The following is a 48,575-nucleotide window of genomic DNA, read 5'->3' as shown; positions in this document are numbered from 1 at the left end:
CTATCCGTCACTTCGGCAATCCTATCCGTCGCTCTGTTTTCTATCCGTCACTTCGGCTCTTCCATCCGTCGCTTTTGCCTCTCATTCCGTCGCTCGGACGACTCTATCCGTCACTTCGGCAATCCTATCCGTCGCTCTGTTTTCTATCCGTCACTTCGGCTCTTCCATCCGTCGCTTTTGCCTTTCATTCCGTCGCTCGGATGACTCTTTCCGTCGCTCCGGCAATCCTATCCGTCACTCTGTTTTCTATCCTTCACTTTGGCTCTTTCATTCCGTCACTCGAACCGCTCTATCCATCAGCCAAACTATGCTCAATAAAAAAACTACACTAGATGAAATCTCTAGTGTAGTTTCCCATTAAATATTTTTCAGCGGAATTGTTTTTTTGATTTTTATAAATTGAATAAGCATCGCGATTCGCCAAGGGAGTAACATAGCGAACGCTAAAATCCAAAACATTCCTGCTAACTCACCAACGTCAATGGAGCTGCTTAATATCATTTTTGCAATTACACGGAACACTAACAATCCGATTAGTATAAAAACGAATGCTTTTGAACGTTTTAAATAAATATCTTGACCTTTTACTTCAAATTTAGAAGTAGCAATTAAGATTGTCGAGAACACCATGCCGACTGCTACCGCTTCTAAAATTTGCATGGGTGGTACTCGGAATTGTTCGAATAAAAACATTAACGCACCTGAAGACATCGCTATAGGTGGAATGATAATTTTCTTCTCATTTGTCGGTTTCTTAGACGCTCGCATACGTATAACCATGACAAAGGTACCCATAAAAATGGCCATTATGGTCGAACCTATTACATAATAGTGAGAAGGGATATTGCTAAACATAAAAAGTCCTCCTCTAATGTCATTAACAATTTTGTCCAAGTAATTGATCAACAACAGCTTTTAATCTTTCTGGTTCAAAAGGCTTTGTGATAAAATCTTTCGCACCACTTTCAATTGCTTCCACAATTAATTTTTGTTGTCCTAAAGCTGTAATCATAATTATTTTTGCATCTGGAAATTCAGGGATGATTTCTTTTACTGCTGCAATACCTGTCATAACGGGCATTGTTACATCCATCGTTACAAGATCTGGTTGTAACTCACGATACATAGCCACAGCTTCCTTACCATTTGCTGCCTTACCGACTACCTTATAACCCCATTCAGTAAACATATTACTTATTGCAACACGCATAAAGAGCGTATCATCCACTACTAAAACTGTAGGCACATGTTCATCTCCCTCCACGTTAAGGTACGGTATGCCTCTTTAGTTTAGCAGATTAGAAGCCTGTAAATCCACCGAAAATAGGCTCTAAAATGCGTGTTATATACGTTAATCCATCAAAGAATAACAATACACCAACGACAATCATAATATAACCGCCGATTTTTACAATTTTTTGGCTGTGTGTACGAATCCAAGTCATACGTGCTATAAAGAAAGATAAGACGAAGAACGGAATCGCAAAACCTAAATAATAAGCTAACATATAGCTAAATCCTGCGGTTGGATTTGCACTTGCTAATGCAATGATCGAAGCTAAAATTGGACCTGTACAAGGCGTCCAGCCAGCCGCAAAGGCTATGCCGATTAATACCGATCCAAAATAACCCGATGGTCGGTTTTTAAATTGGAATTTTCGGTCCTTCATTAAAAAGTCAATTTGTAGTAATCCCACAATAATTAAACCAAATACAACGATTAAAATGGCTCCAACCTGACGTAATAATGTTTTATAATTAAGGAAGAACTCTGCTGCTAATGATGCACTTAGACCAATCAAAATAAAGATGATTGAAAATCCTAGTAAAAAGAACAGGGTGTGCAAAACTGCACGCTTTTGCATCATACCTCGTTCCGATTTTAGCTCATCTAATGACATACCTGTTATGTATGATAAAAATGCTGGATATAGCGGTAGAGTACATGGTGAAATAAAGCTTAAAAACCCTGCACCTAAAGCTAAAAATACGTTAATATCAGTTTCCATATTTTCTCACTCGCTCCCTACAGTTACTGTCTCCATCGTACCAAAAATCACTGTAAATTGCGCCCTTCCTGTTTGTGAACGTTTCATGGCAAAAAGGTGCTGAAAAAGTGAAGTTCCATCATATTTTCATACAAATTTAATTTTCATACCTTATTACATCAACGTGCATTTGTTAATGTACTTTTGCATTATGCTCCCCCTCGTTTTATCTGTCAACAAAATTCACCATAATTCTACAATTCAAGTTATGTCCTTCTAAGCAAATCCAAAAGGCACTAGCAACAGAGCTATGGTGGGCCGTTACCTGCCGCTTCTTGCAGAGTTGTAGTACCCTTTTTTATTTACATAAAGATTTACTGTTAATAGTGAGTAAATTACTTTCCTTCATGTATAATAAAAAAACAATAGAGCAATTGATAGAGATAAATGAGGTGTAGTCCTTGGAATTTAAAAAAATTAAACCGAAAAAAATATATGAGGAAGTATCAGAAATCCTCTATGAAAAAATTAGAGCTGGCGAGCTGAAGCCTGGTGATCGACTTGATTCAGTGGAACAACTAGCTGAACAATTACAAGTAAGCAGATCTGCCATTCGAGAAGCTCTTTCCGCTTTAAAAGCAATGGGGCTTATTGATATCAAACAAGGTTCAGGTACATTTGTTAAAAGTAATCAATCCAAACAGCTCGATTTCCCCTTATCAACTGCCATTTTAACAAATAAGAAAGATATCTCACATTTGTTAGAAGTACGTAAAATTATCGAAGTAGGTACAGCGGCTAGCGCAGCCATTCATCGAACAGAAGAAGACATACAGTCAATGATGCAAATTTTAGATGAGATGAAACGAGTACAAGGAGATGGAGAGCTAGGAGAAAAAGTGGATTTTCAATTTCACGCGGCCATTTCTGCAGCATCTCAAAACCCTCTACTTACAACTATATTAGACCAGGTTTCAGGTTTAATGATCGAAACGATGAAAGAGACACGCCGTATTTGGTTGTACTCTAAAAAAATTACAAGTGAAAAGCTGTATGATGAACATATGCAAATTTTCCTCGCGATTAAACAGCAAAATGAAGAGCTTGCAAAACATGCTATGGCTTCGCATTTAAGTAATGTGGAAAAGGTTTTAATGCAATATTTTGAAACAACTGAATCTATGAAATAACAGCAGCTGCCTAGGTTTTATTATAGGCAGCTTTCGAATTTTTTGAAAATTAATAATAAACACCTTTTATTCATCTGAACAGTTGTAGTATTATAAAAACTAAGTCATCAGATGACCTGTTGATTAGTTTTTTGAGGGATAATAGAGACAAAAAGGAGCGATTCTCATGAAAGTTACACTTTTTGCTACTTGTTTAGTTGATATGTTTCAAGGTGATGTAGGAAAAGCCGTTGTGGAAGTTCTCGAAAGGCTCGGCTGTGACCTAGACTTTCCTGAAAATCAAATTTGCTGCGGGCAACCTGCCTACAATAGTGGCTATGTAAAAGAATCTAAAAATGCTATAAAAAAAATGATCACAACTTTTGAACATGCTGAATACGTCGTCTCCCCTTCTGGTTCCTGTGCTTATATGTTTAAGGAATATCCAGAAGTGTTTAAGGGAGATTCTGTTTGGGAGCCAAAAGCGCGAGCATTGGCAGATAAAACATATGAATTTACAGAGTTTATCGTAGATGTATTAAAGGTAGAGGATGTAGGTGCACATTTAGAGGGCAAGGCCACTTATCATACTTCCTGTCATATGACACGTCTACTCGGTGTTACAGATGCACCTTTTAAATTATTAAATCAAGTTAAAGGTTTACAGTATGTGGAACTCCCAGGAAAAGATCGATGCTGTGGATTTGGCGGAACATTTTCAGTAAAAATGGGCAATATTTCTGGAGAAATGGTCAATGAGAAAGTACAAAATGTTGAAGAAACAGGGGCAGACATTTTAATCGGAGCCGATGCAGGTTGCTTAATCAATATTGGTGGCCGAATTAACCGACAAGGTAAGCCTATTAAAGTCATGCATATTGCGGAAGTATTAAATTGCCACTAGGAGGGGGTAAAAGAAATGTCCATGAAAACAAGTGATGAACGCTTTAACCATCGAGTATCGAAAGAATTAGAAAATACGTTTATGCGCGGAGCTGTGTCAAGCGCACAGGAGCGCTTTCAAACACGTCGGCTAAAACAAGCTGATGAGCTCGGACATTGGGAGGAATGGCGCTCTCACGGAGAAGAAATTCGAAAGCATGTGTTAGCGAACTTAGATTATTACTTATATCAGCTAAGTGAAAACGTCTCTAAAAGAGGTGGACATGTTTACTTTGCGCAAACAGCGAAAGAAGCGACAGACTATATTCAAAGTATCGCTAAAAAGAAAAATGCTGCTAAAATTGTGAAATCAAAATCTATGGTGACGGAGGAAATTGATTTAAACGCCGCTTTAGAAAAGCTCGGGTGTGAGGTCATTGAAACAGATCTTGGAGAGTACATTTTGCAAGTAGATGATCACGAGCCACCATCTCATATCGTTGCCCCTGCTTTGCATAAAAATAAGGAGCAGATTCGTGACATTTTTAAAGAAAAACAAGGTTATGAGAAAACTGAAAATCCTGAAGAATTATCTCTATATGTACGTGAAAAATTAAGAAATGAATATTTAACAGCAGACATTGGCATCACAGGCTGTAACTTTGCTATTGCCGAGAGTGGCTCGATTACGCTCGTGACAAATGAAGGGAACGCAGATCTAGTAACAGCCTTGCCGAAAATACAAATTACGGTAATGGGGATGGAAAGAATTGTTCCTACATTTGAAGAGATGGAAGTGCTAGTAAGCTTATTAACAAGAAGCGCAGTTGGACAAAAGCTAACAAGCTATATTACTACATTAACGGGGATCAAAGATGAAGGTGACACAGATGGACCAGAGGAATTCCATTTAGTAATCGTTGATAATGGACGTTCTGATATTTTAGGCAGCGAATTCCAGCCTATTTTACAATGTATTCGCTGTGCAGCTTGTGTTAACGCTTGTCCTGTTTATCGACATGTTGGCGGGCATGCTTATGGTTCTATCTATTCTGGGCCAGTAGGTGTCGTTCTTTCGCCATTATTAGGCGGCTACGAGGATTTTAAAGAGTTACCATACGCCTCCACATTATGTGGCGCCTGCACTGATGCTTGTCCTGTCAAAATACCGTTACATCAGCTTATTCATAGACATCGCCAAGTAATTGTTGAAAACGAAGGTAAAGCTCCTGTATCAGAAAAGCTATTAATGAAGGCCTTTGGTTTAGGTGCTTCCTCTCCTACCCTATATAAAATGGCGACAAAAATGGCTTCACCAGCAATGGCCCCATTCACAAAAGATCAGAAAATTTCAAATGGCCCAGGCCCACTAAAAGCATGGACGGAAGCTAGGGATTTTCCAGCCCCCAATAAAGATAATTTCCGTAACTGGTTTAAACACCGCCAAAGAGGAGGCGATGAATAATGACAGGTACTATTGAAAATAGAGAAGGATTTTTAGCAAAAATTGCGAAACAGCTTGGACGTGCACCAAAAACAGAAATTGTACGACCGACATGGCAATATCACCCACAAGATCGCGTTCTAACGGATGCAACAAAAGATGAGTTAGTAGAGGTTTTAGTTGAACAATGCAAAAATATTCATACGGATATAGTCATTTCAAATACGGCTAACCTTCCTGCAGATTTACAAAAAGTAGTTAAAAATTATGGAGGCCATTCGGTTATAACATGGAAAGATGAGCATTTTAAAAGCTATGGTCTATCATCATTGATGACCGAGCAATGGCCTCAAGAAAATATTCAGCTATACGAATGGGATTCGGAGCAGCCAGAGGAAAATATTCGACAGGCTGAAAAAGCTAACATTGGTATTACAATTAGTGAAATAACATTAGCAGAATCAGGAACTGCTGTACTTTTTAGTGATAAGGATAAAGGTAGATCGGTTAGCTTTTTACCAGAGAAGTCTATTATTTTAATTCCTAAAAGCACCATCGTTCCACGAATGACTCAAGCAGCTCGTTGGATTAGCGAAAAAGTCAGAAGTGGCGAGCAAATTGCATCCTGCATCAACTTTATAACAGGACCAAGTAATTCTGCAGATATCGAAATGATTCTTATTGTTGGAGTACACGGACCAATTAAAGCAACTTATATTGTGATTGAGGATCAGTAAATCAATTTCGCCTTGGCTGAATGAAGATAAACCAGGCATACTTCGCGCTGAAGAATTGCCTGGTTTTGTTACCTTAAGGTTGAAACTAATAATAATGATCCCGAATCGCTGATAAACTTTCAATAACCGCTGACAAAACTTATATTATCGCTGATAAAGTCTTAAGAATCGCTGACAAAACTGCTTTTATCGCTGATAAGCCTCACAAACGCGGTTACCACCTTTACCTTCAAGTGGGACATTAATTTACAACACTCTCAGTTACTATCTTTTGTTCATAAAACTCTGGATGTGCTTCTTTTAAGACAGATGTTCGTAGCATAACTAGTGATATCGTCACGATAATTACACTCGTGATAAGTAAAATAATCGTTGCTGGGAAAGTATCGTACAAGATGCCGTAAACGACCATACCAATCGGCATCATTGACATTGCCATTGTTTCTATTAATCCCAATACACGTCCACGGTATTCTTCTGAAATTAGCTTTTGTATATAAACCATGATTGGCATGTTAATCCCCATTTCAAAGATAGCGAAAATAAAGTAGACTACAATATAAAAGATAACGATGGCTAAATAGGATAAATTCGTTACTAATGGAACAACAGCTAGACCTAAGCTACTAGCCAACAGCAATAAGCTGACTTTAGAAAAACGTAGTGGCGCCTTAACCTCTTTCCGTGTAGCGAAAACGAGGGAAGCAACAAGCATTCCAAGCGCACCCGAAGCCTCTATAAAACCAAAATGAGTTGATTTTACTTTTAGTAATTCAATAATAATATAGGTCCCCCCAACAACGATGGCAGAGAAAAACAAATTAATCCATAATGAAAGCCACATTACTGTTTTAACAACTTTTTGTTGCTTAATATAACGAAAGCCACTAGCAAGCCCAGCCCATACCTTTTCCTTTTCTACAGTCTGTTCTCTTGTACTATAGAGAGTAAAATTCATTGTTGCTTCTAAGCAAAACGCAATCACATAGGCCACCATATGTACAAGCAAAAATGCTTTCATGGAGAAAAACCCATACATCATTCCCCCGATTACTGGCCCCCCAATTGCTGCTATCGACACTGACATTTGATTGAATGACATTGCTTTCTGTAGGCGTTCTGGATTTACTAGTGTTGCGATAGAGGAGGAAAATGTTACACCTGAAAAGGCTGAGCATATTGTATTAAAAACAGTTGCTATATAAATAGCATAAACCGACAAACCGGCCATTTCTGTATAGAGTAGTAACCCAGTAACGGTCAATATTGTACCTGCTTGAGCTAATAAAATTGTGCGTTTCTTTGAATAATTATCAGCGACATAACCTGCCAGTGGTGCGACTAATGCTCGAGGCAAAATGGAACATATCATAGTTGTCGCAAAACTCATCGCTGACCCTGTCAATGCCAAAATATATAAACCTATCCCAAATGACAGTACATTAGACCCTAACAACGAGATCATTTTACTGACTGTAAATGTCCATAAATGATACGTCGCCTTTTTATATTTTGCCGCTTCATTCATCTAAAAATCCCCCTATAATTTAATCAGATTGAAAAGTTTAATTTAATTAAACAAAATATAACATAACTCCCACTTCCCACGCAAGAAAAAGTTTAATATAATTAAACAAAATAGTGATATTCACTTTTAATGAAATAGGAGGCGAGGCAGTGGACTCTTTAGGCACACGAATTCGCAAATTAAGGAAGGAACGAAAATTAACATTAGAGACGCTTGCCGGTGATCGTCTAACAAAAGGTATGTTAAGTCAAATTGAAAATGATAAGGCCAAGCCTTCGATGGAAAGTCTCGATTATATAGCGGAACGGTTGGGAGTAAAAGCAAGTGAATTACTTGAACAAGTAACACCCTCTTCGCTACGTCATCTTTTAGAACAGGCAGAAATTTTGTTTGCACCATTAAATCTTGGTGATATAGATAATGCGCAGCAAATCGTAGAGATGATTAAGCCTTTTGTTGAAGAGCTTCCGCTTAGTTATGAAGCAGGTCGTTTACTGTATATTTACGCTGCAACACAATATTATGCGGGATTAACGACATGGGAGTCACCGCTTCAACAGGCACGTATTATGTTTAAAGAAATTAATTTACTTAGTCATTGGTTTGAAACCTATATATTACAGTTGGGTATTTTAGCAGAGAATCGAAAATACAAAATGGCTTATTCTTGTATTTTACAGGCGAAAGAAGAGGCAGAGCAGGAAAATTATCCATTAGATTCGCGAGATACTGTGAAAATGGCTTACTATATTAGCATTTTTCAGGTAGCAATTGGCGAACTCGAAGCAGGTAAACAGCTCATTAATGAAACCATTACCAATGCACATAAAAATCAATTCTACTCTTATATAGATGATATGTATCGTATTGGGGCGTTTTGCGCCATGATTGACAATGATTTCGAGCAAGTAGAGCATATGCTGAAGAAGCTTGAGCAGTATCGGATTTTTGCCGAACAAGTGAGTGTGGATGCTTTTATTTTCGTATTAAGAGCGCATTATTATAACAATTACACTCACGATTATCAGCAGGCACTAGAGGAAATAGAGCGTTTTGGTGCTCTGCAAGACGGCTCGATTAAACTCGAAAAAAACCTTTACTATGCAGAAAAAGGAAAATCCTTATATTTACTAGGTCAATATGAAGAAGCTAAGGAAGCATTTGAACATTTTACAAACGTCCCCCCATTTGTCTTACATCCATTTGACATATTAGGCTTAAATGAGTGTTTTTCCTATAAAGCTCTTTGCTATGCACATTTCGGTGAGTTAACAACAGCCTACGAAATCGCAAAAATGGCCTATATGGATTCTCAGGATTTAATCAATCTGCCCTATAAAGAAAAAATTGAGGAAACATATTATTCAATTAAAGCGCAAATTAATTCGGTTCAATAAATAAAAGGGATTGCACATTTAAAAATTTATGTGCAATCCCTTTCAGACTTTTAGCTCGATTTATCTCTCTTTATTTCCTTCTGAATCTTGCGAAGAGCTTTTTTCGAACCGCGCTCTATATCATGCTGAAGCTTTCGTTCTTTATAGTCCACAAACAATGTCTCTACATCATATCCTTCTGGGTATAATTCTGTTGCTGGTAACTCCAATGCCAGACGCTTGACATTTACCTTTATGAATTCTTCCTCATAGAACACGACAATATTATAGAAATTATCCATCTCTTGATAAACAATTCCAACGTCATCATGGTCTAACAGCTTCACACGATCTCCCTTTTTAAATTCATACTTTACTTTTGTTCTCTCTTGCTCAATCTTAGGCTTCCTGATTTTACTATCATTTACTCGCTCTAGTAGGTAATCCTTATTATCAATATAGCCCTTCGCTCTTTGTAATACTGTTTCACGTATATTCATTTTCTTAGATATCCATAGGGCATTACTTTCTCCAGATGTTCCTATGACTAATTTATATAATGGTTCTAATGTTTCACTATTAAAACGCATAGCCGCATTCATAAAATCACTATGCATTTCAGAGAAACGCTTAATTTCTCCATAATGAGTAGTTGCCACTGTTATACAGCCCATATGATAGAACTCCTCTAAAATGGAAATCGCCAGAGCTGCTCCTTCATTTGGTTCCGTACCGCTTCCTATTTCATCAAATAGCAAAAGAGTATTATTATTGGATGCCCTCATAATATCTGAAAGATTTTTCATATGAGATGAAAACGTACTAAGTGCATTTTCAATACTTTGATTGTCCCCAATGTCTACAAAAATATGATCAAATATAGCTATTTCAGTACCTTTATCTGCAACAATATGGAAGCCTGACATTGTAGCCAATGTTAACAAGCCAATAGTTTTTAGGACAACGGTTTTACCACCAGCATTCGGTCCTGTAATAATTAAGCTGCGATAGTCTTGACCAATTTCAAAATGAAGTGGAACCGCCTCACCTGTTAACAGTGGATGCTTACAATTAACGAGGTTTATAAAACCATAATCATTTAAGCTCGGTTCTACGCCTCCAATATGCTTACTAAACTTGGCTTTGGCAAACACCATATCATATTGACTAATTAACTCCATGTTGATATTGATTTCACGAATGTTTTCCATCAGGAGCCCAGATAATGTCGCCAAAATCTGATATTCCTCCACCGCTTCCTCTGCTTTCAAAGTAGCCAATTCCACATTTAATTTAGCTACTGTACTTGGCTCCATAAAGACCGTTGCACCTTTAGATGAAACCTCTACTATTGTCCCTTGCACATGATTTTTATAAGAAGCCTTAATGGGAATCGTGTATCGATCATCCTTTTTACTTATAAAAAATTCCTGGATATATGTTTTATTGGCACTATTATTCAAAAATTTAGTTAAGCGGTCTTTAATTTTTTCCTCAGTCGTTTCGATATGATTTCGGATACGCTTTAACTCCCTACTAGCAGCTGAATCAACACGATTGGCTTTAATCGCAAAGTTAATTTCCTCTTCCACACTTTTAAATTCAGACATCGAATTAGCATAGGATGCAAGTACTGGCGCAAAAAATTCCTTTTCCAACATAAATTTTTTTATTTTTCTACAGCCTCTTAAAAAGTCTGAGATGCTAACTAATTCACTAGGGTCTAAAATAATCCCCTTTTCAAGTTTTTTTATCGTATTGTCAATATTCGATACCCCTAAAAACGGGACATGACCTTCCGCATCTAAAATTGCTCGTGCCTCTGTCGTTTCATTCAAACGATTTTTAACAACTGTCAAATTTGGGCTCGGCGTTAATTTATCTAATAACTGTTTACCTAATCCACTGACACAGTATGATTTAACGATTTCCTTCAATTCATTGTATTGTAACTTCTCAAAAGTAGTATGATTCATTTTAAATTCTCCTCACTATGATTTTTCCATAATCATTCATGAAGATACCTACTCATTAGATATCAATGATTTTATATTGGCTCTATATCAAATGTTGGAGTGAGGCACTATGTAAAGTCTCACCAAGATAACGGCGACTGTACTTCCCTTTGTAGGGACACCTCAACAAATAGTATGGAACCTTTATATTCAATTAAAAAAACAAAAAAGCTGTAGGGGATCCCACAGCTTTTTACATTACAAGGCATGTGTAATAAACATTGTGAAAAAGACCTCCTTAAAATGAAGTACATTCACCATTACACGCTTTATAAAGTATTGTAGGTATCTTCATAGGTATCGAAATAAATCCACGACTAAATAAGGGGTCACTTTATGACACAAATCCCCTGTCGTCATTAAATTTATTTCATTAAGTTGTTCCTATTTAGAACCTACCGCACTCATCAAAAAGCACCTCTCATTAATTTATAATATTCATCATTGTTATCTAATTGATTGACGTAATATTACTATATGCTGACAAAAAAGTAAAGTTGCTTATTTTTGTCTAACATAGACTAGCGATTTGCCTATGTTCGTTTTTTCTTTGGATGTTCAAAAAATAAGATACAAATTGCTATGATAATTTGTTAATAACAAACAAAAAAACACCAAATAAGCAGCCTAGACCAATCAATATGTAAATTATTTTAGTAACCCCATAAGGTAATTTATCTAACCAAAGTGCTAAAAAGTCCCAAAGAATAGAGCCACTTCCACCAACACCTTCATCATCATGTACTTTCGGGTTATGTCGGATTCCAAAAATTAAGAAACCTATTCCTAAGATTAACAATACAATACTCATACTTTCCAAAGCATTTTGCCTCTCTAATAGTCTAAAAATTATCCCTTCTTTAAATAAGAATTTAGATAACCCAATCTTTTAAACTTTTTATCGTACAATTTTCTTCTATTTAAATTATCTAGCCAGAAAGTCGCTTTTTCCAAGTCACCATTCTTAATAAAAGCTTTTATAATTTTATTAAAATTGGGGCTGTATCGAAATTCTTCACGCTCTACGATACTCAATCCTTTATGAAAATTATCTGAAGCCTCTTTATACTCCTTTAACTCTGAGTATAATAGCCCGATATAAATATATGCACTTGATATTTCCTTACGTGTCAATGGCTGTTTCAGAGCATTCGTCATTATATCAATCGCTTTATTTTTCATTAGAAAACCATCATATAGATTGGCTTTTCTGACTATACGAATATACTTTTTTGACGCTTTATCTTTTGATGAATTATTTATCACTATTTCCCCCAGTTACTTTCCCATCAATATAAACAAAATTGAATCTAAAGCCGTCATCAAATATTTCTTCTCAAGTTGTATTATATAGCTATCCGTTCCGTGCACCATCTTCTTCCACATGACTTATTTTTGCACAAAGATAACCAACTATATATTCTCTACTTGTCATTTCTTCAACATCTTGATTAGCCACTAGTTCTTCTATAGCTTCCGAAATAATGTGCCATAATTCTGTGGTTTCATACTATGGGTGATTCATTTTAATCCCTCTTTTTATTTGCTCTCTTTTATTTGAAACTCCCTAAAATTCCTTACATTATAATCCCCCTAGTTTGAATACCAGAAATATATTACCATACAAATATTTTAAAGTTATATGGTAATGTTTGGTAGTGGTTTTATCACAATTCCCAAAAGGTTAATCCATGCAAAAAGGACTTGTAGAAAATATCTACAAGTCCTTTTTTAGGCTGATTTTTGATGTGCTCTTCTCACTTCAATGATTTTCGAGCCTGAAAACAGTAGTAAGGCTGCCCAAATAATGCTAAATGCTAATAGCTCTATTTGACTAAACGGCTCTTTATAAAGCACGATTCCTAAAACTAACACAATCGTTGGCGACACATATTGAATAAAGCCTAATAAATAGAGCGGAATATTTTGTGCACCTTTTGCAAATAAAATTAACGGCACTGCTGTCACTATACCACTCACAATCATGAGAATGTCTGTTTGCACATCAACATGTAAAAATGAGGCTTGATTTGTTGTAAAAAGGTAAACATAGTAGCCTAATGCAAACGGTAGAATAAATAACGTCTCAATGGCTAGACCTCTTGTCGCATCAAGCGTAATTTTCTTTTTCAAAACACCGTAAATAGCGAAGGATAAAGCAATAAGAAGTGCTACCCATGGGATTGAACCATAATTAATCGTTAAAATAATTACAGCGATAAAGGCAATTCCGGTAGCTGCCCATTGCGCACGACTAAGGGCTTCTTTAAAGAAAATTACCCCAAAAATAACTGACAGTAAAGGATTAATATAATAGCCTAAGCTCGTTTCAATTAAGTGGTTATGGGTAACTGCCCAAATATATAAATACCAGTTCATCGAAATAACAAATGAAGCTCCAGCAAGCTGCCAAAAATGCTTTTGGTGTGACCACAAATATTTTAAGTCTGCGAGAAGATCTTTGCGCATTCCAAATACTGTTACTGCTAGTACTGTAAAGACAAAGGACCAAATGACGCGCGATAATAAAATTTCCATACTCGGCACATGCTCAAGCAACTTCCAATAAAGCGGAAACGCCCCCCAAAAAGCATAGGCTAAAAATGCCGACAAAACCCCTTTTTTCTCATTTGACATTGCCTTAAACTCTCCTACTCCGTAAAAATCTATACGACTTTGCGTAATCTTACCATTTAAAGAATAGACTAATTATAGGACTTTGATTGGAAAGTGTAAATGCCAAATTTTAATAAATTGATAGTAATGAATGTTACTCTTTATGTTCAGATTCAAGCTCAGAAATATATTTACGCACCATACTATAGCTAATATCAGGATTAATTTGACGTTTAATGCGAATATGAATTTCTTTTATACCAACACCCTGCTCTCGCATATCGCGAATCATAGATTTTAACGGATCTGACAGTGATTCCTTATGCTCATCTAAATTTTTATGTAAAGCATGATATAGCTCTTCTATATGCATCAATTCTTGATAGCGACTTTGCGATAACAGATTAAGTGGTTCTGTCATATCAATAGCAAGTGTTCCATCTTTTAACGTTTCACATGATATGGAGTTGGATTTATTTTGTTCATCGACTTTTCTTCACTCCATTACTAATTAGTTCGTGTAATGGCATAGCTTTGTTTAACATTTTTCCGCTTCCTTCACATTTGCAAAATAATTCTCATTGGTCTAATTATCATATTAATTTCTTTTTTGTCAATATAAAAAAGCTTCTTGCAAAAAGAGATGCAAGAAGCTTCAAGATTACATTTTTTTCAGTTTCTCATATTCAAGCTGCAGACGTTCAATACGTTTACGGCCGTCCTCACGATTTCTCACTGTTTCTGCTTGAATTTGCTTCGTTTCTTGAATACCTGACATAATTGTTTGCCATGTCGTTTCAATTGTTTCGATTTTAATGCTTGGGCTACCAGCCGCACGCGCGATATTTACACTATTTTTACTAATATTTTCTGCATTACGTACAAGCATTTCATTTGTACGACGGTCTAATTCACTCATTGAATCTGAAATAAGCTTTTGGCGCTTTAACGTCACCGCATGTATAAGTCCTTGCTTGAATATAGGAATTGTCGTCACAAACGCAGAGTTAATTTTAGCAATTAAATGATTATTCCCTTGCTGCATTAATCGAATTTGTGGGGCAGACTGGAATGAAACTTGTTGCGCCATTTCTAAATCATAACGACGTTGTTCTAGTAAATCAACTGCACGTAGCATCGTTTCGTATTCCATTGCTGCTAATTGATCGCCTGTTTGTGCTTTTTGTTCTAGTGCTGGTAATGAGGAACGTACTTCGTCTGTTTTTACTTCAATTGCTGCTATGAATTTACTTAACGTTTGGAAATAGTTTAAGTTTTGATCATATAAGTTTTCAAGATCAACTGTATTACGTTTCATTTCACCTTCGTATTTTTGAACCTCATGGAAAATGACATCCACTTCTTTATTCATGCTGTCATATTTGGATAGAAACTTTTCTAATTGTTCCTTTCCTTTACTGAACAACTTCGTAAGGAAGCCACCTTTTTTGTCCTCCGCAAAATCTTGAGGATCAAATTTATCCATAATTCTATTTAAATTATTTAATAATACACTTGATTCCTCAAGCTTACTTGTTTTCATCGTTGCTAGCATTTTATCTGAAAAAGTAGAAATACCATTCGCAGTTTCTTTTCCAAGCTCTAGCATAGCAATTTGGTCTTTGACATCAATTTTTTGTGCTAATGTATGGACCTCAGGATCTTGCTTTAACGCAAGTTGATTTTGAGCAATTTGTGATAGCTCTTGCTCAGAAACAAGTACTGTTTTTTTTGGCTCTTGTTCCACCTGTAATAATGGATTAGGCTGCAATGATGGATTTTCTGATGCGAATGGATCCTTTGATTTTAATAGGTCGTTGTCGAATTCTGACATAAAAGTTTTACCCCCTGCGATTTATCTCTTTTATTTACATACGATTCCAAGCTGAAAAAGTTTCATTTTAGTCAAGCCTTACAAAATAAGAGTCACACCATCTATTAAGTGAATTGATTAACCATTTTCTATCCACTAAAATTCATTAGAAGACGCTGATTTCCGCTTCCTCCGCTGCGCTCTGTGCAGGGTCTCGTCTGTCTCGCTGTTCCCGCGGGAGTCGAGTAGCCCTTCGCTACAATCAATTAAAATTAGGCATACACTAGCAAAATATCAACAAAAAATTTCTTTTGTCAATCAATAGTAAGCCTTTATTTTCCTAATAACACGCATGTTAATATAATAAGAACTCTCATGATGCTCTAGTTGAAAGATATTATGAGTTAGCTATATCAACAAAAAACTTGATATTCAAGCTTTTGAAAGTACAGTTCCTTCTCTATAGACGTTGCAAAAAGTTTATTTGGCAGTGTTTTAGGAAAGCTTCAACTTCTAATTTAGATAATATGCAGCATCACTCCTAAAATAAATTATAGCTCGTTTTAATAGGAAATTCGAATGATTCTGCGAAATACTTTACATTACTTTCTAATATTGGCATGCTTAAACTAAGAAAGCAACCAAATTATGTTTATCAAAATTTAACAAAACTTAGCGAGTATTTATTTCATGCGTGTGGATGAGTAGGCTTTATTATAAAGTAACCTCATAAATACTTGAATTATGATACATACAAATTAGAAATCTAGTTTTACCCCCAACGTTTGCCATTACTCATAGTATTTAAGTGAAGATATTAGAACTATTTTTACATAAAGTGCGACAAAATTGAAATTATCAGAAAGGAAGTTACTAGATGAATATTTGGGCGTGGATTGGACTACTAGGAATCGTGATGTTTTCACTCTTGTCTTTACTCAAAAAAGAGAACAGGACAAAGGAGGAAATTTAGAAAGACAATCGTAACTGGATTGATTGTACTAGGAATCATCGTTGCTGTGCTATTTTTTAATGTTAATTATTTATTTGCATTGATTGCGGGCTTTGTTGCAATGATAGTCTTCGATAAAAAAACATATACGAAAAAACGAATAATACTTTATGGATCATTTATTCTCGTTGTTGGAATTGCGAGCTACTTCTTTTTCAGGGATAATCCTGATTATGTTCTGAACCATTTGAAGGACTACCCACAAACAACTTCTCTTTACGTCAAGGAAAATGGTGAGGAATTAATCACTTATCAATCAGATATAGTCAGACCACTAGCCAGCACAGTAAAAATGCTAATTGCTGTCGAATATGCGATGCAAATTAATGCAGGTATAATAGCTAAAGACAGCCCTGTGTCGTTAGACAATTTAAAGCGTTATTTCATTAAAAATACAGACGGTAACGCACATGAAGATTGGCTGAAAACAATGAGCGGTGAAGGTAAAGTTAATGCCAATACAGATTTTCTCATTGATTTACTAGGCATAACTAACATTAATGAGAGAGCAAAATCTCTAAAACTGACACAGCATGAGGAGGTCTATCCAATTGTTAGTTCACTGTTAATCCCTGAACACATAGAGAACGAAACGTTGAGTGAGAAACAGTTAATAAAAAAGCTTAGAGAGATGCCGATAGCAACATATCGTTCTAAAGCGGAAGAATTAAGTGAACAAATGAAGGTAGGAACGATTAAAGCTGAGGATATATCATTTGATATGTCTATGGATTTGCAAAAAGTATGGTCGGATCGTTTAATAGGTGCTTCAGCAAATGACTATGGGAAGTTGTTAGCGATCATTTCGAATGACGAACTTCCAGAAGGAGCTGCTGTTACTATAAGAGATTTACTAGAATGGCCGATGCAATATAACGAGCAGAATCATGAACGTTTTGTCCACCTAGGAGCAAAAGGTGGTTCGACTTCTTTTGTGTTAAACGACGCAATATATGCAGAAGATCACCATGACAATAAAATCGAAATGGTAATTTTCACATATGACTTGAACATCTGGCAGGGACTACTAATCAGAAAAAATATGAATTCATTCGAATCTAAATTACTAGGAAGTAAAGACTACCGTCTGAAAATCCAGAAAAAACTTTCCGAATTCTAATTCATGCAAAAACCTTCGTCATTAATCACGATTTTCCACAAATTATTTGCACTCAATTAAAGAACCTTCATTTATATCATTCAATTATATTATTAAAAAACCGAATAGGGCACTTTTCTTTAAGTGTCCACTATTCGGTGTGTAGTTCAAATATATGTTATTTCTTAAAAAATGGACGTTCATTTTTCTTCACAGAATGTAGCTGCTTTCCTCATTATGTTGTCACTTTTAGCACCGTTTTAATTTTCTTAATAACGCCACCTGAACTATAAGTTAACACACTGCGTTTATAGAATGATATGCTGAATAAATAAGCTACAATAATTGTCGCTATTAAAATACCTAGCGATATAAGTGGTACCATTACGCCTATATCAGTAGCCCCGATACGCATCGGCATGACCATTCCTGACGTAAATGGAATATAAGAGAATACCTTAATAAAAATTGTATCTGGATTGCCAATTCCTGAGATCATAACATAGAAACCTATTAATGTAATCATCATGGCTGGCATTAATACTTGACCTGCTTCTTCAACTTTAGACACTAAAGAACCGAATAATGCCCCAACAATTAAATAAAGAATAATTGTTAATAGCAGGAATAGAATTGCATAAATCACGTAACTTATCGATAATTCTTTAACAATGCTAGCTGCCATATCCCAAATAACGCCGTTCTTCGCAAATTTTGCATAGATTAGGAAGACAACTGCAATAATACCCATCTGTGTTAATGCGAGTAATAGTACACCAGCAATTTTCGCTTTAAAATGGGTAGCTGGCTTTACGCTTACTAGTAGCATTTCCATTGCACGTGAACCTTTTTCAGATGCAATTTCCGTTGTAATCATAGATAGGAATGTAGAAATAAAGAAATAGATTAAAATACCAACTGCATAAGATACCCATAATCCTGATTGTTTTTCTTCTTCGCTTTTACCGTCAGCAGATTTTTCATTTAAGTTTTTATTAGAGATAATCGTTTTTGCACCAATAATTTGAGCTGCTTGGTCTGGTGTTAGTGATAACTGTTGTACGGTATAATTTTGGCCAGCAAGTTGCAGTATCGAATTTAACGCTGCTTGATCATTTAATTTCAACGGCGTGAAAGTGGCAATTTCAGCATTTAGCTGACCATTTTGATCTGTTATTTTAATGATTGCATCTAGCTTTTCGTCCTTGACCTTTTTCTCTAACGCAGATATATTTGACTCATTTTGTATAAATTTCATATCGCCATTTGAAACAAAGAGACCGCTTAAATCAGCTGTTGTTTCATTAACGATTGCAATCTGTTGCGCATGATCACTACCTGTAAAAAGCTCTTTAATATCCGACCAGAAAATTGCGACAGACATCCCCAGTATATAAATGCATGTCATTACAACAAAGGATCTTGATTTTAATTTTGATTTGTACAGCTGTTTCACTAATAAATTAAACTTCGACAACGTTGCCACCTACCTTATCCTTAAAGATCTCATCTAACGATAAGTAATCTAAACTAAATTTTTCAATATATTTACCATTTGAAAGCTGTTCGAAAATGCTTTGTGCAAAGCTCTCATCCTCCAGAGTGAGCACTGTTTGCTCCTTCTCTTCTCGAACATCCTTGACACCTTCAAGTGCCAACAATTGAGTTGTCGACCACTCTGTACGTACTGCTAATCTCGTTTTTCCGTATTGTTTTTTTAAATCTAATAAACTACCTGAGAATAACGAGACTCCACGTTTTAATAGACAAAGATGATCGCAAAGTTCCTCTACATTATCCATTTGGTGACTGGAGAACAAAATCGTCGTACCCTGTTCTTTTAAAAGCAATATAGCATCCTTTAGTAAATCTTTATTCACGGGATCAAGTCCACTGAATGGCTCGTCTAGAATTAAGAACTGCGGTTTATGAATAAAGCTAGCAATCAGTTGTACTTTTTGCTGATTCCCTTTTGATAAAGTTTCAGCCTTATCTTTCCGTCTATCTTCGAGTTCAAATCGGCTAATCCAAAAGTCAATGTCCTTCTTTAACTGCGACTTCTTCATGCCACGTAGCTCGCCAAAAAAGTAAAGCTGATCCTCTACCTTCATCGTTGGAAAAATGCCTCGTTCCTCTGGTAAATAGCCAAGTATATCACGGTTGATGGCATTAACGGGTTTGCCATCCCATGTAATCGTGCCAGCCGTTGTCTCCTGTAAATCTAAAATCATTCGGAACGTCGTTGTCTTACCGGCTCCATTTTGTCCAATCAGGCCAAAAATCTCCCCTTTTTTAATGGTAAAATTCAGATTATCGACCGCTGTGAAATCTTTGTATTTCTTTGTGACACGCTCTAATTGTAATGTCATCTTTTTTCCTCCTTACCCTTCAAATATATGTAATTCTTGCTGCAGTCCTTTTTTACGTTTTTCAACCTTCATAATCTGCATACACATAATCATGACGACCACAAAATTAAAGAACGATACTCCTGTGTTTACGACTCTTTCTGTTGATTCGCCAAGTCCAATATAAAGATTGATAAATCCAATTAATACATTTAGTAATGTTACTAATATAAAAAGACGGTTTATTGATTTTAAATATTTTATTTTCGAAGAACTATCTGAAAATAATTCAAATGGACCTTCTGATGTTTTTTTACGGTAATAAGCCCAGTATCCAAATTTTGAAACAAACTCAATATTCATCGTCTCTAAAAAATCATAGTAATCCTGGCTTTTACCTTTGATTAGTTCATTGCGATAAATGTATTGACCAGATTCCCCTTTTTCAAAAATGAAGTAACCCACCATTGTATGCTTTAGATACCAACCTTGTTCCGCCATATCATTAACCCACGCTTCTTCTTTTTCATAATCAAGAAAAAAACGATACACTCTTTTTTTCATAAAGTCCCACCTCCTTCTATTAATCTTATAAAACTGATGCGAACTCCTGGTTAAATATGCGCCTTAAAAGTAGTTTTTATAACTGTACATTTAAATTAATCGATTTTTCTGATTTCCCGGAAAATAATTTTGAAGCAAATACGAATCCCATACTAATGAAGCTTTCTTATTGGCATTAAATACTATAAGCATATTAGTTTATGCAACTATTTTTCAGCCATGCTACTCCTATACTAATCTGTAAACAGATCCAAATCCTTCTTCAATTTATTGCGCACACGTACAAGTTTTAATAATGGAATAGAAAATAACACGACTACAAGAATATTAGTGATATTCATTGATAATTTAATCCAGTCTATTGCCTGTGCTGAAAAAATCCCACTTAGACCAATTACACCTATAATCAAATTTAGAAGGATGAGTGATAGTAGCAGGGAAATTTTTTGAGAAAGCTTACTAATTTTATTTTTCTTATCAGAGTAAAGTTCAAAAGGTTCATCATTTGCTGGTTTTCTAAAGAATACAAAATTACCAGAACGATCTACCTGTTCAATTCCTGAGGACTTTAGAAATTCTAAGTATTCATCTTCATATGAGGCACCAAATCGCTCCAATTCATCATGCCGATAAATATAGCTACCTGGTTCTCCACGTTCGAACGTAAAACGTAGCCAAGTGAACTTTTTTAAATGCCAACCTTGGCTTGCCATATCGTTAACCCATTTCTCAATATCATATGGGTTAACGACAAATCGATATTTATCCATTTGTTCCATTCTCCTTTGTTATACGGATGCCATTGTCAAAAAGTTCCCTTAATCTCAGAATTTCGTATTCAATTACTTTTTTTCCACTATCTGTAATGATATATTCCTTCTTTCGTCCATCACCATCTAGCGCCTCAATCCATCCTCGCTCGAGTAATGTTTTGATTGCTCCATATATCGTCCCCGCTCCAAGCCGAACACGACCATTGCTCATTTCCTCTACCAATTGCATGATGCCGTAACCATGCCTTGCATCAAATAAAGCTAACAAAATATAATAAACGCCCTCTGTTAATGGCGGATGTTCTTGCGTCATACAAATCCCCCTTTTTATATCGTCTAACAATATATCGTCTGACGATATACATAAAATATATCAGCAGACGATATAGTTGTCAATACTGTTTTTTTCCATAAAAAGTTACTAAACATTTTCATATACGCAGTGTGCCACTATGTTGTTATTTTGATTCACCTTGAGTGATTTTCCTGGCTACCCGTGCAGTCCTTCTTGTCCCAAACATTATTTGATTTCCATTGTCTGTTAATATTTTTATTGCATAAGGAATTGCTCTATGCTAGTATGTAAGTAATTGCTTGCATGAAAGGAAGAATACTATTGTCAACAAAAACCACCGCAGAAAGAATCATTGAAGCTGCTTTACAACTCATTAGTGAGAAGGGCTATACTGCTGCAACAACTAAAGCAATAGCTGATTTAGCTGGCGTCAATGAAGTAACAATTTTTCGCCATTTCGGTAACAAGCGTGGTATTTTGAAAGCCATTATTGAGCAATTTTCTTATTTTCCTCTTTTGCAGGAAGAGATCAATAAAAATGTTACATGGGATTTGGAAACGGATTTACTAAATTTCTCTGTAAAGCATTTTAACTTTTTAATGTCTATTAAAGACTTTGTAATGATTGGCTTTAAAGAAGCGATGCAGTTTCCTGAAATTAATGAAGAGATTGCTAATATCCCTCTCCATATTAAAAATGAGCTAATTCATTATCTGCAGGAAATGCATGAAAGAGGGAAAATTAGAGAGATTGATTTTGAAGCAGCAGCGTTATCCCTTATCGCTGTTAATTTTGGTCATTTTATTTCACGGGCACGTTTAGGAACAATTGTTTCTGATATGCCAACTGAAATATTGTTAAAAACGAGCATTTCAATTTTTTCTAGGGGATTGACTCCCTAGAAAAAATTTTTCCATTCGATGCAAGTAAGTACTTACTTTATAGGAGGTATTTTATGAAAGGGTTACAAGCTTTATTTAAAATTCGAGAAACTTATATTGGCATTGTCGTTACAATTGCATTTCAGGTAATTTTCTTTTCCGTATGGATGACTGCCTATGATGGTGTAAATGACAGAACAGGAAATTTAAAAATCGGACTCATTAGCGAAGATACTGATATGGGGCAACAAGTAGTAAATGAAATAAAAGGAAAACTACCTTTTACAATAGAAAATTACACCTCTCTAGACAAGGCTGAGCAAGAATTAAATCAACGTGATATCCATATGATTATTCATATTCCAAGCAACTTTACGAGTCAATTAAAAGCAGGTAAAGAGGCTGAAATTATTTACTCTATCAATCAAGCAAATCCAAGCATCGCAAAAAATATGATGGACGGAGTAGCCAAGCAAGTAACTGAGGAAATTAACCATAATATGTATCCTTTACAGCAAGACAAGACCATTGAAGTATTTTCTCAAAAGTTCTCACAGCTTCCAATAGAGCAAAATACAGCACAACAAATTAACGAGGCCGTTGCTACAACAATTATGAGTGTAAAGGATCATACGATAGGTTCTACTATTATTAAAACGAATAATGTTGAAGAGTTTGCAGTGAATTTTGTGCCATTGATGGTTATTATTTCGTCGTTCGTTGGTGCAATGGTAATGATTATGCAGCATCAGCAGGCTGCACAACTTGTGCAAGATACAGTTTCGAAATGGCAATTGTTCCTAGCAAAACAGCTTATTAATATCGGTGTAGCTTTCACCCTTCCGCTATTAACTATAGGCTTAATGCATCTATTTAATATTTCAAGTAAAGCAAACTTTTTAACAGTATATCTTTTTCAAGCATTAATGTTTTGGGCTTTCCTTTGCTTGGCACAAGCCTTTATTATAATTTTTGGTAACTTGGGTATGATTTTTAATATTTGTGCTCTTTCGATACAGCTTGTTACTTCAGGTGCTCTTGTTCCACAAGCAATGCTATCTGATTTTTACAATAAACTAGCTTCACTTCTCCCAGCTACTTACGGAGCAGATGGCTATTACACAATTATTTTTGGTGGAAGCACTGATAATATAATGAGTAATTGTAGCTCGTTAGTAATTATCATAGCTGTAACACTGGGCATTTCTGCAATGGCTGTTGCTTTAAGAAGATCAAAAGTAAAAAGCGAAAATGAGCAAATTTCCCCTGCCACTGTTCAATAATATTGTCAAAAAAGCGATGTACTAATGATGATTTAGTACATCGCTTTTAAAGTTTAGTCACAAAACGTTGAGGATAACTCTTTATATGATGTGGTGCTTTAAATAAAGGTGATTTCCGTTTCAGGCTATCGCTTTCCTATGGGTAAGAGTCGAGCCTCCTTCTCCTTTTATATTGTTGCTGTCGCTTCGCTTTCGCACAGTAAACATTTGTTGCTGTCGCTTCGCTTTCGCACAGTAAACATTTGTTGCTGTCGCTTCGCTTTCGCACAGTAAACATTTGTAGTGACGCTATTGCTTAACTTTCGATTTTATCACTATAAATTAGAAGTGACATGTTAGAAGATTCATATTTAGTAAATGGTTGATTTTGCCGAAGAGTCCTTTATTACTTTTCACCAATTCGCAAAATAGCCGCAAGTTGTTTATTCAAGGTATTAACGCTATCCGCAAAATCTTGGCGATACCATTGAATGATTAGGCCGATGATTGCATTTGCCTGATACGCACTATAATACTCAATGGATATCTCATCATGTATTTTATTATGAATTGTGATATCCCTTTTTAGCAGAGAGAAAATTCCATCAAATAACATATAATAGTAAGTAAGCGGCACATTTTTTGAAAAAACAATGTGATAGAACATTTTAAAGCGCTCAATATGATGAAAAATACGAATAGTATTTGGATCTATTTGATTCTTATCCAATGTGGTTACTGCTCGGTACGGTTCCTCATAGGAATTATTCAAATCTTCCATAATTTCCCGAAAGTATTCCTCAAATAACCCTTCCTTTTGCTCATAATGTAAGTAGAAGGTACCTCTGTTCACCTTTGCCACCCGACAAATTTCTGCGATTGTAATGTTTTCTAAAGGCTTCTCACTCAATAAGGTTAGTAAAGCATTATGTAATGCTTGCTTCGTTTTGACAACCCTTAAATCGTTAGCGCTCATATTTTTTATCCCCCTACTAAACAGATTTTTTCATATGTGTTGATTACTGAACAGTTCTTAATATTTTGCGCATTGAAATCGCTTACATAATCATTATATTATTTTAATGAACACATGTTCAATATCTAACATAACATATCTTTGAAATCACTGGGGCAAACTCTGGTGAAAGAACATAAATTATAGGAGGTTTTTGTGATGAGATTAGAAGGTAAAGTAGCAATCGTAACAGGTGCAGCGTCAGGTATGGGTAAAGCAATCGCAGAAGGTTATGCAAAAGAAGGAGCAAAAGTCGTAGTTTCTGACTTAAATTTAGAAGGTGCACATGCAGTTGTTGAAGGTATCGAAGCAACTGGTGGCACAGCGATCGCTGTTCAAACAAATGTCGCTTCAACAGAAGACTTACAACGCTTATTTGATGAAACAAAAAATGCTTATGGCAAATTAGATATTTTAGTGAATAATGCTGGTATTATGGATGGTATGGAGCCAGTTGGTGAAGTTTCTGATGAACGATGGGACAAATTATTCGCGGTAAACACTACTGCTGTTATGCGGTCAATGCGTATGGCGACAGAGATTTTCCTTGCTCAAGGACATGGTGTCTTTGTTAACAATATTTCTGCTGGCGGTCTATATGGAGCACGTGCTGGGGCTGCCTACACTGCTTCTAAGCATGCTGTTGTTGGTCTCACTAAAAACACGGCATTTATGTATGCAGATAAAAATATTCGCTGTAATGGTATCGCTCCAGGTGCAGTTATCACAAACATTGCTTCTACTATGACAAATGTGAGTCAAACAGGTGCAGCTCGCCAAGCACTAGGTTTGTCCATTAACCCACGTGCTGGACAACCTGAGGAAATCGCTCAGCTTGCTATTTTCCTTGGCTCAGATGAAGCAAGCTTTGTCAACGGACAAGTAATAGCTGTTGATGGTGGTTGGACAGCTTACTAAGTTTTACGAAAAAGCACGCACATGAAATTCATTTTATTAAAAGTCAAGTTTTAAGCTGAAACTATTTTAAATAGTGAATTCTTATTTAATGTCACACATTATATATAGAAATTAAAAGGATAGAAGAGCGTAATTAAATTCGCTCTATCTATCCTCTTTTTTATCAACTCAAATTGTGGACTTACCCCTTTCAAGTAGATATGTGTTAATTGAGCGCTTGGTTATTATGTGATGTTTGAATATTAATGATTTATTCTGTAATATAGACAAGCCTCATAGTAAAAGGAGCTGATAATGGTGGCACAATTAATCAACATATTAGTTGTTGAAGATGACAATGATATAAATCAATTATTATGTAGTATCGTTGAAAAAAGTGGATATGCTGCACAGCCAGCTTTCTCAGGAACAGAAGCCTTGATTTACTTGGAGAAGCAAGATTGGGATATGGTATTACTAGATCTAATGCTTCCTGGTATGAATGGAGAAGAAATACTGTCAAAAATAGCTGAACAAAGTGACACACCTGTCCTTATTATTTCAGCCAAGCTGGAGCAGCAAACTAAAATTGATGCTTTAAGATCGGGTGCGGATGACTATATTACGAAACCATTTGATATAGATGAAGTATCAGCGAGAATTGACTCCCATTTGAGAAGATATCGACGTATGCAGGAACTTCCGACGAAAAAAGAATTAAAGCACAAAAACATAGTGATTGATACAGAAGCTAAAAAAGTAGTTGTTGAGGGGAAATCGCTCGCTTTTACAGCTCGTGAATACAATATTTTAGTACTTCTTATGTCATCACCTAACAAAGTTTTCACGAAAGAGAACTTGTTTGAAAATGTTTGGAATGAACCATTTTATGGTGATGATAATACCATTAATGTTCATATGAGCAATTTAAGAAGCAAACTCTCTAAGGCCAGTCCTGGTGTTGAATATATCGAAACAATCTGGGGAATGGGCTACCGTCTTAAATCTTAAGCTTTTCTTTAGATTTAACTTAAGCTTCTCTTATGTTCTTCTTACTATACTAAGTATATCAAGTAAGGGAGGTAAGTATATGAAAGATTATGTACTTAAAACAAATCAATTATCAAAGCAATATAAAAATCAAGTTGCTTTAAATAAAGTGAATCTATCGATTGAAAAAGGTTCTATTTACGGCTTTATTGGGCAAAATGGTGCAGGTAAATCCACGCTAACTCGTATAGTGGCTGGATTAGCAATGCCCACATCGGGGACAGTAGAACTGTTTGGAGAAACGACTGAAAGGAAGTTAATTCAAGCTAGAAAGCGTATTGGTGCTACGATTGAGCAACCTGCAATATATCCACATATGACAGCTGCTGAGAATTTAGAAGCACATAGACTTTTAAAAGGCGTCCCAGGTAAAGAATGTGTTCAAAAAACATTAGCGCTTGTTGGTCTTCATGATACGGGGAAAAAGAAGGCAAAGAATTTTTCTTTAGGTATGAAGCAAAGACTTATTCTTGCGATTGCTCTTTTAGGAGATCCAGAATTTTTAATTCTCGATGAGCCCATTAATGGATTAGACCCTATGGGAGTTGTAGAAATAAGAGAGTTATTAAAAAAGCTCAATAGTGAAAAAGGCGTTACTATACTGATTTCAAGTCATATTTTAAGTGAACTTCATTTGTTAGCTACTCATTATGGCTTCATTCATAAGGGAGAATTGATTGAGCAAATGACACTTCATCAGCTAGAAGAGAAATGTCAGCAATATTTCCATATTAAAGTAGATAATACCGAAAAAGCTGTAACTATAATTGAAACTGTGCTTTCTACTAATGATTTCGAGGTCATGCCAGATGGTGTGATTAGACTATATAAGTATCTTGATCAACCAGCCAAAGTTTCTACAGCATTAGTTAACGCAGGGTTAATCATTGAACAGTTTAAGTCAATGGGTCAAGATTTAGAAAGTTACTTTACAAAGCTTATTGGAGGAGTTCAGCATGGGTAATCTATTAAAATCAGAACTATTTAAATTAAAAAAGGATAGATCGTTTAGAAAATTGACATTGGCATTGGTAATAATTGCTGCCCTTTTTCCTCTTATAGCGAGTATTTATGGGACAGAGCAAATAAGCGTTAATGATTTATTTCTAACTATCGTTGGTAAGAACAATTACGTGTTAAAATTAATCCCATGTCTTTTAGCTGGTTATTTTATCGCTAGTGAATATTCTTTGGGTACAATGAAAAGTATTGCATCTTCGGGCAATAGCAGAACTAGAATTTATATCTCCAAATTAATGGTATTTTCATTTGGAGCAATCATTTTTTCAGTAATATTACCAATTGGTATGACAGGAACCGGGGCTATTCTTTCTCAATTTAACGATATGCCTGATTTAAAATACTTTGCTCAAATAATTATTTTTACCATGCTATATGCTGCAGCATTTGCATCAATAATGATGTTATTTGCAACAATGTTTACGGATAGCGGAAAAACGATTGGCTTGCTAATCTTAATTTTCCTACTATTTGATGGTGTAATGTTCATGTTAGCTAGTAAGATCACTTTATTTGAATATATTTATAATTATTCGGTATTTAAGTTATCGTATGACTTCATTAATATAAATGCTTTGGGAAGCATTGAAGTATTTAAATTAGCGATAGTCCCGATTGTAACTTACGTGGCATTTGGATTACTAGGAGTATTTGCATTCCAAAAGAAAGAAATTAAATAAATAAAAAAAGAAAGGCGAGTGAAATGATGATCTATATAGTAATAATATCTGTTATAGCTGTATTTTTTATCCTCATTCGCTTTTACTTATTGAAACTGGAACTAAAACGAGTTACTCGACAATTAAATCAGTTAAACAATAAAGTAATCTCAAAGAAAATAGACCTAACTTTTTATGATAAAGATCTTGAGAATTTAGCAAAAAATATTAATGACCAAATAGATTTAACTAATGAAGCAATTTTTGAAAAATTAAGAACTGAAAATGAAATGAAGCAGGCAATTGCAAATATTTCGCATGATATTCGTACGCCAATGACATCTATTTTAGGTTATATACAATTTTTAGAATCTGATGATATAGGTCCAGAGAAAAGGATAAAATACCAAAAGAACATTAAAAATGGAGCACTGAGATTAAAGATTTTATTAGATGAGTTTTTTGAACTATCGACTATTGAATCAGCTGATTATCCATTAAAGGTGGAAAACATCAAATTAAATAAATTGCTAGTTGAAGTTTTAATTGGTTTTTATGATGATTTCAATAAAGCACAGATCGAACCATCAATCCTTATTCCAGGGGATGAAATTTATATTACAGGTGATTCATCAGCTGTTAAACGTGTAATTGAAAATTTAATTTCCAATGCGATTAAACATTCGAGTGGCAATGTTACCATTCAACTTGTGAAACATTCGTCATCAGTTCAACTTAATATAATGAATCCCGCCAAGGAATTAAAAGAACAAGATCTCCCTCTTCTTTTTGATCGTTTTTATAAAGTTGATCAAACGAGGTCAAAAAGAAGTACAGGTTTAGGATTGTTTATTGCAAAAAGCCTCATGATAAAGATGGATGGAAATTTATCAGCTGAATTAAATGGAGATCAATTACTAATGAAATGTGAATGGAAAAATTGAATGATGTTTCGTTTCTCTGATGAGTTTCAAACTATTATTTAACGTTTAATAAAGGGAAAATAAGCTAATCGGAAGAACAGTTAACTTAATTGTTAGTCTGTTCTTTTTATTGTCTAAAAAACAATTACTAAACATAAACAACAATCTTTTCATCAGCTGAACCAACATGATTGCATATATGCACAAAAAAATAAACCACTCGATTGAGTGGTTACAATTAAAGTTTCTAGACTCTTCAATTAAAGCTTTTCACTTTCGTAAGTATTAAATATTTCATTAGCAATATTTAATACTAAGCGAACTTCGCTTTCACTTCTGTTTTCTATTAGATTTTGCAAGATCATAACCAATTCTTTTTTTTCAAAATATTTATTGTCGAAATTTAGAGTATCAAATTTAAAGATACTGCTAGGTGCTTCTTCCAAACCTTCAGTAATTTTTTCTAGGGTCTGAATAGTAATATTCCTATCCCCTCGTTCAACACCTGCTAAATACGAAGTTTGTAGTCCACTTTTTTCAGCTAATTCTTCCTGAGTGAGTTTTTTCAATTTCCGTATTTCTTTGATGTTGCTACCAACTAATTTGACTAAACTATGCACATAATCACCTCACATTTAGACTATGTGAGGTTTGCACTACAATACAGTTACATATAGTATAAATTTGATTGAATTATGTACTTATAAGTACTATAATATTTGAGTATTAAATTTTCTAAAGGAGATTTTATTATGAGTAATAACTTACCTTCAAATATAGCAATAGAAAATGTATTACAATCTAAGATGCGTGGTCGTGTTACTTATCAAGGCTTCGTTTCATCTCAAATTGCAGTCAATTTCTCTTATTCCAAACTTTATAATGACCCTTCCGGTAAAGGTTATCAGCGCCCTATAGATAAAAAACGATGTAAAGATTTTGCAAGTTATTTATCGCAGGGTGAAGACGCTCTTTATACCCCTATATTATTAAATGCTTCAGGTCATTGGGAATTTCATGCATATGATAGCCAAAGAAGAAATTTCGGAAGATTAATATGCAAGAAAAAAGCTACATTAATGGATGGACAGCATAGACTAGGCGGAATAAGTGAATATATTAATGAAACAGATAGTACACTTAACGTTCCCTTCTTAGCTTTTCATTACTTAGATGAGGATGAAGAAATTAAATTATTTGATGTAATTAATTCAAAAGCGAAGGGCATTGGTACATCATTAAGTCGCTATTTAAATAGGGATAATGATGAAATTAGCTGGGTAGCTACAAATTTAATTCTTAAGCCAGAGAGTCCCTTCTTTAGTAAAGGGACATTAATAGGGAGAAGAACTAAAGAAAAAAACGTAACATTGCAAAATCTATACAATATCATAAAATTATTAACCAAAAAATCTGCTTTAGCAAACCTCTCTAAAGAACGAAAACTAAACATAGCTTTATTTTACTTCAACTTGATAAAAGAATTATTTCCTGAGCAGTGGGATGATAATCAGTTGTATAGAATGACACATATTACTTGTTTAAACGCATTGGCAATTGTTGGGAACGAAATAATTAATGAAAATTATTCAGTGAAATCCCAACAACCTGATTCTGTTAAAATAGCCAAGCTTTTAAGCAATTTAAAGGAGATCGATTGGTTATCTACGGGAAATTTAAAGTATATTAAAGGAGCTGCAGGTTCTAAAATGTTAGCAGATGATATTTTAAATTGCCTTAAAAGTTAACTATTTAAACAAAAGTAACCTCCATTTTTTTCGGAGGTTATTTTTGTTTATGGCTTTTTTCCAAAAGATTATTGCTATTCAACTAACGGGGCAGTTTAGTTGTGCGAAATGTTCCTAGCTCAAATGGAGAATGGTCACATTACTCTGGTAAAGCTAGGCAGTTCCTTTCGGAATTGAAGGGTTATATCGAAGAATCAAATGAAGAGGTAACGCTCGGAAGGGTTCTCTCATAGTCGAATAGCACTTGATTTAGTAAGAATGAAAGTGTTATAAGCTCGGCGAAAAGGCGTGAGAATTTACCGTAACAGTTTGGCTGACGAAAGCCTACCCGCGGGGGTGGTGTAAATCATGATGCTTGAGTTGAATGAATATGGTGAGAATGCGAATGAACCTAAAAGAAAAGGTTAAGCTGACAAACTTCTGAATGTACGGGTCTATAACTGCGATACATAGAAATGTGTATGTCACCAAATTGTGAGGTTAGATGTGGGTGAGTAAGACTAGCTAATATGAAAATCCATGATACGTTACAGGCGTATGAGTGCTAACAGGCTTACAGGAAGCACCTAAGTTCATTCCATAATAGATATAATTCAACATTGTAAGCTGATAACGTGGAGGGCTTACTCCCCTAAGAAACGTTGACAAGGAAAGCAATAATGATACTAGTTACTGTATAACTTGCCTTTATATCAGTGAAAGTGGTGGCACAGTACCAATGAAGTGTCTAATCCACATGGAGGGATAGCCACTAGACTAATAAAGATTTATTCAACCAAGTAAGGCAGTTCTTTATCGATTAATAAGGTTCTTGTGAGACTAATAGAGGTTTAACTCCAAAAGGAGTCACCGACTTATTGAAACGGAAGAAACTGAGACACAATGAGTATTATAGTATGCAAGATTGTTTTGATACACTCTACGCTCAAAGTGTTTGTGGTCATCATTTCTATAACTTAACAGAAATAATGAGTTCTAAGGATAATATACGTCTTGCCTACCGAAACATCAAAAGAAATACAGGTAGCAAAACTGCGGGAATCGATAAATTAACAATTAATGATATTCTGCATTTACCAGTTGTAGATGTAATAGCTAAAGTTCAAGCTATGTTCAAATGGTATGAACCACAACCAGTTAGACGGGTTTTCATTCCAAAAGGAGTAGATAAAACTAGACCTTTAGGGATACCGACGATATGGGATAGAATTTTTCAACAATGTGTACTGCAAATTTTAGAGCCAATCTGTGAAGCCAAATTCCATAAACATAGTTATGGTTTTAGACCAAATCGCAACACTCATCATGCCAAAGCTAGACTTGAATTTCTCATTAACCAATCTGGACTACATCATTGTGTTGACGTAGATATTAAAGGTTTCTTCGATAATGTAAATCATAGCAAACTTTTAAAACAAATGTGGTCAATAGGCATTAGGGATAAATCCCTTCTTTCTATTATATCTAGGTTATTAAAAGCAGAGATTGTAGGAGAAGGTATTCCTACAAAAGGAACACCGCAAGGTGGTATTCTTTCACCTTTATTATCTAACATTGTGTTAAATGAATTGGATTGGTGGGTTAGTGACCAATGGGAAACATTTGAAAGCAATTATACGTATTCGACTAATGGTAGTAAGTATCAGCAATTAAAGAAATCGAGTTTGAAAGAGTGTTTTATTGTCCGTTATGCGGATGATTTTAAGGTGATGTGCCGGACAAGGTCACAGGCAATTAAAATAAATTATGCATTAAAAGAATTCTTGAAAAAGAGATTACACTTGGAGACGAGTGAAGAAAAATCAAAGGTCGTGAACTTAAAGAAAAACTCTTCAGAGTTTCTAGGGTTTACAATAAAAGCCATAAGAAAAGGTAAGACCAGATTTGGTTTCGTAGCAAAGTCTGATATGTCAAAAAAGGCTAAAGCAAATGCCTTTCAAAAGATTAAAGAAGCGATAAAAGTAATCCAGAGAAAACCCTGCATTCAGACCGTTTGGAATTTTAATACCGTTGTAATGGGTATCCAAAACTATTACTCAGCTGCAACTCAAATTACAATTAACTTGAATGAGTTAAATCTATATCTACGCAAGACGTTATACAATCAACTAAAGAATATTCGAACAGAGGCAAGTTTTCATGAGATGTCAAAGACATTACAGAAGCGATACAAAGGGTATAAGTCCAAACTATTTAAAATACAAAATATGGTCTTTGTCCCCATCCATGCGCAGCGATGGAGAAAAACACTTGGTTTCTCCCAAGTGATATGTAACTATACTGCCGAAGGCAGAGCAAAAATTCACAATAGCCTAAAGGCTATCAATAAAAATACGCTTTCTTACATCATGAGAAACTACATTCCAAACAGATCTATTGAATATAACGACAACAGAATAAGTAAGTTTATTGCCCAGTATGGCAAATGTGCAATTTTAGGTAAAGAATTAGGTATTATCGATTGGCATTGTCATCATATTAATCCTTTTCACATTTCAAAAGATGATAGCTACTCAAATTTAATAGTTTTGAATAAGGCTATACATCAACTTATACACTTGAAAGACAAAGCAAAAATTGAAAAGTTCCTAAAAGCTGTAAAGCTTACAAATAAACAATTAGAAAAAGTAAATAACTTACGACTGAAATGTAAAAATGAAATAATCTAACTTTGGAAAATCTTCACTCGGCTGTTTAAAACATAGAAAGAATAAATTGGATTAGTTGGAACGCCGTATGCGGTGAAAGTCGCACGTACGGTGTGAACAGGGGGAAAAGCCAGCGATAACTTCAAAGGCTTACCTATCTGTATGAAGAAGAATGATTATTAAATAACAGCCTTATCAGTATACTTGATAAGGCAAAGGTTCACTCTTTTTTAGATTTTTCACGTTCATTTCTTTGTTTTTGCTGTAACCAATAATCGGGTGGTTGAAAATCAATTAAAGAATAATCAAGTTCAGCTCCATTAGTCGCTAACTGAACTAACAAAAGTTTCTCCTTATTACTCGGGTGTATATCTGCTGTTTTAATGCTTATAACCTCTACTCCTGTTCGTTTAGGTGTTCCAACAACAACAACTTGATTTCCTTTTGTATAAACATCTGTAATATTTGTTTGAAACACAACTATATACAGGTCAAGGTCTGTTTCATTTGCATCAGTAGGAAAAGCAATACCTACTTCCTGTTGAAAATTAAATTCAGCAGAAATCCCGATGGCATAAAAAGGGAATATGCGGTGAAGAGCATAGTGTATTCGAGAAGGAATATAGCTCCATCTCCCACCCCCATATGTGCTATGCCATTGTTCTTCAAATATTGGTCTAATATAGTTCGGTTCGCTTTTTATTACTTTGAAAGGAATTTTTGTTCCTTCTTTTAACACTTCTGATATGCTAATAACATCTTTAGGGAAATGCATCTCTGTTCCTTTTTCAAATGGTAAAGGTGAATCAAGAATAGTGGTGGGTTCAGGTGGTTCGAGGCTATCTAAACGTTGTTCTAATTCCTGAATTTTTTTTTGTTCACTTTTATCACTAATCGATTGCGAAAAGGGTAACTCCATCGAGTTTGTATTTATGGGCTTACTGAAAACAAATAAGTTTAAAATAATTAAAAAACAAGTAATATAGCTAATCTTAGTTTTTAACATATTTTATTCACCTCACCATATTATCTGCTATTATAAGGGAGTTATGCGTAAAATTAGTTGTTCAACTAACGGAGGCGTTAATTGAAGATCATAGAGTTGCATATGCAGCTCTTTTTTCTTTATTGAACTAACGGGGCAGGTTTGTTGAAGAAGAAATTGAAAATTTATAATAGTGATATATTGAAGAATAAGGAAGTGGAAATAACAATGAACTACATAATAAGATTAGCGAACGAAAACGACTTATCGGGTTTATGTGATATTAGAAATAATATGAATTTATTCACGAATTATTTAAAGCAATTTGCAAAAAGGGAAGTATATTTGGCAATCGCTGAACAAGACTCACTTATATTGGGTTTTGGAGTTCTTAAAGTAAAAGGCACTTTGCTTCCTAAATTAAGTGACCTATATGTAAAAGAGGATTATCGGGGTAATGGTATAGGTTCAGATTTAATTAGGTATAGAGAAAATATTGCAAAGAGTTTAGGTCATTCTGAGATATTTGTGAGTGTTGACCCAATAGAAAATCCCAAAATGCTAAAGTTAATTAGCAAACACGGTTACGAACCTATCTCCGACCCATATTTTAAAAAAGCCATATTTTATAATGATGATGGTACGATCTATAATAAAACCTACACAAGAATTGATTTAAAGAAGTTGTTGAACTAACGGGGTGCTTTAGTTGAATAAGAGACAGCGATCACTGTCTCTTTTTACTACTTAAATGATTCAAAATGAGCAGTAACCCATTTGTTTTCGTTTTCTGAAATATACTGTTCAGCAAGAATCAGTCTTTGGACAAGTTCTTGTTTTGATAGTTTAATATACTTTCTATGAAGAATATCAAGGTTACGGTCGGGTTTTAGTTTCCTGAAATCAATGTCCAAATCTAAGTTATTTTGCGGTTTATTTACTTTGCTATTTTCTTTCTGTTTAAAGGTTCTACTGTACCGTTTGTAATATTCATACAATTCCTCGTTTGACCGTATTGTATTTTGGTGAATCCCTTTACCTTCGGTATCAACTTCTTTAGACCATTGAGCAACATTGGCAAAAGTGACAGGTATACCTTTTTTTATTAACCGATCAATTGTTTCTTTGCCTATTCGTATCGCCCGGTCACTACGTCTTTTGTGATTTTCTGTTAGCCAAGGCCGTTCATTTTTTGAATTGAATGTCGGGGTCATAATCTTCCTCTTTTCTATACTGTTCAATCAACTCAATTTCTTTCAGTTCAGTACGAGCGTGTTTTCGCATTGCTTTTGCTTTTCTTACTTCAATTGGCAAATTCATTGCACTAAATCGCTTCTCCATATCTCTCGATAATTCGATAACCTCCTCCAACTCGTGTTTCTTTTCGGGTTGAGGGATTTTAGCTTGGCAACCTAAACAGGCCATTTTAGTAGGACACACCATATTGGTTACACAAACTCCACCAATTACATTATTTAAAACGCCCACATTTTCTTTATATTCTCTGAATTCCTTTTGAAGCTCTTTGGGGCTACGCAATATAGCTTCATCTAGATCTATATAATCCATAATAATATCGTGATATTCACTAACTTGTTGAGCTACTTGGCTCTGTGTTGGTTCCGAGTAATAGCCTGTTATATTTAAATCTCGTTGATGTAATATTTTTGCCACTATATCGGTTGATACGTTGTGCCGTTTGACAGCTTCGGTGGCAAAAGCGTGCCGCAATAAGTGTGTTTTCACTGTAACTGGTTTTCCTTCTAGAGTCTCAAAAATAAGTCCGTGTAATAAAAAACGCAGGCAGGATCCAATGGACAAATGATCTAATGCTTTTTTATGATACTGAAAGAAATAAGGTTTGGGTTCTTTAAATAGATGAATCCGACTCTTTTTGCCATATTTAACACTGGGTATTGTCACGTCATTATAATGTTCAAGCAGCATTTTGCGGACCTTAGCAAGAATTTTCATAGTTTCAGTAGTGATGTAATACGGTTCTTCTTTGTCACGACCTTTAGGAGTAGCATTAAAGGCATGTTTAATATCCTCATTAACTTTAAAGGACTCTAAGCATTCTTTTGTATAGTTGATTTGCATCAATTCATTTATTCTTGCACCGGTAGACGTACAAATATCAACTCCCAATAACCCAAAGGTTGCAGCTACATACATCGGTTCTACGTCGAATAAAAGACCTTCAGCTTTATCTTTGTTTCTAGTGACATAAGTGCTTTGTACAAGGACTTCCTTATGATAACCATCAAACGGCCTAGGTAACTCACCTTCATTTCCATAGCCCCACGAATTAAGTAGTTCAAGTTTTCGTTGGATTTTCTCTTCAGAAATATTGTTATATATTCGACTACCTATAATATCATTTTCGATTAATTCTAAAAACCATAGCCCTTCAGTTTCGTCATCATCGTTCAATCGTTCGGCCTTGATGAATTCTATAAAGTAATGATTGTTTTCGTCCGAAAAAGTTTGACTACGTCTATTCGCGATTGTAATAACAGACTGACTAAATTGATCCTGATGATGCAATACGAAAGAAGGTCTGTCCCAAAGGCGGAAGCAAAAGCGTTCCCCAACACTTTCAGGCTCATTATATTCAAAATCGAAAGGAAGCTCTATATCAGCATTTTTTACTGCCTCACACGCCTTTAGAAACGCCTTCCGTAATCGGTCTATTTGATTCCAACGAAAATGTCCTTCGGCTCGAATTTGAGGTAGGAAATCCACGATGGCATCCGTTTCACTCTTACGGGTGTTTCGAGCTTGCTCTTTCGCTGCTTTCGTAAATCCGAAATCACTTGAATCGTAAGAAGGTAGTGGAAAAATGAATTGCTCAAAATAGTCTTGCTGCTCTTCTGACAACTTTGATTTGACCCATTTATTTACATAGTAAGAGCAGGTTCTATATTGCGCCAGAAAATTACTTCTTTGATTATCTGAATGATTTTCAAAGATAGTCTCCTTAAAATATTCATACATATGCGTTTCAGTGTTTAATTGCGCAATTTCAGTTAAATTGTAGTGTTCGAATAAATCCTTTAACCGAACATTTAGTACTTTTGTATTTTCAAGAATTGATGTTGGATTTAAATTCCTTTCTACATCAGTTATCATATAGATGTACAAATGGTTTTTCCAAGGTTTGTCTAACACTTGCCTAACATAGTAATTCAAAAATGAATCTTCTATTTTATCCAATATGAATGTCTCTCTTGCATCACGAAGATGTAATAATTTGTGGTCCACCTTTCCTATTAGTTGCTTATAGAAAGGGGATTGTGGTTTCTTCAAAGTTATTGTCATCTGTCTTTACTCCAATCCTTCTAACATTTCTAGAATATCTTCATCCATCTCCATATTTCCAACACTTTCCAAAACCGTTAGTTTGGGCTTCTTGTTTTTATTATTTTTCTTTTGTTTGTGATATTCCTCTTCTAATTTCTTCATATTTTCAAACATTTGATTGTGTATTTCTCTATGTTTTCCTTCATCGAAATAATGCTCATAAATTTGAATGGTATCTTTATTGCTCCACTTCATATACTGAATCAGTTGATTTTTTCTCTGTGTTATTTCAGCATCAGTTTTTGAAGTTTCATAGATTTCTCGCATACTTGTTGTCACAAACCAATGCCGTGTTTTATGCGGATTTAACTTCATTTCGCATTTATCCATCGCTTTTTTCCAATGATAATACCAAGATTGACGAGTGAATGGAGTTCCAACTGCCGTAAGGAAAACAGGGGCATCGTTTGGTAATTCATCAAAAGTACGTTGGGACTCATCATACTTCGCCCGTTCTTTATTGATATACCTCATCAGTAACTTTGTTGTATCCTTGCTAAATCGGATAAATTTCACTCTCTTACCGTGACTGCCCTTATTAAATGTTTCCGCCTCCTGAAACGAATTTCTTGCGCGGTAATCTCCAATAGTCAACTCTATCACTTCCGAAGCTCTCGCCCCTCCTTCAAAGAGCATATGAGCTATTACTTGTTCTCTTAGCGACCAATTCACCTTTTTGCCTGCTTTATAAACTTCGAAAGGGAGGAATTTATCTCCAATAATTTCAGGCTGCCATTCATCATTTATAAGCTTGAAATAAGAATCTGTTAATCTTCTTGTTAGATTAGGTTCTTCAGTCCCTGCTTCCGAAGGCATACGAGGCTTGTCCTTCCTAACACCTACGTTTTTATGTTCATTTAAAATGGTATAAGAATCTATCATAGGATTGGAATACTTGTATTTTTTTAATCTAATTTGAGATTTATAGAATGATTTTAATGCTGAAAGAAAACGACTAACTGTTTTAATGCTTTTGTTTGTTTTGTTAACGAACCGAAAGGTATCCTTTTCTCTAACTTTGCAATACATTTCATTCATCAGATAATCTCCCACAGCTACTCTTATGACTTCCGGATTGTCATCCCATCGAACCCTTTTATCTTGGTAGTTGCTATACTCGTTCATCCAATTAAAGAAGGGAATAAGGCTGTTCAAATAGCTATTAGCAGTACTTTTGTCATTCCTCCCTATACAATCGTGGTAATAGTCTGTTAAAGGTAGAAAAGGACTGTTTTTATGAAAAACCAATAATTCATAACGACTTTCGATTCCTTCTGGACAATATCGATAATAATATTTAGCACACAAATTTAATCACCTTTCTTTATGAATTTAAACTGCTTCCAGCCTGTTATAAACGGGGATAGCAGGTTCTCAGTTATTATTTATATCGGGATTTTCAAACATTTTTGTGGTATGCAATATTCTCGTTTATCTGGTGTCTTCGATAGGTGTTGTAATCGGACTTGAATTTTCACGAATTACTTTTGATGAACCCATTAGGATGCTTCGCTTTTGATGGTGCCTGCTGCATTATCAATAATATTTCCAAGGTCCGTTTTATCCCCACGACGAACAGGATTGATAACATTTCATCAGAAGAGGAAGGGTAACTGCTTGATACGCCAGTTTCACTAACTCTGTTTCATCGACTTCTGGTTTAATAATACTTTTCTGTTCAACCCCATTAACTGGGATCACTTTAAGTTTCAATAAATCAGATTCAATAACTCTCCAACCTTCTTTATCGCTATTTCTATAAGCATTAGGGAATTTACCTGACCGTATCCAACGTTTAATAGTTTCTTCGTGTTTACCTAATAAGTCAGCCACTTCTTTTACTTTATATTCTTTCAAGTTATCGCCTTCAAACGGAATGTACGTTTTGGGAATGTGCGTTCTATTTTACTGCAACATTTAATTGCTGTAAATATTCCCTTACATAGGGTAAATGCGGTAGTAAATGAGGTCGTTTAGAGGTCTAAAAAACAAAAAAGTACACCACTATATATAAGTGATGTACTAATTATTTAATATAATGTATGACATTAAAGACAACCTCTTGATATTACTGTTTTACAATACATTCACTTGTCTTTAATTTTACAGAGTAATTGTGCGTGCTTTTTTATCATTTTAAATTAAATCTTTTACACTCTTTTTGCTGGAATTAAATAGCCAATCAAAGCACCAATTAAAGCTGGTAATATCCATCCTAAGCCTATATCGTATAAAGGTAAAAAGTTCGAATAAGCTTTCTCAATCGCATCAAAAATACTTAATTTCGTTGTAGGAATGCTAACTACTAATGCTTTATAGCCATCAATGAAACTAATAAAAATTGTAAAAATCATAGTAATCGCATATACCATTTGTTTATTTTTAAATAGTGATGAACATAATGCAAGGACAATTAAGACAATTGCTAGCGGATATAAGAACATCAGCACTGGAATTGCAAACTTAATAATATTCGTTAATCCGAAGTTGGCAATTGTAAATGACACAACGCACAATAACAAAACAAACCATTTATAGCTTATTTTTGGGAACACTTCGTGGAAAAACTCACTACAAGATGTGATTAAGCCAATACTTGTTTTTAAACAAGCAAGGACAATAATAACTGCCAATAAAATAGCCCCAAATGAGCCAAAATAGTGATCTGCCACTGCAGCAAATATTAAACCACCGTTATCAAATGTACCAACAGCATCAATACTCGATGCCCCCATATACGTTATTAAACCATATATTAACATCATTAATACCATGGCAAAAATACCAGATTTCCACGTTGTTTTAGCAATTCCCTTTCTATCTGTTATTCCTGCGCTTTTAATCGCGTTAATAACGACAATACCAAAAGCTAATGAGGCTAACGCATCCATTGTGTTATAGCCTTCTTTAAAGCCTGTCATAAATGCCGAATCAATATAGTCACCCATAGGCTGCTGGAAATGCCCCATTGGTTTTACAATACTAATAATAATTAAAATAAATAACACAATCAAAAATGCTGGTGTTAAATATTTTCCGATATAATCCATAATTTTCGCTGGATTCAATGAGAAATAAAAAACGATGGCAAAAAATACGAAGCTAAATAAAGCAAGGAAAAGTGTTGTATGCTCAGCTTGTATATATGGTTCAAAGCCGACAACAAACGGAACTGTTGCTGTACGTGGGATCGCAAAAAAAGGACCGATCGTTAAATAGAGAGCTAATGAAAAGATGACACCGAATATAGGGTGAACACGATTCGCTAAGTCACGCAAACCGTTACTACCTGATAAACCAATAGCTAAAATACCTAGAAACGGTAAACCGATAGCTGTTACTAAAAATCCAATTAGACCAAACCAAAAGTTGGTTCCTGCTAATTGTCCAAGCTGAATTGGAAAAATAAGATTCCCCGCTCCAAAAAACAGTCCGAAAAGCATCGTACCAATGACTGCATATGTTGAAAAAGGTATTTTCTGTTGCATTTTGATGTACTCCTTAGATGTATTTAACTTCTTTCAGCAAATGTCTTTTGTAGCGAAAGCAAAGCGACAGGTGTCTCCCCCTTTTCAGCGGGTGTCCAAACATCCGCTGAAAGAAGTTAAAGCCTCTGGCGGATGTCACGGATTTTGGAAGGAATGAATTGTGCAGGCACAATTCAAAATCCAGACGCATTGTTTATCTGTGCGAAAGCAAAGCGACAGCTACAAATGTTTTGTGTAGCGAAAGCAAAGCGACAGCTACAATTACGCCAAGGCGAAATTGATCTATTGCAAATAATTTAAATCGAAGAGATTTCCTTGCTACAATTCCACTATGGTATCAGGCATTTATTTTAAAAACAATAGTTTTTTCTATTATAATCGTTAATTGTACAGTTCTTAGCTTTAAGTAGACAAAACTAAAAGAGCTGTCTGCTGACAGCCCCTTAGTTTGCTACTGACCACTCTACATGATCTAAAAACTTGTATACGTCCTCGTACACTTTTTCACGCTCTTTGTCTAATGTAATAATATGACCAGAATTTTCATACCAAATGATCTCTTTATCATCTGTTTCCACAGTATTTAAAATGAATGGTGCACTTTCTTGATAAAGCTCATCATCTAATGAACCTTGTAATACTAATGTAGGTGCTTTGATTGTAGATAATTCATCACGTGTTTCTGTTGTTAAACGTGTCACACCATCTAATGAATCCTTAGGTGTAATACGTAATTCATGTAATTCTGAAATAATTTGATCTTTTGATTTATTTTCAAAATGTTTATATAAACGAGCGTAATGATATAAACGTGTAAATAAGCCTTTTGAGTTATCGCGTGTGATTGGTGCACACATGGCAACACATGCTTTCACAGGAAACGTCTCTGCTACTTTTAACGAAAATACGCCGCCAAGTGAAATTCCTACTACCGCGATTTCTTCATGACCATTACTTTTTAGAAAGTTATAACCTTCCACAACATCGTTCCACCAGTCTTCTGGTCTTGTTTCAAGTAATGCTTCTGGCTCTACGCCATGCCCACTATAAATCGGTGCATGAACTGTATAACCACGTTTTGATAAAAATTCACCTAGCTTTTTTACATCTTTTGTGCTACCTGTGAATCCATGCAGTAATAGTACGGCTTTTTTGCCTCCCTCAATTGTTAGAGGTTGTGGCTTTGATAAATTCATTTTATAATATCCCCTTCACGGAAACTTGTAATTGTGTAATTTATGTGTCTATCTTAACACCCTTTATTCATAATGTACAATTTATAGTTTTTATCATATTAATGTCTTTTGTGCATTAATGATGTGAGGTTAATGGCTGTTATATCACACTTTCCGCTACTTTCATTTTGCATTTTTCATTTTACGTGCTCCGTTTTTTCAAAAATTTTTATCCCGAATTTACGGGCAGTAAATGATCCCTACCGAAAACGAAGAGATAGGTACAAGACTACCACCTGAAAGCAAAGAGATGAACTACCTATAAAATGCCCGATTGGTGAAGACTATTAGTCAGTGGGGAAACCTTACTGATTAAAGTTTCACTTGATGTGCCTATACTTCCTACTCTTTTACCGTTATAATGCAGTTAACTCAAAAATAACGGGAATTGAGGTGAAAAAATGGAATGGCAGCAATTAGAATATTTTGTAGCAGTAGCAAAGCTTGAGCATATGACTCGTGCTGCTGAAGCATTAGCTATTTCTCAACCTGCATTAAGTCGTTCGATTTCAAAGCTTGAAGAGGAATTAGGAGTACCCTTGTTCGACCGACAAGGACGTTCGATTATGCTCAACCGATATGGCGAGCTTTTTTTGTATCGTGTCCAACGCATGCGTAAGGAATACGAAAAAGCAGTTCTAGAATTACAGGAGCTTAATAACCCAGAGCTAGGAGACGTATCACTCGGCTTTTTACATACACTTGGGACTAGCATCGTACCTGATTTGATCTGCGCTTTCCGTCAGAACCATCCGCATATACGCTTTCACTTTACACAAAATTACTCACATTCCCAGCTTAAGCAATTGCTCGCGGGAGAGTTAGACCTTTGCCTACTTGCAGCGATTGACACGGAGCCACCTGTTTGCTGGAAGGAACTGTGGCGTGATGAGCTTTATATTATGGTGCCGATCGACCATCCCTTCGCCAACCGGAAAAGCATTAAAATGAAGGAACTTGAACATGAGAATTTTGTTCTTATGAAAAAGGGTTACGCATTGCGCCGTACGGCTGATAGATTATTAAATGCTGCAGGTATCAAACCGAAGATTACTTTTGAAGGTGATGAGGTATCAACAGTAGCTGGTTTTGTAGGTGCTGGCCTCGGCGTGTCGTTACTGCCTGTTGACGAAGACTTGAATCCAAATAAATTGGCGAAAATTCGTGTGGAGGATATGGTTTGTGAACGGATCATAGGTATGGCTTGGATTGAAAATCGATACCTTCCACCATCAGCACGACAATTTCAGCAATTTGTATTCGATTTTTACGATAAAAAATAATGGAAAGCTTCTATCATTCATAAAAATGGTCTAAAGCAGAAAAGTGAGTAAGATTGTTACTCACTTTTCTTGTTATGTTCAAATGGGTTTGGGAAAAGTCAGTGTAACAGATGTCCCCTCATCTAATTGACTTTCAATAGATAATTTGCCATGATAGTTGTCCATCAATTTTTGTGCAATGGATAACCCAATTCCATATCCCCCCTTTTTTCGATTACGTGATTTTTCCACTCGATAAAAACGGTTTGTAACAAAAGGTATATCTTCTTCAGGAATACCGATTCCAAAATCTTGCACAGTCAATTCATGCTGATGATAATAGATGATTACTTTTTTTTCATCATTTGAATACTTAATAGCGTTATCGATTAATATTGTAAGTACTTGTTCAAGATGCCCTTCAGTTATGGCCAATGCTTCACCTTTAGTTATTTGAAGCGAAAAAAAGAAATCTGGATGGGTAATTTGAAAATCATTGATAACTTTTTCAATAATATATTGAGGATTCTCCAATATAATTGAGACATTCTTGATTTTCTCTGAATCTAGTCTAGATAATTCTAATAAATCCTTTACCAGTTTTTCCATTCGATTCACTTCTTGTAAAGATGAATTCAATGATTTATCTAACACTTCAGGATCATTTTTTCCCCAACGATTTAACATCATTAAATTTCCATTCAACACCGAAATCGGCGTTCTTAATTCATGTGAAGCATCTTCCACGAACTGTTTTTGTTGATTAAATGAAGTTTCTAATTGATCCATCAGTTCATTAAAGTGATTTGCTAATTCTGCAATTTCATCTTGCGCAGGCTGTACTTGCACCCTTTCTTTTAAACCAAACTTTTTAATTCTAGTAAGCGTTTGGGAAATATCTTGTATCGGTCTAACGATTTGTTTCGAAATGAATAGCGCCCCTACTAAACTTAAGAAAACTGCACCAATCCCTGACAAAAACATAACTAGCCCAAATTGTGCTAATAAATTATCGAAAATCTCCATATTACGAATAATTTCAACTACAAAATTTGTACCATTTATAGGCTCGCGATACACTAACAGTCGGTCGTCACCTGTTTTGATTAATTCAAAGTGTCCGTTTTGAACGGAGTGAGAAGGTACTTGCAATAATTCTTCTTCACTAACAGCGATAATACTTTCCCCATTTTCATCCAATATACGAATGGTCTCTGATTTTTCATTAATGGAATGAATGAACGATTTATTTTCCTTAATAAACTGGCTAGAGAGCTTTTGGTCAACATAAAGATTTTGTATAGCTATCATCTTATTTTCAATCGACTGTTCTTCATAATGAACCATCCAACTGTTCATCACAAAATATTGCAATATATTATAAGAAACGAATAAGCCAATCATCATTACCGTTGTCCATAAAATAACTTTTGTTTTTAGCTTTAACGATTTCATCATTTCATTACATACCCGACGCCACGAACCGAATGAATATAATGATCTTCATCATTTTGAAGTTTATTGCGCAAATATCTAACATAGACATCTACAACATTCGTTTCCACTTCCGTCTCATATCCCCAGATTTTTTCCAATATCAATTCTCGAGAAAGTACGTGATTTACATTTTGTAAAAATATTAAGAGGAGTTCATATTCTCTTTTTGTCAAAGGTATTTCTTCAGTCTCTTTCATAACCGTTCGAGACATCGTATCAACTTGTATTTCTTTAAATTTTAAGTGCTTGATAACATTCTTTTCATATCGTTCATTTCGACGAAAAATCACGCGCATTCTTGCTAACAGTTCTTCAATTGAAAAAGGCTTAGACATATAATCGTCAGCTCCCACATCCAAGCCCATCACACGATCCATAATGCTATCTCTCGCAGTAAGCATAATTATTGGCGTTTCTTTCACAAGCCGAATTCTTCTACAAATTTCTGTACCATTTAAATGAGGTAGCATTAAATCTAAGAGAATAAGGTCGAAATGTTGATTCAGTGCTGTTTCCAGCCCTTCACGTCCATCATGGATAACCGTCACATCGAAGCCTTCGTGTGTAAGTTCTAGTTCTAAAAATTCCGTAATTCTTTCCTCGTCCTCTATGATTAATACTTTCTTCAAATGTGAGCCCTCCTAAGATTTATACTATTTATATGTTACTGGATTATAGAAAAACTAACAATTCCCGAAGTTCTATGTTTAATACGTTTGATTTATAGCTAGGATCATTTTCCGATACCTATTGCGAGTAGCCTAACTGGTTGCATAATAAAGAGCAGAAGTTCATCTATTTTCCATCCTATAATCTCCATTTTAAAGAGATATTATTGCAACTACCTACAAAAAGTGACAAAAAAGAAAAAAGGAAGGGTCTTCACCCATTCCTTTAATTGATACGATTAATCGTTTTCTTCTGCTCCATCATCTTCATTTTCCGCTTCCACTTTCACTACTTTACCTGAAGCAGCATCGATTTTTACATCTTTCACATCGCCAGATGAAATTTTTATTTCAAAACCGTAAACCACAACACCGTCTTCATCTTCTAATTCAGATTTTTGCACTGTTCCTGTAACATTTTCAAGAGCAATCTCTTGGGCTTTTTCTACTGATAATTTTGCTTTCGCTTGCAGTTCAGCAATGTTATCGTCATCCTTTTCAGCTTCTACCTGACTAGTCTCCACTTTATCGCTACTAGCAAATGCAGAAGTGATGACATAATTACCTGCAAACGCGCCTCCAATAAATGTCGCTGCTAAAACTGGGATCATTAATTTCTTTATCATTTTGAGTTCCTCCTAAAAATTATTGTAAAGTTTTCTTACAGTCCCTATTCTGACAGGTCGTTATGAAAAGTTTAGGAGAATGATTTAAGAGTTCAATAAATTTTTAATGAGTATTTTCTCATTTTGAGGTTCACTACAAGACAATTTTCTTCAACATCAAAAACCACCTTCTCCATAAGAAAGGTGGTTGCTGCAAAGAAATTTATTATTACTTTCCTACATATTTCACTTGATAAGAATACATATCTTTTGTATCTCCATCAATCTCAAAAAGCCCCTGCTTTGCAAGGGTCATCAAGCATTTTTCCACAAACTCTTCACTTAAATAATCATCAATTGCACCAATTGTTTCACCGATGATACGCATCGGTATAAGCCATTCCTCATTTAGTTCGGCATGTGCTCTTTCCGCACATTCCAAAATGATAGGATCCAATGCATCTTCCGCTACATGTACAATTCCATCTTGCCAAACTCGCAGTGTACTAGGGTTTTGTTTCAGCTCTTCCCATTCCTTTGCAAGTTGCTGACACTCATCAATAGAAAACCGCTTTGCCTCAGAACGGAACTTCATTAACAAGTCTGACGCAAGTTCACCTGTTTGACGAATCATCATGTTTGGCTGTACACGTTTCAAGCCCTCTGTAGCATCAATGCCATATACCATACTACATTTATTGATCAACTCGCTCATGACAAAACGTAACCCAATCTCTTCATGAGTACTTTGGCTGTACCAAACCCAGACATCAACATCGCACGGTAAACCGGCAATTTTTTTCTTCCATGCTTGTTGAAGATCCTCGTACAATTCACGTTCTTCATTGTCCCTAAAGATATGAGCTTCTAACCAGCTTTTTCTTTCTTCTGCACTGCTTAGTGGACCAATCGAGAAAATCTCATTGATACTAAGCACTGACTCATCTCGTTGTAAATGATGCTGTCGTATCGCATGTTTTATCGAACCTTGTGTAGATAAGCTAAACGTTATATGTAAAATTGCCATGAAAATCCCCCATTTTACTGTTTACTCAACGCTATTTGTATTCCAATAAAAGTGAAAAGTACGCCTTGAATCATATTCAATCGTTTAGCAATTGCAGGCTTCCCAATAATTACTTTTCTTACTTTACCTGCAAAAATACTAAATAATGAAAATAGTATAAGCGCTTGTACTAAAAATACAATACCCAAAATTAACATCTGCAAACCTACATGGCCATTAGAAGGATTTACAAACTGTGGCAATAGTGCTAAGAAAAATAAAGAAACTTTTGGATTTAAAATATTCATTAAAATACCTTTTCGATATAACGTCACATAGGCTTGTTTATTTTGCTGTTCCAGCGTGAATGGATCCCCTTTTGCGCGAAATGATTGCCAAGCTAAATACAATAAATACGCTGCTCCTGCAAACTTAACAATAGAAAAAATAACTGTTGATTGATAAATAATAGCTGAGATTCCGAGAACAGCCGCCCCTATATGAACGAGCAAACCAGTACAGAGACCAAGTGATGTCGCGATACCCGCCTTTTTATCCTGTGTAATGCTTTGTGCAAGAACAAATAAATTATCTGGTCCTGGCATTAGTGTTAAAATAATTGCTGCTCCTAAAAACGCCAATATCGTTGAAAATGCCAATACTACCCCTTCTTTCCATTACTTTTAAATAGGTTCAACTAAAT

47 protein-coding genes are annotated in these 48,575 nt (G+C 35.2%); 18 read left to right on the top strand and 29 right to left on the bottom strand.

Annotation, left to right across the window (positions count from 1 at the left end):
* Positions 1-357 precede the first annotated feature (357 nt).
* From ACQKOF_RS09740 to ACQKOF_RS09730, 3 genes are read right to left on the bottom strand one after another with little or no spacing between them, the layout of a single operon-like run.
* Positions 358-855: a CcdC family protein gene (locus ACQKOF_RS09740; RefSeq protein WP_427556020.1), complete on the bottom strand. Its 498-nt coding sequence runs from the start codon at positions 853-855 to the stop codon at positions 358-360.
* 22 nt (positions 856-877) lie between these two features.
* Positions 878-1,264: a response regulator gene (locus ACQKOF_RS09735; RefSeq protein ID WP_427556017.1), complete on the bottom strand. Its 387-nt coding sequence runs from the start codon at positions 1,262-1,264 to the stop codon at positions 878-880.
* A gap of 34 nt (positions 1,265-1,298) precedes the next feature.
* On the bottom strand, positions 1,299-2,009 hold the full coding sequence (locus ACQKOF_RS09730; protein WP_427556014.1) for a cytochrome c biogenesis CcdA family protein: 711 nt from the start codon (positions 2,007-2,009) through the stop codon (positions 1,299-1,301).
* A 440-nt stretch (positions 2,010-2,449) separates the two neighbouring features.
* Between ACQKOF_RS09730 and ACQKOF_RS09725 the strand changes: the two genes are divergently transcribed.
* The 4 genes from ACQKOF_RS09725 to ACQKOF_RS09710 all read left to right on the top strand — a co-directional run bounded on the left by ACQKOF_RS09725 (position 2,450) and on the right by ACQKOF_RS09710 (position 6,220).
* Complete coding sequence (locus tag ACQKOF_RS09725) at positions 2,450-3,178, top strand: FadR/GntR family transcriptional regulator (protein WP_427556011.1); 729 nt, start codon at positions 2,450-2,452, stop codon at positions 3,176-3,178.
* Between the two features lie 166 nt (positions 3,179-3,344).
* Positions 3,345-4,061 (top strand): (Fe-S)-binding protein, encoded by a 717-nt coding sequence (locus ACQKOF_RS09720; protein ID WP_427556008.1) that lies wholly within the window; start codon positions 3,345-3,347, stop codon positions 4,059-4,061.
* A 15-nt stretch (positions 4,062-4,076) separates the two neighbouring features.
* Complete coding sequence (locus tag ACQKOF_RS09715; RefSeq protein WP_427556006.1) at positions 4,077-5,504, top strand: LutB/LldF family L-lactate oxidation iron-sulfur protein; 1,428 nt, start codon at positions 4,077-4,079, stop codon at positions 5,502-5,504.
* A complete protein-coding gene (locus ACQKOF_RS09710) occupies positions 5,504-6,220 on the top strand; it encodes a LutC/YkgG family protein (protein WP_427556003.1) in 717 nt (238 codons plus the stop codon). Before ACQKOF_RS09715 ends, ACQKOF_RS09710 begins: the two co-directional genes overlap by 1 nt.
* Positions 6,221-6,461: 241 nt before the next feature.
* Here the strand turns inward: ACQKOF_RS09710 and ACQKOF_RS09705 are convergent, their stop codons facing one another.
* Entirely contained in the window at positions 6,462-7,748 is a 1,287-nt protein-coding gene (locus ACQKOF_RS09705; protein ID WP_427556001.1) for an MFS transporter, read from the bottom strand.
* Between the two features lie 149 nt (positions 7,749-7,897).
* On the opposite strand from ACQKOF_RS09705, the gene ACQKOF_RS09700 reads away from it, so the two are divergent.
* The gene (locus ACQKOF_RS09700) at positions 7,898-9,145 is read left to right on the top strand and encodes a helix-turn-helix domain-containing protein (protein WP_427555998.1); all 1,248 of its coding nucleotides are present in this window, start codon (positions 7,898-7,900) and stop codon (positions 9,143-9,145) included.
* A 50-nt stretch (positions 9,146-9,195) separates the two neighbouring features.
* Here the strand turns inward: ACQKOF_RS09700 and ACQKOF_RS09695 are convergent, their stop codons facing one another.
* The 6 genes from ACQKOF_RS09695 to ACQKOF_RS09670 all read right to left on the bottom strand — a co-directional run bounded on the left by ACQKOF_RS09695 (position 9,196) and on the right by ACQKOF_RS09670 (position 15,589).
* The gene (locus tag ACQKOF_RS09695; RefSeq protein ID WP_427555996.1) at positions 9,196-11,100 is read right to left on the bottom strand and encodes an endonuclease MutS2; all 1,905 of its coding nucleotides are present in this window, start codon (positions 11,098-11,100) and stop codon (positions 9,196-9,198) included.
* A 619-nt stretch (positions 11,101-11,719) separates the two neighbouring features.
* Positions 11,720-11,959: a hypothetical protein gene (locus tag ACQKOF_RS09690; protein ID WP_427555995.1), complete on the bottom strand. Its 240-nt coding sequence runs from the start codon at positions 11,957-11,959 to the stop codon at positions 11,720-11,722.
* 29 nt (positions 11,960-11,988) lie between these two features.
* A complete protein-coding gene (locus ACQKOF_RS09685; RefSeq protein ID WP_427555992.1) occupies positions 11,989-12,405 on the bottom strand; it encodes a hypothetical protein in 417 nt (138 codons plus the stop codon).
* A 465-nt stretch (positions 12,406-12,870) separates the two neighbouring features.
* A complete protein-coding gene (gene rarD / locus ACQKOF_RS09680; RefSeq protein WP_427555990.1) occupies positions 12,871-13,776 on the bottom strand; it encodes an EamA family transporter RarD in 906 nt (301 codons plus the stop codon).
* 133 nt (positions 13,777-13,909) lie between these two features.
* Positions 13,910-14,176, bottom strand: coding sequence for a hypothetical protein (locus ACQKOF_RS09675; RefSeq protein WP_427555988.1), 267 nt, complete (start codon positions 14,174-14,176; stop codon positions 13,910-13,912).
* Between the two features lie 240 nt (positions 14,177-14,416).
* Entirely contained in the window at positions 14,417-15,589 is a 1,173-nt protein-coding gene (locus ACQKOF_RS09670) for a toxic anion resistance protein (protein WP_427555985.1), read from the bottom strand.
* A 998-nt stretch (positions 15,590-16,587) separates the two neighbouring features.
* Here ACQKOF_RS09670 and ACQKOF_RS09665 point away from each other — a divergent pair.
* A complete protein-coding gene (locus ACQKOF_RS09665) occupies positions 16,588-17,700 on the top strand; it encodes a serine hydrolase (RefSeq protein WP_427555983.1) in 1,113 nt (370 codons plus the stop codon).
* Between the two features lie 214 nt (positions 17,701-17,914).
* Here ACQKOF_RS09665 and ACQKOF_RS09660 read toward each other — a convergent pair whose 3' ends face one another.
* The 5 genes from ACQKOF_RS09660 to ACQKOF_RS09640 form a co-directional block, all read right to left on the bottom strand.
* A complete protein-coding gene (locus ACQKOF_RS09660) occupies positions 17,915-19,165 on the bottom strand; it encodes an ABC transporter permease (RefSeq protein ID WP_427555980.1) in 1,251 nt (416 codons plus the stop codon).
* Positions 19,143-20,048, bottom strand: coding sequence for an ABC transporter ATP-binding protein (locus ACQKOF_RS09655; RefSeq protein ID WP_427555977.1), 906 nt, complete (start codon positions 20,046-20,048; stop codon positions 19,143-19,145). Before ACQKOF_RS09655 ends, ACQKOF_RS09660 begins: the two co-directional genes overlap by 23 nt.
* A gap of 12 nt (positions 20,049-20,060) precedes the next feature.
* Positions 20,061-20,591: a DUF2812 domain-containing protein gene (locus tag ACQKOF_RS09650; protein WP_427555975.1), complete on the bottom strand. Its 531-nt coding sequence runs from the start codon at positions 20,589-20,591 to the stop codon at positions 20,061-20,063.
* A 233-nt stretch (positions 20,592-20,824) separates the two neighbouring features.
* The gene (locus tag ACQKOF_RS09645; protein ID WP_427555973.1) at positions 20,825-21,361 is read right to left on the bottom strand and encodes a DUF2812 domain-containing protein; all 537 of its coding nucleotides are present in this window, start codon (positions 21,359-21,361) and stop codon (positions 20,825-20,827) included.
* On the bottom strand, positions 21,354-21,677 hold the full coding sequence (locus ACQKOF_RS09640) for a PadR family transcriptional regulator (protein ID WP_427555970.1): 324 nt from the start codon (positions 21,675-21,677) through the stop codon (positions 21,354-21,356). The genes ACQKOF_RS09645 and ACQKOF_RS09640 overlap by 8 nt, the downstream gene beginning before the upstream one ends.
* Positions 21,678-21,980: 303 nt before the next feature.
* Here ACQKOF_RS09640 and ACQKOF_RS09635 point away from each other — a divergent pair, with 303 nt between their 5' ends.
* Entirely contained in the window at positions 21,981-22,562 is a 582-nt protein-coding gene (locus tag ACQKOF_RS09635) for a TetR/AcrR family transcriptional regulator (protein ID WP_427555968.1), read from the top strand.
* Between the two features lie 53 nt (positions 22,563-22,615).
* Entirely contained in the window at positions 22,616-23,824 is a 1,209-nt protein-coding gene (locus ACQKOF_RS09630; RefSeq protein WP_427555966.1) for a YhgE/Pip domain-containing protein, read from the top strand.
* Positions 23,825-24,209: 385 nt separating this feature from the next.
* On the opposite strand, the gene ACQKOF_RS09625 is transcribed toward ACQKOF_RS09630, so the two are convergent.
* Entirely contained in the window at positions 24,210-24,779 is a 570-nt protein-coding gene (locus tag ACQKOF_RS09625) for a TetR/AcrR family transcriptional regulator (RefSeq protein ID WP_427555963.1), read from the bottom strand.
* Positions 24,780-24,977: 198 nt separating this feature from the next.
* Between ACQKOF_RS09625 and ACQKOF_RS09620 the strand changes: the two genes are divergently transcribed.
* From ACQKOF_RS09620 to ACQKOF_RS09600, 5 genes are all read left to right on the top strand, one after another.
* Positions 24,978-25,736, top strand: a complete 759-nt coding sequence (locus ACQKOF_RS09620; protein WP_427555960.1) for an SDR family oxidoreductase — start codon at positions 24,978-24,980, stop codon at positions 25,734-25,736.
* Between the two features lie 297 nt (positions 25,737-26,033).
* On the top strand, positions 26,034-26,726 hold the full coding sequence (locus ACQKOF_RS09615) for a response regulator transcription factor (RefSeq protein WP_427556122.1): 693 nt from the start codon (positions 26,034-26,036) through the stop codon (positions 26,724-26,726).
* A gap of 79 nt (positions 26,727-26,805) precedes the next feature.
* Entirely contained in the window at positions 26,806-27,729 is a 924-nt protein-coding gene (locus ACQKOF_RS09610) for an ATP-binding cassette domain-containing protein (RefSeq protein ID WP_427555958.1), read from the top strand.
* The gene (locus ACQKOF_RS09605; RefSeq protein ID WP_427555956.1) at positions 27,722-28,465 is read left to right on the top strand and encodes an ABC transporter permease; all 744 of its coding nucleotides are present in this window, start codon (positions 27,722-27,724) and stop codon (positions 28,463-28,465) included. The genes ACQKOF_RS09610 and ACQKOF_RS09605 overlap by 8 nt, the downstream gene beginning before the upstream one ends.
* Positions 28,466-28,491: 26 nt before the next feature.
* Entirely contained in the window at positions 28,492-29,388 is an 897-nt protein-coding gene (locus tag ACQKOF_RS09600; RefSeq protein ID WP_427555953.1) for a sensor histidine kinase, read from the top strand.
* A 239-nt stretch (positions 29,389-29,627) separates the two neighbouring features.
* Here ACQKOF_RS09600 and ACQKOF_RS09595 read toward each other — a convergent pair whose 3' ends face one another.
* Positions 29,628-29,987, bottom strand: coding sequence for a helix-turn-helix domain-containing protein (locus ACQKOF_RS09595; RefSeq protein WP_427555950.1), 360 nt, complete (start codon positions 29,985-29,987; stop codon positions 29,628-29,630).
* A gap of 132 nt (positions 29,988-30,119) precedes the next feature.
* Here ACQKOF_RS09595 and ACQKOF_RS09590 point away from each other — a divergent pair, with 132 nt between their 5' ends.
* Both ACQKOF_RS09590 and ltrA read left to right on the top strand, forming a co-directional pair.
* A complete protein-coding gene (locus ACQKOF_RS09590) occupies positions 30,120-31,115 on the top strand; it encodes a DGQHR domain-containing protein (protein WP_427555947.1) in 996 nt (331 codons plus the stop codon).
* A gap of 896 nt (positions 31,116-32,011) precedes the next feature.
* Positions 32,012-33,784 carry a group II intron reverse transcriptase/maturase gene (gene ltrA / locus ACQKOF_RS09585; RefSeq protein ID WP_427556119.1) on the top strand — a complete coding sequence of 591 codons (1,773 nt, stop codon included), beginning with the start codon at positions 32,012-32,014 and terminating at the stop codon, positions 33,782-33,784.
* 199 nt (positions 33,785-33,983) lie between these two features.
* On the opposite strand, the gene ACQKOF_RS09580 is transcribed toward ltrA, so the two are convergent.
* A complete protein-coding gene (locus tag ACQKOF_RS09580) occupies positions 33,984-34,769 on the bottom strand; it encodes a hypothetical protein (RefSeq protein WP_427555944.1) in 786 nt (261 codons plus the stop codon).
* Between the two features lie 144 nt (positions 34,770-34,913).
* Here ACQKOF_RS09580 and ACQKOF_RS09575 point away from each other — a divergent pair, with 144 nt between their 5' ends.
* On the top strand, positions 34,914-35,444 hold the full coding sequence (locus ACQKOF_RS09575) for a GNAT family N-acetyltransferase (RefSeq protein ID WP_427555941.1): 531 nt from the start codon (positions 34,914-34,916) through the stop codon (positions 35,442-35,444).
* Positions 35,445-35,491: 47 nt separating this feature from the next.
* Here ACQKOF_RS09575 and ACQKOF_RS09570 read toward each other — a convergent pair whose 3' ends face one another.
* From ACQKOF_RS09570 to brnQ, 5 genes are all read right to left on the bottom strand, one after another.
* Positions 35,492-35,962: a hypothetical protein gene (locus ACQKOF_RS09570; RefSeq protein ID WP_427555938.1), complete on the bottom strand. Its 471-nt coding sequence runs from the start codon at positions 35,960-35,962 to the stop codon at positions 35,492-35,494.
* Complete coding sequence (locus ACQKOF_RS09565) at positions 35,934-38,069, bottom strand: site-specific integrase (RefSeq protein WP_427555935.1); 2,136 nt, start codon at positions 38,067-38,069, stop codon at positions 35,934-35,936. The genes ACQKOF_RS09570 and ACQKOF_RS09565 overlap by 29 nt, the downstream gene beginning before the upstream one ends.
* Positions 38,070-38,075: 6 nt before the next feature.
* Positions 38,076-39,149 (bottom strand): tyrosine-type recombinase/integrase, encoded by a 1,074-nt coding sequence (locus tag ACQKOF_RS09560; protein ID WP_427555933.1) that lies wholly within the window; start codon positions 39,147-39,149, stop codon positions 38,076-38,078.
* 522 nt (positions 39,150-39,671) lie between these two features.
* Positions 39,672-39,968 (bottom strand): helix-turn-helix domain-containing protein, encoded by a 297-nt coding sequence (locus ACQKOF_RS09555; protein ID WP_427555930.1) that lies wholly within the window; start codon positions 39,966-39,968, stop codon positions 39,672-39,674.
* Positions 39,969-40,261: 293 nt separating this feature from the next.
* Entirely contained in the window at positions 40,262-41,599 is a 1,338-nt protein-coding gene (brnQ, locus tag ACQKOF_RS09550; RefSeq protein ID WP_427555927.1) for a branched-chain amino acid transport system II carrier protein, read from the bottom strand.
* Positions 41,600-41,743: 144 nt separating this feature from the next.
* Here brnQ and ACQKOF_RS09545 point away from each other — a divergent pair, with 144 nt between their 5' ends.
* Positions 41,744-41,899 (top strand): hypothetical protein, encoded by a 156-nt coding sequence (locus ACQKOF_RS09545; protein ID WP_427555926.1) that lies wholly within the window; start codon positions 41,744-41,746, stop codon positions 41,897-41,899.
* 143 nt (positions 41,900-42,042) lie between these two features.
* On the opposite strand, the gene ACQKOF_RS09540 is transcribed toward ACQKOF_RS09545, so the two are convergent.
* The gene (locus ACQKOF_RS09540) at positions 42,043-42,795 is read right to left on the bottom strand and encodes an alpha/beta hydrolase (RefSeq protein ID WP_400729684.1); all 753 of its coding nucleotides are present in this window, start codon (positions 42,793-42,795) and stop codon (positions 42,043-42,045) included.
* Between the two features lie 440 nt (positions 42,796-43,235).
* Here ACQKOF_RS09540 and ACQKOF_RS09535 point away from each other — a divergent pair, with 440 nt between their 5' ends.
* A complete protein-coding gene (locus ACQKOF_RS09535; protein ID WP_427555922.1) occupies positions 43,236-44,117 on the top strand; it encodes a LysR family transcriptional regulator in 882 nt (293 codons plus the stop codon).
* 78 nt (positions 44,118-44,195) lie between these two features.
* Here ACQKOF_RS09535 and ACQKOF_RS09530 read toward each other — a convergent pair whose 3' ends face one another.
* From ACQKOF_RS09530 to ACQKOF_RS09510, 5 genes are all read right to left on the bottom strand, one after another.
* On the bottom strand, positions 44,196-45,554 hold the full coding sequence (locus ACQKOF_RS09530) for a sensor histidine kinase (RefSeq protein ID WP_427555920.1): 1,359 nt from the start codon (positions 45,552-45,554) through the stop codon (positions 44,196-44,198).
* Positions 45,551-46,222 (bottom strand): response regulator transcription factor, encoded by a 672-nt coding sequence (locus ACQKOF_RS09525; protein ID WP_427555917.1) that lies wholly within the window; start codon positions 46,220-46,222, stop codon positions 45,551-45,553. The genes ACQKOF_RS09530 and ACQKOF_RS09525 overlap by 4 nt, the downstream gene beginning before the upstream one ends.
* Before the next feature lie 278 nt (positions 46,223-46,500).
* The gene (locus tag ACQKOF_RS09520; protein ID WP_427555914.1) at positions 46,501-46,887 is read right to left on the bottom strand and encodes a PepSY domain-containing protein; all 387 of its coding nucleotides are present in this window, start codon (positions 46,885-46,887) and stop codon (positions 46,501-46,503) included.
* 208 nt (positions 46,888-47,095) lie between these two features.
* Positions 47,096-47,893: a DUF1835 domain-containing protein gene (locus ACQKOF_RS09515; protein WP_427555911.1), complete on the bottom strand. Its 798-nt coding sequence runs from the start codon at positions 47,891-47,893 to the stop codon at positions 47,096-47,098.
* Positions 47,894-47,907: 14 nt separating this feature from the next.
* On the bottom strand, positions 47,908-48,531 hold the full coding sequence (locus ACQKOF_RS09510) for a LysE family translocator (protein ID WP_427555908.1): 624 nt from the start codon (positions 48,529-48,531) through the stop codon (positions 47,908-47,910).
* Positions 48,532-48,575: the final 44 nt, after the last annotated feature.

This window comes from Lysinibacillus sp. NPDC093190 (genome assembly GCF_050280425.1).
In the GTDB taxonomy this organism is placed as follows: domain Bacteria; phylum Bacillota; class Bacilli; order Bacillales_A; family Planococcaceae; genus Lysinibacillus.
Note: the sequence above shows the minus strand (reverse complement) of the source record. Positions and strands in the feature narration are given on the sequence as shown.

Coding starts and splice junctions, on each gene's coding strand:
- ACQKOF_RS09535 (WP_427555922.1), top strand. CDS start 43,236: ATGGAATGGCAGCAATTAGAATATTTTGTAGCAGTAGCAAAGCTTGAG.
- ACQKOF_RS09675 (WP_427555988.1), bottom strand. CDS start 14,176: ATGACAGAACCACTTAATCTGTTATCGCAAAGTCGCTATCAAGAATTG.
- ACQKOF_RS09590 (WP_427555947.1), top strand. CDS start 30,120: ATGAGTAATAACTTACCTTCAAATATAGCAATAGAAAATGTATTACAA.
- ACQKOF_RS09610 (WP_427555958.1), top strand. CDS start 26,806: ATGAAAGATTATGTACTTAAAACAAATCAATTATCAAAGCAATATAAA.
- ACQKOF_RS09710 (WP_427556003.1), top strand. CDS start 5,504: ATGACAGGTACTATTGAAAATAGAGAAGGATTTTTAGCAAAAATTGCG.
- ACQKOF_RS09540 (WP_400729684.1), bottom strand. CDS start 42,795: ATGAATTTATCAAAGCCACAACCTCTAACAATTGAGGGAGGCAAAAAA.
- ACQKOF_RS09560 (WP_427555933.1), bottom strand. CDS start 39,149: ATGAATGAAATGTATTGCAAAGTTAGAGAAAAGGATACCTTTCGGTTC.
- ACQKOF_RS09580 (WP_427555944.1), bottom strand. CDS start 34,769: ATGTTAAAAACTAAGATTAGCTATATTACTTGTTTTTTAATTATTTTA.
- ACQKOF_RS09695 (WP_427555996.1), bottom strand. CDS start 11,100: ATGAATCATACTACTTTTGAGAAGTTACAATACAATGAATTGAAGGAA.
- ltrA (WP_427556119.1), top strand. CDS start 32,012: ATGCAAGATTGTTTTGATACACTCTACGCTCAAAGTGTTTGTGGTCAT.
- ACQKOF_RS09620 (WP_427555960.1), top strand. CDS start 24,978: ATGAGATTAGAAGGTAAAGTAGCAATCGTAACAGGTGCAGCGTCAGGT.
- ACQKOF_RS09570 (WP_427555938.1), bottom strand. CDS start 35,962: ATGACCCCGACATTCAATTCAAAAAATGAACGGCCTTGGCTAACAGAA.
- ACQKOF_RS09530 (WP_427555920.1), bottom strand. CDS start 45,554: ATGATGAAATCGTTAAAGCTAAAAACAAAAGTTATTTTATGGACAACG.
- ACQKOF_RS09730 (WP_427556014.1), bottom strand. CDS start 2,009: ATGGAAACTGATATTAACGTATTTTTAGCTTTAGGTGCAGGGTTTTTA.
- ACQKOF_RS09720 (WP_427556008.1), top strand. CDS start 3,345: ATGAAAGTTACACTTTTTGCTACTTGTTTAGTTGATATGTTTCAAGGT.
- ACQKOF_RS09705 (WP_427556001.1), bottom strand. CDS start 7,748: ATGAATGAAGCGGCAAAATATAAAAAGGCGACGTATCATTTATGGACA.
- ACQKOF_RS09515 (WP_427555911.1), bottom strand. CDS start 47,893: ATGGCAATTTTACATATAACGTTTAGCTTATCTACACAAGGTTCGATA.
- ACQKOF_RS09645 (WP_427555973.1), bottom strand. CDS start 21,361: ATGGATAAATATCGATTTGTCGTTAACCCATATGATATTGAGAAATGG.
- ACQKOF_RS09520 (WP_427555914.1), bottom strand. CDS start 46,887: ATGATAAAGAAATTAATGATCCCAGTTTTAGCAGCGACATTTATTGGA.
- ACQKOF_RS09600 (WP_427555953.1), top strand. CDS start 28,492: ATGATCTATATAGTAATAATATCTGTTATAGCTGTATTTTTTATCCTC.
- ACQKOF_RS09740 (WP_427556020.1), bottom strand. CDS start 855: ATGTTTAGCAATATCCCTTCTCACTATTATGTAATAGGTTCGACCATA.
- ACQKOF_RS09650 (WP_427555975.1), bottom strand. CDS start 20,591: ATGAAAAAAAGAGTGTATCGTTTTTTTCTTGATTATGAAAAAGAAGAA.
- ACQKOF_RS09625 (WP_427555963.1), bottom strand. CDS start 24,779: ATGAGCGCTAACGATTTAAGGGTTGTCAAAACGAAGCAAGCATTACAT.
- rarD (WP_427555990.1), bottom strand. CDS start 13,776: ATGTCAAATGAGAAAAAAGGGGTTTTGTCGGCATTTTTAGCCTATGCT.
- ACQKOF_RS09715 (WP_427556006.1), top strand. CDS start 4,077: ATGTCCATGAAAACAAGTGATGAACGCTTTAACCATCGAGTATCGAAA.
- brnQ (WP_427555927.1), bottom strand. CDS start 41,599: ATGCAACAGAAAATACCTTTTTCAACATATGCAGTCATTGGTACGATG.
- ACQKOF_RS09630 (WP_427555966.1), top strand. CDS start 22,616: ATGAAAGGGTTACAAGCTTTATTTAAAATTCGAGAAACTTATATTGGC.
- ACQKOF_RS09565 (WP_427555935.1), bottom strand. CDS start 38,069: ATGACAATAACTTTGAAGAAACCACAATCCCCTTTCTATAAGCAACTA.
- ACQKOF_RS09655 (WP_427555977.1), bottom strand. CDS start 20,048: ATGACATTACAATTAGAGCGTGTCACAAAGAAATACAAAGATTTCACA.
- ACQKOF_RS09670 (WP_427555985.1), bottom strand. CDS start 15,589: ATGTCAGAATTCGACAACGACCTATTAAAATCAAAGGATCCATTCGCA.
- ACQKOF_RS09605 (WP_427555956.1), top strand. CDS start 27,722: ATGGGTAATCTATTAAAATCAGAACTATTTAAATTAAAAAAGGATAGA.
- ACQKOF_RS09640 (WP_427555970.1), bottom strand. CDS start 21,677: ATGACGCAAGAACATCCGCCATTAACAGAGGGCGTTTATTATATTTTG.